52 protein-coding genes, 2 tRNA genes and 2 pseudogenes (2 of these 56 running past the window's edge) are annotated in these 56,060 nt (G+C 71.6%); 33 read left to right on the forward strand and 23 right to left on the reverse strand.

What is annotated here, in order from left to right:
- Positions 1-157, reverse strand: partial view of a GOLPH3/VPS74 family protein gene (locus ACZ51I_RS27235; RefSeq protein ID WP_468880794.1) — the 5' end (the start) only. 542 nt of this gene lie to the left of the window's left edge; 157 of the gene's 699 nt are visible here — the first part of the coding sequence; its start codon is at positions 155-157; the stop codon falls past the left edge of the window.
- 162 nt (positions 158-319) lie between these two features.
- Here ACZ51I_RS27235 and ACZ51I_RS27240 point away from each other — a divergent pair, with 162 nt between their 5' ends.
- The 7 genes from ACZ51I_RS27240 (at position 320) to ACZ51I_RS27270 (ending at position 8,364) form a co-directional block, all read left to right on the forward strand.
- Positions 320-2,647 carry a D-alanyl-D-alanine carboxypeptidase family protein gene (locus tag ACZ51I_RS27240; RefSeq protein WP_468880797.1) on the forward strand — a complete coding sequence of 776 codons (2,328 nt, stop codon included), beginning with the start codon at positions 320-322 and terminating at the stop codon, positions 2,645-2,647.
- A 124-nt stretch (positions 2,648-2,771) separates the two neighbouring features.
- Positions 2,772-4,733, forward strand: coding sequence for an MFS transporter (locus tag ACZ51I_RS27245; protein WP_468880800.1), 1,962 nt, complete (start codon positions 2,772-2,774; stop codon positions 4,731-4,733).
- A gap of 182 nt (positions 4,734-4,915) precedes the next feature.
- Complete coding sequence (locus ACZ51I_RS27250) at positions 4,916-5,422, forward strand: carboxymuconolactone decarboxylase family protein (protein ID WP_468880803.1); 507 nt, start codon at positions 4,916-4,918, stop codon at positions 5,420-5,422.
- 15 nt (positions 5,423-5,437) lie between these two features.
- On the forward strand, positions 5,438-5,659 hold the full coding sequence (locus ACZ51I_RS27255; RefSeq protein WP_468880805.1) for a hypothetical protein: 222 nt from the start codon (positions 5,438-5,440) through the stop codon (positions 5,657-5,659).
- A 604-nt stretch (positions 5,660-6,263) separates the two neighbouring features.
- Complete coding sequence (locus ACZ51I_RS27260; RefSeq protein WP_468880807.1) at positions 6,264-6,638, forward strand: hypothetical protein; 375 nt, start codon at positions 6,264-6,266, stop codon at positions 6,636-6,638.
- Between the two features lie 215 nt (positions 6,639-6,853).
- Complete coding sequence (locus ACZ51I_RS27265) at positions 6,854-7,159, forward strand: hypothetical protein (RefSeq protein ID WP_468880810.1); 306 nt, start codon at positions 6,854-6,856, stop codon at positions 7,157-7,159.
- A 671-nt stretch (positions 7,160-7,830) separates the two neighbouring features.
- On the forward strand, positions 7,831-8,364 hold the full coding sequence (locus tag ACZ51I_RS27270; RefSeq protein WP_468880812.1) for a hypothetical protein: 534 nt from the start codon (positions 7,831-7,833) through the stop codon (positions 8,362-8,364).
- 219 nt (positions 8,365-8,583) lie between these two features.
- Here ACZ51I_RS27270 and ACZ51I_RS27275 read toward each other — a convergent pair whose 3' ends face one another.
- Positions 8,584-9,033: a hypothetical protein gene (locus ACZ51I_RS27275; protein WP_468880816.1), complete on the reverse strand. Its 450-nt coding sequence runs from the start codon at positions 9,031-9,033 to the stop codon at positions 8,584-8,586.
- A 77-nt stretch (positions 9,034-9,110) separates the two neighbouring features.
- On the opposite strand from ACZ51I_RS27275, the gene ACZ51I_RS27280 reads away from it, so the two are divergent.
- Positions 9,111-9,332 (forward strand): hypothetical protein, encoded by a 222-nt coding sequence (locus ACZ51I_RS27280; RefSeq protein ID WP_468880818.1) that lies wholly within the window; start codon positions 9,111-9,113, stop codon positions 9,330-9,332.
- 168 nt (positions 9,333-9,500) lie between these two features.
- Here the strand turns inward: ACZ51I_RS27280 and ACZ51I_RS27285 are convergent, their stop codons facing one another.
- The 3 genes and pseudogenes from ACZ51I_RS27285 to ACZ51I_RS27295 form a co-directional block, all read right to left on the reverse strand.
- A complete protein-coding gene (locus ACZ51I_RS27285) occupies positions 9,501-10,181 on the reverse strand; it encodes a YdcF family protein (RefSeq protein ID WP_468880819.1) in 681 nt (226 codons plus the stop codon).
- A pseudogene (locus tag ACZ51I_RS27290) lies at positions 10,178-10,636 on the reverse strand (UTRA domain-containing protein); the annotation flags it as partial. The pseudogene ACZ51I_RS27290 and the gene ACZ51I_RS27285, both read right to left, overlap by 4 nt.
- A gap of 141 nt (positions 10,637-10,777) precedes the next feature.
- Positions 10,778-10,850, reverse strand: a tRNA-Arg gene (locus ACZ51I_RS27295).
- Between the two features lie 201 nt (positions 10,851-11,051).
- On the opposite strand from ACZ51I_RS27295, the gene ACZ51I_RS27300 reads away from it, so the two are divergent.
- From ACZ51I_RS27300 to ACZ51I_RS27310, 3 genes are all read left to right on the forward strand, one after another.
- The gene (locus ACZ51I_RS27300; RefSeq protein WP_468880821.1) at positions 11,052-11,426 is read left to right on the forward strand and encodes a hypothetical protein; all 375 of its coding nucleotides are present in this window, start codon (positions 11,052-11,054) and stop codon (positions 11,424-11,426) included.
- Between the two features lie 66 nt (positions 11,427-11,492).
- Positions 11,493-11,993, forward strand: coding sequence for an AMIN-like domain-containing (lipo)protein (locus ACZ51I_RS27305; protein ID WP_468880824.1), 501 nt, complete (start codon positions 11,493-11,495; stop codon positions 11,991-11,993).
- Between the two features lie 659 nt (positions 11,994-12,652).
- Positions 12,653-14,326, forward strand: a complete 1,674-nt coding sequence (locus tag ACZ51I_RS27310) for a class I adenylate-forming enzyme family protein (protein WP_468880827.1) — start codon at positions 12,653-12,655, stop codon at positions 14,324-14,326.
- Here the strand turns inward: ACZ51I_RS27310 and ACZ51I_RS27315 are convergent.
- The gene (locus tag ACZ51I_RS27315) at positions 14,313-15,584 is read right to left on the reverse strand and encodes a M6 family metalloprotease domain-containing protein (protein ID WP_468880830.1); all 1,272 of its coding nucleotides are present in this window, start codon (positions 15,582-15,584) and stop codon (positions 14,313-14,315) included. The genes ACZ51I_RS27310 and ACZ51I_RS27315 overlap by 14 nt on opposite strands.
- A 260-nt stretch (positions 15,585-15,844) precedes the next feature.
- On the opposite strand from ACZ51I_RS27315, the gene ACZ51I_RS27320 reads away from it, so the two are divergent.
- Both ACZ51I_RS27320 and ACZ51I_RS27325 read left to right on the forward strand, forming a co-directional pair.
- Positions 15,845-16,507 (forward strand): TetR/AcrR family transcriptional regulator, encoded by a 663-nt coding sequence (locus tag ACZ51I_RS27320; RefSeq protein WP_468880833.1) that lies wholly within the window; start codon positions 15,845-15,847, stop codon positions 16,505-16,507.
- A 120-nt stretch (positions 16,508-16,627) separates the two neighbouring features.
- A complete protein-coding gene (locus tag ACZ51I_RS27325) occupies positions 16,628-18,163 on the forward strand; it encodes an MFS transporter (RefSeq protein WP_468880836.1) in 1,536 nt (511 codons plus the stop codon).
- A gap of 74 nt (positions 18,164-18,237) precedes the next feature.
- On the opposite strand, the gene ACZ51I_RS27330 is transcribed toward ACZ51I_RS27325, so the two are convergent.
- Positions 18,238-18,726, reverse strand: a complete 489-nt coding sequence (locus ACZ51I_RS27330; RefSeq protein WP_468880839.1) for a MarR family winged helix-turn-helix transcriptional regulator — start codon at positions 18,724-18,726, stop codon at positions 18,238-18,240.
- A gap of 121 nt (positions 18,727-18,847) precedes the next feature.
- Between ACZ51I_RS27330 and ACZ51I_RS27335 the strand changes: the two genes are divergently transcribed.
- Positions 18,848-19,636 (forward strand): dioxygenase family protein, encoded by a 789-nt coding sequence (locus ACZ51I_RS27335; RefSeq protein WP_468880842.1) that lies wholly within the window; start codon positions 18,848-18,850, stop codon positions 19,634-19,636.
- Positions 19,637-19,640: 4 nt separating this feature from the next.
- Here ACZ51I_RS27335 and ACZ51I_RS27340 read toward each other — a convergent pair whose 3' ends face one another.
- The gene (locus ACZ51I_RS27340) at positions 19,641-20,654 is read right to left on the reverse strand and encodes a questin oxidase family protein (protein WP_468880845.1); all 1,014 of its coding nucleotides are present in this window, start codon (positions 20,652-20,654) and stop codon (positions 19,641-19,643) included.
- Between the two features lie 405 nt (positions 20,655-21,059).
- Here ACZ51I_RS27340 and ACZ51I_RS27345 point away from each other — a divergent pair, with 405 nt between their 5' ends.
- On the forward strand, positions 21,060-22,061 hold the full coding sequence (locus tag ACZ51I_RS27345) for a sigma-70 family RNA polymerase sigma factor (RefSeq protein WP_468880848.1): 1,002 nt from the start codon (positions 21,060-21,062) through the stop codon (positions 22,059-22,061).
- Positions 22,062-22,103: 42 nt separating this feature from the next.
- On the opposite strand, the gene ACZ51I_RS27350 is transcribed toward ACZ51I_RS27345, so the two are convergent.
- On the reverse strand, positions 22,104-23,144 hold the full coding sequence (locus ACZ51I_RS27350; protein WP_468880851.1) for a helix-turn-helix transcriptional regulator: 1,041 nt from the start codon (positions 23,142-23,144) through the stop codon (positions 22,104-22,106).
- A 63-nt stretch (positions 23,145-23,207) separates the two neighbouring features.
- Between ACZ51I_RS27350 and ACZ51I_RS27355 the strand changes: the two genes are divergently transcribed.
- A complete protein-coding gene (locus ACZ51I_RS27355; protein WP_468880854.1) occupies positions 23,208-24,764 on the forward strand; it encodes an MFS transporter in 1,557 nt (518 codons plus the stop codon).
- A gap of 81 nt (positions 24,765-24,845) precedes the next feature.
- On the opposite strand, the gene ACZ51I_RS27360 is transcribed toward ACZ51I_RS27355, so the two are convergent.
- Positions 24,846-25,955 (reverse strand): hypothetical protein, encoded by a 1,110-nt coding sequence (locus ACZ51I_RS27360; RefSeq protein ID WP_468880857.1) that lies wholly within the window; start codon positions 25,953-25,955, stop codon positions 24,846-24,848.
- 313 nt (positions 25,956-26,268) lie between these two features.
- Here ACZ51I_RS27360 and ACZ51I_RS27365 point away from each other — a divergent pair, with 313 nt between their 5' ends.
- A complete protein-coding gene (locus tag ACZ51I_RS27365; RefSeq protein WP_468880860.1) occupies positions 26,269-27,336 on the forward strand; it encodes a glycosyltransferase in 1,068 nt (355 codons plus the stop codon).
- An 87-nt stretch (positions 27,337-27,423) separates the two neighbouring features.
- Here the strand turns inward: ACZ51I_RS27365 and ACZ51I_RS27370 are convergent, their stop codons facing one another.
- From ACZ51I_RS27370 to ACZ51I_RS27390, 5 genes are all read right to left on the reverse strand, one after another.
- Complete coding sequence (locus ACZ51I_RS27370) at positions 27,424-28,266, reverse strand: DUF6227 family protein (RefSeq protein WP_468880863.1); 843 nt, start codon at positions 28,264-28,266, stop codon at positions 27,424-27,426.
- 72 nt (positions 28,267-28,338) lie between these two features.
- Positions 28,339-29,415 (reverse strand): P1 family peptidase, encoded by a 1,077-nt coding sequence (locus ACZ51I_RS27375; protein WP_468880865.1) that lies wholly within the window; start codon positions 29,413-29,415, stop codon positions 28,339-28,341.
- Between the two features lie 26 nt (positions 29,416-29,441).
- Entirely contained in the window at positions 29,442-30,227 is a 786-nt protein-coding gene (locus tag ACZ51I_RS27380; RefSeq protein WP_468880867.1) for an SDR family oxidoreductase, read from the reverse strand.
- Between the two features lie 179 nt (positions 30,228-30,406).
- Positions 30,407-32,938: an ATP-binding protein gene (locus ACZ51I_RS27385; RefSeq protein WP_468880868.1), complete on the reverse strand. Its 2,532-nt coding sequence runs from the start codon at positions 32,936-32,938 to the stop codon at positions 30,407-30,409.
- 41 nt (positions 32,939-32,979) lie between these two features.
- The gene (locus tag ACZ51I_RS27390; protein WP_468880871.1) at positions 32,980-34,149 is read right to left on the reverse strand and encodes a low temperature requirement protein A; all 1,170 of its coding nucleotides are present in this window, start codon (positions 34,147-34,149) and stop codon (positions 32,980-32,982) included.
- 213 nt (positions 34,150-34,362) lie between these two features.
- Here ACZ51I_RS27390 and ACZ51I_RS27395 point away from each other — a divergent pair.
- From ACZ51I_RS27395 to ACZ51I_RS27425, 7 genes and pseudogenes are all read left to right on the forward strand, one after another.
- Positions 34,363-34,512 (forward strand): annotated as a pseudogene (locus tag ACZ51I_RS27395) (pyruvate formate lyase family protein); the annotation flags it as partial.
- A 162-nt stretch (positions 34,513-34,674) separates the two neighbouring features.
- Positions 34,675-35,823, forward strand: coding sequence for an MFS transporter (locus ACZ51I_RS27400; protein WP_468880873.1), 1,149 nt, complete (start codon positions 34,675-34,677; stop codon positions 35,821-35,823).
- Positions 35,820-38,144 (forward strand): molybdopterin oxidoreductase family protein, encoded by a 2,325-nt coding sequence (locus ACZ51I_RS27405; RefSeq protein ID WP_468880875.1) that lies wholly within the window; start codon positions 35,820-35,822, stop codon positions 38,142-38,144. Before ACZ51I_RS27400 ends, ACZ51I_RS27405 begins: the two co-directional genes overlap by 4 nt.
- A 7-nt stretch (positions 38,145-38,151) precedes the next feature.
- A complete protein-coding gene (locus ACZ51I_RS27410) occupies positions 38,152-38,751 on the forward strand; it encodes a 4Fe-4S dicluster domain-containing protein (RefSeq protein WP_086832060.1) in 600 nt (199 codons plus the stop codon).
- Positions 38,748-39,524 (forward strand): QcrA and Rieske domain-containing protein, encoded by a 777-nt coding sequence (locus tag ACZ51I_RS27415; protein ID WP_468880878.1) that lies wholly within the window; start codon positions 38,748-38,750, stop codon positions 39,522-39,524. The genes ACZ51I_RS27410 and ACZ51I_RS27415 overlap by 4 nt, the downstream gene beginning before the upstream one ends.
- Positions 39,521-39,976 (forward strand): hypothetical protein, encoded by a 456-nt coding sequence (locus ACZ51I_RS27420; RefSeq protein WP_468880881.1) that lies wholly within the window; start codon positions 39,521-39,523, stop codon positions 39,974-39,976. The genes ACZ51I_RS27415 and ACZ51I_RS27420 overlap by 4 nt, the downstream gene beginning before the upstream one ends.
- 41 nt (positions 39,977-40,017) lie before the next feature.
- Positions 40,018-40,239: a hypothetical protein gene (locus ACZ51I_RS27425; RefSeq protein WP_468880883.1), complete on the forward strand. Its 222-nt coding sequence runs from the start codon at positions 40,018-40,020 to the stop codon at positions 40,237-40,239.
- Positions 40,240-40,258: 19 nt separating this feature from the next.
- Here the strand turns inward: ACZ51I_RS27425 and mscL are convergent, their stop codons facing one another.
- From mscL to ACZ51I_RS27455, 6 genes are all read right to left on the reverse strand, one after another.
- Positions 40,259-40,780 carry a large conductance mechanosensitive channel protein MscL gene (mscL, locus tag ACZ51I_RS27430; RefSeq protein WP_468880886.1) on the reverse strand — a complete coding sequence of 174 codons (522 nt, stop codon included), beginning with the start codon at positions 40,778-40,780 and terminating at the stop codon, positions 40,259-40,261.
- A gap of 114 nt (positions 40,781-40,894) precedes the next feature.
- A complete protein-coding gene (locus ACZ51I_RS27435; protein ID WP_468880888.1) occupies positions 40,895-41,503 on the reverse strand; it encodes a hypothetical protein in 609 nt (202 codons plus the stop codon).
- A 131-nt stretch (positions 41,504-41,634) separates the two neighbouring features.
- Positions 41,635-42,480, reverse strand: a complete 846-nt coding sequence (locus ACZ51I_RS27440) for an S-methyl-5'-thioadenosine phosphorylase (protein ID WP_468880891.1) — start codon at positions 42,478-42,480, stop codon at positions 41,635-41,637.
- An 87-nt stretch (positions 42,481-42,567) separates the two neighbouring features.
- Positions 42,568-42,900, reverse strand: coding sequence for an FmdB family zinc ribbon protein (locus ACZ51I_RS27445; protein WP_468880894.1), 333 nt, complete (start codon positions 42,898-42,900; stop codon positions 42,568-42,570).
- 68 nt (positions 42,901-42,968) lie between these two features.
- On the reverse strand, positions 42,969-44,249 hold the full coding sequence (locus ACZ51I_RS27450; protein ID WP_468880897.1) for an MFS transporter: 1,281 nt from the start codon (positions 44,247-44,249) through the stop codon (positions 42,969-42,971).
- A gap of 327 nt (positions 44,250-44,576) precedes the next feature.
- The gene (locus ACZ51I_RS27455) at positions 44,577-46,148 is read right to left on the reverse strand and encodes a potassium/proton antiporter (protein ID WP_468881313.1); all 1,572 of its coding nucleotides are present in this window, start codon (positions 46,146-46,148) and stop codon (positions 44,577-44,579) included.
- Between the two features lie 214 nt (positions 46,149-46,362).
- Here ACZ51I_RS27455 and ACZ51I_RS27460 point away from each other — a divergent pair, with 214 nt between their 5' ends.
- Positions 46,363-49,116 (forward strand): penicillin acylase family protein, encoded by a 2,754-nt coding sequence (locus ACZ51I_RS27460; protein WP_468880900.1) that lies wholly within the window; start codon positions 46,363-46,365, stop codon positions 49,114-49,116.
- On the opposite strand, the gene ACZ51I_RS27465 is transcribed toward ACZ51I_RS27460, so the two are convergent.
- Positions 49,117-49,710 carry a 5-formyltetrahydrofolate cyclo-ligase gene (locus ACZ51I_RS27465; protein WP_468881316.1) on the reverse strand — a complete coding sequence of 198 codons (594 nt, stop codon included), beginning with the start codon at positions 49,708-49,710 and terminating at the stop codon, positions 49,117-49,119.
- Between the two features lie 104 nt (positions 49,711-49,814).
- Here ACZ51I_RS27465 and galU point away from each other — a divergent pair, with 104 nt between their 5' ends.
- From galU to ACZ51I_RS27500, 7 genes are all read left to right on the forward strand, one after another.
- A complete protein-coding gene (gene galU / locus ACZ51I_RS27470; RefSeq protein WP_468880901.1) occupies positions 49,815-50,726 on the forward strand; it encodes a UTP--glucose-1-phosphate uridylyltransferase GalU in 912 nt (303 codons plus the stop codon).
- Between the two features lie 4 nt (positions 50,727-50,730).
- Positions 50,731-52,101: a molybdotransferase-like divisome protein Glp gene (glp, locus tag ACZ51I_RS27475; RefSeq protein WP_468880904.1), complete on the forward strand. Its 1,371-nt coding sequence runs from the start codon at positions 50,731-50,733 to the stop codon at positions 52,099-52,101.
- A 59-nt stretch (positions 52,102-52,160) separates the two neighbouring features.
- Positions 52,161-52,646 carry a cyclic pyranopterin monophosphate synthase MoaC gene (gene moaC, locus ACZ51I_RS27480; RefSeq protein WP_468880906.1) on the forward strand — a complete coding sequence of 162 codons (486 nt, stop codon included), beginning with the start codon at positions 52,161-52,163 and terminating at the stop codon, positions 52,644-52,646.
- A 14-nt stretch (positions 52,647-52,660) separates the two neighbouring features.
- Entirely contained in the window at positions 52,661-53,200 is a 540-nt protein-coding gene (locus ACZ51I_RS27485) for a MogA/MoaB family molybdenum cofactor biosynthesis protein (RefSeq protein ID WP_468881318.1), read from the forward strand.
- Positions 53,197-53,808: a GNAT family N-acetyltransferase gene (locus tag ACZ51I_RS27490; protein WP_468880909.1), complete on the forward strand. Its 612-nt coding sequence runs from the start codon at positions 53,197-53,199 to the stop codon at positions 53,806-53,808. Before ACZ51I_RS27485 ends, ACZ51I_RS27490 begins: the two co-directional genes overlap by 4 nt.
- A 137-nt stretch (positions 53,809-53,945) precedes the next feature.
- Positions 53,946-54,959, forward strand: coding sequence for a divisome protein SepX/GlpR (sepX, locus tag ACZ51I_RS27495; RefSeq protein ID WP_468880912.1), 1,014 nt, complete (start codon positions 53,946-53,948; stop codon positions 54,957-54,959).
- A 95-nt stretch (positions 54,960-55,054) separates the two neighbouring features.
- Positions 55,055-55,128: transfer RNA gene (locus ACZ51I_RS27500), tRNA-Ala, on the forward strand.
- A 106-nt stretch (positions 55,129-55,234) separates the two neighbouring features.
- Here ACZ51I_RS27500 and ACZ51I_RS27505 read toward each other — a convergent pair.
- On the reverse strand, positions 55,235-55,714 hold the full coding sequence (locus ACZ51I_RS27505; RefSeq protein WP_468880914.1) for a GNAT family N-acetyltransferase: 480 nt from the start codon (positions 55,712-55,714) through the stop codon (positions 55,235-55,237).
- A 50-nt stretch (positions 55,715-55,764) separates the two neighbouring features.
- Between ACZ51I_RS27505 and ACZ51I_RS27510 the strand changes: the two genes are divergently transcribed.
- Positions 55,765-56,060, forward strand: the beginning of a protein-coding gene (locus tag ACZ51I_RS27510) for an exodeoxyribonuclease III (protein ID WP_468880917.1). Its footprint extends 508 nt past the window's final position; 296 of the gene's 804 nt are visible here — the first part of the coding sequence; the start codon lies at positions 55,765-55,767; its stop codon lies beyond the right edge, outside the window.

Raw genomic sequence — 56,060 nt, forward strand, 5'->3', positions numbered from 1 at the left:
CCCCGTCAGGGGCTATCCGGCCTGCCAGAGCCAGCTCCACTAGCTGTGCTCCGGCCAGACCGAGGTCGAGCGACTGCGGCTGCGCTGTGGTACCCGTGGTCGGGTCCAGAGCGAGCAGTAGAAGCTCTTCCGGAATACTTCTGCGGCTCCTGCCCATCCATGCCTCCCCGCGTGGATGAATGACAGGGTGACCCCTCTCACATTCATCTGTCGAGAGCGCCTGGGTGGTTCATCCGGGAACCAGTAGGTATGTCGTTCTCGTCTAGCACGGGAGCCGAGGGGTTCACACAGGACACTGGTAGACGGTCCGGACGTACGTATGACGCATGGAGGAGGCACGGTGGCGGGCGAGTCCCCCGACAAGGCGGAGCAGCAGGGGTCGTCGCAGGAGACGACGGCCTCGGGCGGGGGCCGGGATCCTCGGCTTTCCGTGCTCCGTGAGTCAGACGCCTCGTCGTCCTCGGCGGTTCGCGTCGATCAGCCGACGGCCGTGTTCAAGACCCTGGCACCGCGCACGCCGGAGGACGACGAGCCGACGGAGACGGCTGAGGGCGAGTCGGCTGAGGGCGAGTCGGCTGAGGGCGAGTCGGCTGAGCCGGAGCGGGCTGAGTCGGAGTCGGATGCGGAGAAGGCGTCTGAGCCGGAGCCGGGGAGCGACCGTCTGAAGGCGGCTGTGGCGGCGTGGGTCGCGACGGCGGAGGAGCCGAAGGCTGAGGAGCCGGAGGCAGAGGACGAGCCCGAGGACGAGGCTGAGGAGCCGGAGGCAGAGGCGACGGACGGCGAGGCCGACGACGAGCCCGCCGAGGCCGACGGGCCGGCCGAGGACGCGGAGGGCAAGAGCCCCTCGGCGTCCGAGAAGCGGGCGGAGCAGTCGGAGCCCACCGGCTCCACCGACGACCCCTCGGACTCCACCGACCCGGCGGACTCCACCGACGACCCCTCGGACTCCACCGCTCCCGCGGACTCCTCCGGCCAGGAGGACGCGGCGGACGAGGAAGCGGACGAGGAGCCGGAACCGGTCGACCAGCCGACGACCATGTTCAAGATGGTCCGTCCGCCCGCCGTGGACCAGCCGACGACCGCCCTGAAGCTCCCTTCCGCCCCGACCGCGGACTCCGACAGCGAGCGCACGAGTGTCTTCCGCGCGCTGCGCCCGGACATCCCCGCCGAGCAGAAGGCGGAGAAGGCGCAGAAGGCCGAGAAGGCGGCGCAGGAGGCCGCCAAGGACTCCGCCGCCGCGGCAGCCGCGCCCAAGGGGGCGGCCCCCGAGGCCGCGCCCAAGACGGAGCCCGCCCCCGCCCCCGTACCGTCGCCGGCGGGGCTCGCCGAGGCGGAGCGGACGCGGCAGCAGCCGCTGCCCCCGCTTCCTCCGCTCGACCTGCTCGCGGAGCTGACGAACACGCCGCCCCCGCCGCCGAGCGCGCTGCGGACGACCCTGCGCAGAGTGCGGATCTGGACCCCGCTGGTCCTGCTCCTCCTGATCGTCTTTGCGATCGTGCAGATGGTCCGCCCGCTGCCCGAGCCCGCGCTGAGGCTGTCGGCCGCGCCGACGTTCACCTTCGAGGGCGGCCGGCTGAACATGCCGTGGCCGACCGAGGGGCAGGGCGCCGTCGAGGTCGAGGGCGTCGGTTCCATGGGCCTGTACGGAGCGCAGAAGCCGGCCCCGATCGCGTCCGTGACCAAGACGATGACGGCGTACGTGATCCTCCGCGACCACCCGATCAAGGGGAAGCAGAAGGGTCCCGAGATCGCGGTCGACAAGAAGGCGGCCGACCAGGCGAAGCACGATTCGGAGTCGACGGCGCCGGTCCAGGAGGGCCAGACCTACACGGAGAAGGAGCTCCTGGAGCTCCTGATGATCCCCTCCGCGAACAACGTGGCCCGGCTGCTCGCCCGCTGGGACGCCGGTTCGGAGGCCGCGTTCGTCGAGAAGATGAACGCCGCCGCGAAGGACCTGGGCATGACCCAGTCGACGTACACGGACCCGTCCGGCCTGCTCGACAGCACCATGTCGACGCCGCAGGACCAGCTGAAGCTGGCGAAGGCGGTCATGCAGTACGACGTGTTCCGCGAGATCGTGAACATGCCGAACGTGACGGTCGACGGCATCCCCGGCCGGATCGAGAACAACAACAACATCCTGCTCGAACCCGGTGTGAGCGGCATCAAGACGGGCTCCTCCACCCCGGCCGGCGGCAACCTGCTCTGGGCGGCGAACACCGTCGTGGACGGCCAGAACCGCCGCGTCCTCGGCATCGTCATGGGGGCGAAGGACGCCAAGCTGCTCAACGAGAAGCTGCAGCTCGCGATCGACAACAGCCTCAAGCTGATCCAGCAGGCCCAGAAGGACGTCACCTCGGCCGCCGTGGTGAAGAAGGGCCAGGTCCTGGGCTACGTGGACGACGGTCTCGGCGGCCGGACGCCGGTCGTGGCGACCAAGGAGCTCAAGGCGGTCGGCTGGCCGGGCCTCCAGGTGAAGCTGGAGCTCACCGACGGCGGCCATGCCGTCCCGCACGCGGGGAAGGCGGGCGACGTCGTCGGCCAGGTGTCGATCGGTACGGGCGCGGGCAAGGTCAGCTCCCCGGTCGCCCTCAAGGCGGATCTGGTGGAGCCCGGCTTCGACAAGAAGCTGACCCACGTGGGCTGAGAAGCCACCCGCTCGGCCGGACGCCCCGAATTTCCGGGGCGTCCGGCTGTTAGCGTTTCCGGGGGACGAGAAGGACGCGTGATATGCGCGAGAAGCGAGACGGGCAGTACGGGAAAGGGCCGCAGTGACCACCGCCGAGCCGACACGCGCCGACCGCGCGGACTCCGACCCCGCCGCTTACCGTGATGCCCATGAAGCGAGAGACGCGAGAGACGCCGACGCCGGAGCACACGGCGAAGCGCACCCCGATACCGAATCCCCTTCGCACCCGCGAATAGTGCTTCCGACCCAGCGCCCCGCGCCCGCCCCCGGGCACGCCTCCCCGTCGGGGACCGCCCCCGCGCCTCCCGAGGCACCGCGCGCGCCCGCGCGACGGCGCAAGCGGCGGTACACGGTCATGGCGGCCACCGGTCTTGCCGCCCTCACCCACGTCCTGTGGTTCTTCCTCTTCGCGAACAGCGGCGGGGACCTGGCGGCGCAGGACGCGTGGGCCGAGTTCGTCGGACGGCATCCGGACTCCGCGTACAACCTGGCCTGGTACGGCGGGATGCACCCCGTCTCGTACAGCGTGGTCTCGCCCTACCTGATGTCGGTGCTCGGCGTCCGCAGCACGATGATGGTCGCCGGGACGCTGTCGGCGGCCCTGACCGCGTTGATCCTGGTGCGGGTGCGGACGGTCCGCAATCCGCTGGTGTGCTCGGTCGCGGGCGTCTTCGCGTTCCTGTGCAACGCCCTCTCGGGCCGGGTGACCTTCGGCCTCGGCATGATGTTCGCGCTCGGCGCGGTCGCGGCCGTCTTCTGCTGGCCGTACCGCTGGCGCCGTAAACGCTGGGCGAAGGCGGCGGTCGCCGCCCCGCTGGCCGGTCTGGCGACGGCGTGCAGCCCGGTCGCCGGACTGTTCCTCGGGGTCGCGGCGGCGGCGCTGTTCCTGAACAAACGGCGCCCGGGCGCGTACGCCCTGGGCCTCGCCCCGGTCGCGGTCGTCGCCCTCTCCTCCTGGCTCTTCCCCTTCTCGGGCACGCAGCCGATGGCCTTCGGGTCGGCCGCGCTGCCCCTGCTCTTCGGGGCACTGACCTTCGTCCTGGTCCCGAGGGACTGGCGCACGGTCCGCACGGCAGCAGCCGTGTACACGATCGGCACGCTGCTGACGTGGCTGATCGACTCCCAGATCGGTTCGAACATCTCCCGGCTGCCGATGCTCTTCGCGGGCGTCGTGCTGCTCGCGGCCCTGCCGTACACGGCGCCGCGCTCACGCCGCTGGTACGCGCTGCTGCTCGCCGTGGCGGGCCTGAACTTCTGGATCGGCTTCAAAGGCGTCGACGACGTCATCCGTACGGCCCCGGACGCGTCCTGGGCACGCGAGCTGGCACCGCTGGTGAACCAGCTCCAGGTGCGGGACGCGGGCAAGGCACGGGTCGAGGTCGTGCCGGCGTCGAGCCACCGGGAGTCCTCGGCGCTGAGCCCGTACATCAACCTGGCGCGCGGCTGGAACCGCCAGGCGGACATGGAGCGCAACCCCCTCTTCTACGACGACACGCTGAACGCCGCGAACTACCAGGACTGGCTCGACCGCTGGGCCGTCCACTACGTGGTCCTGCCGACGGGCGCCCCGGACTCGGGCGCGCAGCAGGAGGCGGAACTGGTCGGCGAGGGCCTGCCGTACCTGAAGCAGGTCTGGTCGGACGAGAACTGGCGGCTGTACGAGGTGCAGGACCCGACCCCTCTCGCCGACCCGCCGGCCGAGGTCCAGAGCGCGGAGGAGAACGAGGTCGTGATCCGGGTCGACAGGCCGGGCCGGGTCCTGATCCGCGTCCCGTACTCGCCGTGGCTCGCCCTGATGGACGAGAACGGCGGCAAGATCGAACCCCCGCAGGAGACGGAGGCGTCGAAACTGGCCCGCGAGGAGTCGGAGACGGAACTCCCGAAGATCTTCGCCAACGAGCACGGCTGCCTCTACAAGGCCGAACCGGACACCGAGGGCGACGAATGGACCCAACTCATCGCCCCGAAGGCGGGCGTCTACCGCCTGGCGGCCCCGTACAAACTCTCCCGAGGCACGGCCTGCCCGGAAGAACTCCGGGAGTAGAGCACCCCGCCAGCCCGAAGGGCACCCACCGAAACCGGCGGGGGCCCTAAACCCAAGCGCCCCGGCAGGATTCGAACTTCCTGCCGATGCGCCCCCCAGATTCGACTGCGCCCCCGTGTCACATCTCTCTGCCGCGATCCGTCAAGCCCGTGACAGCAACACGAAGGCTTAAGGAGAAGGCGATGGAAACACGTTCGATCACGGCAGAGGTTCCGATGGTTCCGCGGATGCACGACGACCCCGCGGACCTCGTCCCCGAGTTGGCAGAGGTGTCGGCGGCGCTGTTCAGGCTCACCGGCAACGGTTCGGTACCGCGCTCCACGATCAGCCTGGTCCAGCTCCGTGCTGGTCAGATCGTCGGCAGCACCTACCTGACCGTGTTGCACACGGGCTTCCTGCGCAAGGCCGGGCAGTCGGATGAGCGGATCACCTCGGTGGCCTCCTGGCAGGACTCTCCGTACTTCACCAGTGCCGAGCGTGCCGCGCTGGCACTCGTGGAAGCCGTACTTCAGCCGTCTGCGGACGGCGAGCGGGTCTCGAACGAGCTGTATGCGCAGGCAGCCGAGCACTATGAGCCCAAGGCGCTTGCCACGCTGATGTTCGCGATAGGGCAGGTCAACTTCTTCATCCCGGTAGCGCTCATCGCCAAGCCGGTACCGGGCCGGTCGTTCACCGACCCGTGGAAGTGAGATAACTCAGGTGGCATGGACATCGTGGAACTCATGGAATGGCTGATCGAGCAGGGGTGCTGTGCAGTCCTCAAAGCTGACGGCGAGCGCACCCCGGGCACACGATGGATGGTGATCGTCTCCGGCGGAGCCCTGGGCGAGGACTCGTTCTTCCGTACCGACCAGCCTTCGCCGGGCGCATGTCTTCAAGACCTGCTTGATCACCTCGAGACCGCTGGACTCTCTCCCTTCGCCTGAGGGCCAAGGGCGGCACCGATCTCGAAACCCCGTCGTGGCGCGAGTCACCGTGGGTCCACACCCCCCACCACCGCCAGAGGAGCGGCCCCTGACCAGCCAAGGCGGTCAGGGGCCGTCCGCATGAGCTTGCCTGCCGGCCTGTGCGTGAGGCAGTCAGGCACACGGACCGGCGGCTCAAGAGACGCCCTGGTCGTACCTAACGTCGCCGTTGATGCCAGACGTGGATGCCAGAAGGGGCCCACCTCCGAAAATCCGGAGGTGGGCCCCTTCTGAACCGGTGCCCCCGGCAGGATTCGAACCTGCGACACCCGCTTTAGGAGTTCGATCCGGGCCCGCTGCGGCGGCTTTCGTCGATTGGTGCGACGGCCGGGCGGAGGTGCTGGTGTACGCACCCGTCCAGCGTCGTTGATGTCAGCCGCTGATGTCAGCCCCGCACGCGGTCTTTGCAGGGGGCGACGCTGTTGAGCGGTTGGGGCTGTCCCTGGCGTGGCGGAGGATGGTGCTCATGTGTGCTCTTTTTGACCCTCCTGAGCCTCGCCGCGTCTCGCCGGGTGAGTACCCAGTGTGGGACCAGGCTCTCGCCCTCCTGAACCGGGACCTGGCGGTGACGCTTCCCCAGCTGGAACCCCTGCAGCTGCTGGCCCTTCCGTCCTACGACGAGGATGAACCGGAGAACGTCCACGTCGCCATGGCCAACGGCGAGTGGCACGGCAACCACTTGGATCCGAACTCAGAGGACAGCCTTGCCTCTGCACTGGCGAGCGTCGCCGATGCCGCGCAGGAGACCGTCATGGAGCTTCTGTGGCAGGCGTGGCCCCTGTGCCCCGAGCATGGCCTGGGCATGCATCCAAGGGAGGACACGGAAGAGCGACTGTCCTGGTGGTGCGCGGGAGAACGGTTGGGTCGCGGCCCGGCTCATATCCACGAGGCCGTGGGTGCACTTGACGCTTTGGGAGCGTCGATCCGTACACGGTCTTGAAAACCGTCGTGGCGCGAGTCACCGTGGGTTCAGATCCCACACCCACCGCCAGGTGAATGGCCCCCGACCAGCCGAATGGTCGGGGCCATTCGCATGTTCGGACAGCGTGACAGTCCGGTGTTCCTCGTGTCTCCTCGCTGGATCGGGCACGCGAGGGGCACGGTGATTGTCAGGGCGGCTGCTGGGCCTCTCTACCTTGCTGCTTTGATCAGAGCATGACCCACTCTGATGATCCGGCTGGCGACAGATCTGGGCGGATGAGCCGTTCCGTCGTTTTCGGTGTGGCTTCCATTGCGTTCTGGTTCTGCTGCCCATTCTGGATGCTCATCTGGGCTCTTGCCTTGCCGCTCGGCCTCACGGGCCTCGTCCTGGGTGCCATCGAATACCGCGCTGCCTCACGACAGGGCGTCAGCCGTGCGCAGCCTTTGACCAGCCTGGCACTCTCGTCGGTGGGTACGGCAGCGGCCGTTGCGTACATGCTCTTTGTGTTCGCCCATCCGGACCTGTCAATTCAGGAGTAGGTCGGCGGAGCGGCTTTGGGGTGGAGCCGCACAGTTTGCCAATCTTCGCCGAATGCTCGCCCTGGCTCCCATCCCGTCTATCGTCGATCTACATACCGTGGCGCGTGCACAAGTCCGGTGTTTAGACGACACGCTCATCAGCCACGGCGATACCGGGACCGACGCGGAGCGATCACACCGGCCTCCGCCGCATCGCGGCAGCAGCTGCTCCCCATCAGCCCTTTCCCGGTGGTGCGGTCGCCTCACGCTCCCGTCATCCGTGACGGCGGGGGTACGGCGCCCCGGCCCACTCGGGCCCGACAGTCGGCCGGCCATGCGCAAGAGGCCACCCCTCCCCTCCCTGCTAGCCGTCTTTGGTCGCCCGTCTTGGCCGCAGTCGGCGGCGCTCGTGGCTACGCGTGCCATGTGACGGTTGCCGTGCTTGAAGTCCTGCTTCGGCTGCCCATCAACCCGAGCCGCAGGCGTGCGGCCGGCGGCCGGGCTGGAGCGGGGCGCAGACAGGAGCGCAGGCCCGGGCGACGGGCCGCACGCGCCGCGCTGTGCGCGGCGGGTGCCTTGATGAGGTAGAGAAATCTGTAACAGCTGCCCGGATGCTTGTGGGGCCGCGCCCCCGCTAACGTCTGAGCCACTCGGTAGTGCCGGGTTTCTTGAAGGCGTGGAAGGCGGCAGTTGTGACGCGCGAGTGGCTCGACTGGGAGTGGGTCCGGACCTGGTGCGACCAGACTGAACCAGAGCTCGGGAGGCTGATGCAGTCGTTCGAGGCTCGGCACGGCTTCCCACCCGGTGAGAACGTCATCACGCTGACCACAGACGAGAGCAACGAGGCAACGTCTGCCCTCGTGGACCTCACCTTCCCTTTCGCTCCGTCCGATCTGATCACGCTGTACTCCGTGATCCGCGACATCTCTCTGCCCGACGTCGACCACGGCTACTTCATCCACTCGCCGGCGACGGCTGCCGATCACTTCCGTGAGTACGGATCCATCCAGGTCGCCGGAGACGGGCCTGCACTCGTGTTCGCCAGCGACGGTGGCGGCCACCTGTTCGCCGTGGCAGGGACCGGACGGGTCTGGAAGTCGACGACGGCCTCCTGGCACGCCGACTTCGAGGTTGCCGCAGACGGCATCCAGGAGTTCCTCGAAGGCCTCGGCTGCAGAATCGCGGACCAGGCCCTAGACGGCCGTGATCGATTGGGCAGCTCCTAGTGCTGCATCAGCCAACGTTTGCCCTGCACGTACGTCGGGACATGGATGCCAGCGGCCACCCGACGCTTGGCTGGCCGCCGGAGACGATCGAGGAGTGCCGGGCGCAGCAGCTTCAGGAGTAGGCGTCAGAGGCTTGACCAGCCGAGGAGAACCAGAACCCCGCGGACGCGATGCCCACGGGGTTCTGCCCTGCTCGGCCGGCCGAGTGGGAGGTCGGCGTCACTTCCCGCACTTGACCTTGAAGCCGTCCAGCAGAGCCTTGCCGGCATCGGAGTTGTCACGTACATACACGCTACCGTTGATGCTGATCGAGGTGTCACTGGTCGAGATGGGCTCGTTGCCGGTCCGCTCGTTGCGGGTGTCCTCTCCAGCGACCGTCCAGATGATCTGGGACTGATCCTCGTTGAACTCGCCGGTGCTGGTCACGTCCGGCTTCTCATAGACACCATCGCAGTCGTACTCATGATGCGAGACGCTGTTGCCCTTGACAACCAACTGGCCGAGGTCGGACGTGCCGTTGACGTCCTTGATGTAGTAGGTACCGTCGCGCTTGCTGGCGCTGTCGCTGCTTCCGCTGCAGGCGGTGAGTATGAGTGAGCCCGCGGCCAGGGCCCCGATGGACACGGCGATCTTGGCCTGCGTCCTACGAGTGGTCCTGGTGATGCCCATGGCGTTCCCCGTTCGTTCGTTCTGGATAGTCGGTTTGAGATAGAAGGCGAGTCAAAATATCCTATGAATAGCTGGCTTTGACTGACCCGGACCGCCTGTCAGGCACCTTCTCGGAGGTTGTCGAGCCGATGCTCAGTCAGCGCGAGCGCGACCTCGGCCTGATTGAGCGTGTGTTCGCCGTCCTGGATGCGCCAGTGCAGACGCTGCACGGGCGGGGCGTCTGCTCCTTTCACAGCCAGGTCGCCGAGTTCACGCAGCTCCGCCTACGCTCCCTGCATCTGTTCCTCGTGGTGTGCTGACCGGATCCTGAGGCGGCCGGCCCGCTCTTCCCACCTTCGTTGCGCGAGGGGGTGGTCGACGGCATCAGCCACGAGGGCCTTCGGGTCCTGCTCCATCTGGAGGAACAAGAACGCTGCCGATGAACGGCTACGCGATCTCGTCAAGGGCGAACGTTGCCTGATGTGGCACTAGACGGTGGGCTTGAGGACCTCGCCCTCGCTATCTCGCAGCAAGCGGCTTGCGTATCCGCCCTGGGATAGACGCTCGTACGCGTCGAGCACGTCGGCTGGGACTTGCTGGCTGATCATGAAGCCCTGCTCCGGGTAGACCAGCAGTCGCTGGAAGGCTCCCACGAGCATGTCGATGACCAAGCGGGCGTCTCCGATGGAGTCGACGTAGTCCCGGAGCGTCATCGGGCTAGAGGCACTGACGATCTCGACTTCGGGCCACAGCTTTCGTGTCGTGGCGTACGAACGTCGTTCCTCGTACGGCTTGCTGATCAGGAGCACGGAGGACACGGTGATGCCGGCCTCGGCCAGGAGGTCCCGGGAGAAGCGGATGTTCTCGCCGGTGTTCCGGGCCCGCGGCTCCACCATCACCGCCGAGGCAGGGACGCCCAGTTCGATCGCCCGCTCCTGGTAATGCACGGCCTCGCCGCGGGGCATGCGGTCGCGGGTGGTCGGGCTGGTCGCCCCGGTGAACACGAGGAGTGGGGCCATGCCGCGCCTGTACAGGTCGACTGCGGTGTCGGCCACGCCCAGGTCGTGGCTGCCGAGTCCGATCGCCACCGAGCACGGCCGGGGCGTGTGGCCCATCTGGTGGTAGCCCCAGAGCTGTTGAGTGTCGGCCCAGTCCTGAGCGGAGATCACTGCTGAACTCCCTTGTCCTTTGCGGAGTCGGGGACCTTGAAGTCGTACTCCCAGGCGAAGCGGGAGGCGGCGTGGATGCCGATGGCGAACTCGACCACGGTGCCGTCAGCCGTGTACGTCGTCCGGTGCAACTCGACCACGGGCTCACCGGGCGGCAGTTGCAGGAGCTTCACCTCGTCTGCCGTGGGCGTGCGGGTGAAGAGCGACTCCTTCATGTGGTCGATCTCGTAACCCGCGTCGTACAGAACGCGGTAACCACCGCCGCGGCCGGCCGGACCGGGAGTCGGGTCGACCAAGCGAGTGCCCTCCACGTGCTCGGGGCGGTAATAGCTGGTCAGCGTGTGCGTCGGCTGATCGCCCTCCTTGACCAGCCGGGCCCGTGCGTAGACCGGAGCTCCCGTCTCCAGGTCATGGGCCGCGGCCACAGCGGGCGGGGCTTCGACGCGGTGGGCCGTGCGTCCGCTCTCGCACGGCTGAGAGCGCCGGTCACCCCGGCCGACTAGCCGAAGTCATACGTACAGAATGCGTACAGGCCCCGGGGATCTTCCCCGGGGCCTGTCGCGTAATCCGGCCCGTGACCTGCACGAACCTCCCTGTGCCCCCGGCAGGATTCGAACCTGCGACACCCGCTTTAGGAGAGCGGTGCTCTATCCCCTGAGCTACGAAGGCGAAGGCGGAGCGCTGTCAGTGTAGCGGGTGGTGTGCTCGGCGCACGGGGGACAGGGCTTCGGTGGGGGAGCAGGGGTGTGGGGGCCGTGGCCGCTGATGGCTGGGGGGCGTGGACATGACGAACTAGGGGAAATGATCTAGCCTCCGTGTCCTGCGCGTGTCCTAGGCTGCGGAGCTTTCGGGATCAAGGAATGAGGCATCATGCCGACCGCAAGACGGGTTCTCTCCCGCTTCGTCGCCCCGGCCGCGCCGGTGGGGGCGACGGTCGTGGGGTGTGAGCACAGCCGTGTCGACGCGGTCCACGCCGCCTACGGCCGTGGGGTGTTCGACCGGGGGGCCGGCTCCCTGCCCCAGTTCCCGAGGGGCCAGGCCGGGACCGTGGCCGTCGCCGGCTCCTCGTGTCTGTTCGTCGACTACGCGGAGACGAACCCGGTGGTCAAGCCGTTCGACCTGCCCATGGTCAAGGGCGTCCGCGCCCCGACCGAGTTCGCGATCACCCTGAGCGGGACCGTGAGCCGCTGCAACGCCCGCACGCTCGCGCAGCAGAACCGCGTGGTCGTCGACGTTCACCGGTAGTCACGTCCGCTCTTTTCGTTTGCCCTCTTTTCGTCCTTTGCTTCCTGTTCGTTCCTAGGAGTACTCATGCGCAAGACCGCCATCGCCACCCTCGCCGGCTCCGCCGCGCTCGCCGCCACCCTGCTCGGCACCACGTCCGCCGTGGCCGTGGCGTCCGCACCCACGTGTGCCGACATCTGCGTCCTGGGCATACGGACGGCCACGCACGACACCTACGACCGTGTCGTCATCGACCTCGGCGAGGGCACCGTCCCCGGGTGGACGACCAGTGAGCAGACCACTCCGCTGTACTGGGGCGAGGAGGGCTCGCAGACCCAGGTGCCGATCAAGGGCGACTCGTACCTGAAGGTCACCCTCATGCCGGCCGAGACCTTCGACGTGAACTACCAGTCCACGTACACCAGCCCCCGGTCGCAGTCCTTCGGCTACCCGAGCCTCAAGGGTCAGGCGCTCGTGTACTCCTTCGAGGACAGCAACACCTTCGGCCTCGCGCTCGGCCCGCACTCCTCCTACAAGGTCTTCAAGCTGACCGCCCCCAACCGGATCGTCATCGACGTCAACCACTGATCCAGGGTTGCTCCGCGGTCGTCGAGGAAAGGGGACGCGCGGGGTCGAGGTGGCTTGGGCGGGCCTGTTGCGGTGGCTGGAGGAGAACGCGCCGGGGAACGCCTCCGCGCTCGCCCCTCCGGCCTCCGAGGCGGACATCGCGGCCACGGAGAGGGCCGTGGGGGCGCGTTTCCGGCGGAGCTTCGTGCGCGGCCGCTCGTCAACAAGGTGTCCGGGACGCCGGGCCGTGTGCACGCCCACGACGGCGGGTGCTTCCTGTCCGACGGCTGGCATCTGCTGAGCACCGCTCTGACCGTGAAAGTCCACGAGCGGCAGACGCCCCCCCGGCGAGTCCGTCGAGGAGTCGCCGTGGCGGAGCACCTGGATTCCGTTCGCCGTCGAAGCGGTCCTTCCGTACCGTGACCGACGGGCCCCTCGACTGCGGCTGAGGGCATGAGAGAGGGCCACCGGATCTCCGTCCGCGTGGCGTCGGGCTCTCTCGGGATTCTCCAGGCCCTCTCCGGGATTCCTCCGGGATTTCCCCGGAATCTCGCCGTGCATCGTCCCGGTCCCGAACCAAGATCGTTTGATGGCGATCACGCCACACCGGTGGGGTTGACCGTTTTTCCGGGGGCGCATAGCGTCACGGGGCGGACTGAGCGGGCGCTTAGGAGGATGGTGTGGTGGTTGGCGGAGTCGATCGGCTGACGGCTGACGGGGCGCCCTTCGCCGTGGAAGGCGGGGTGTACGCCGACGGGCCGCGGACCCTGCGGGAGTTCGCCGAGGTGACCTGGGCCTACGGCGACCGCGTGTTCGTCGTGTCCGAGGACGGTCGGATGACCTACCGGGAGTTCTTCGACGCCGCGTGTGGCCTCGCGCGGCGCCTCGTCGGGGAGTACGGGCTGCGGCCGGGCGACCGGGCCGTCGTGGCCATGCGGAACCTGCCCGAGTGGCAGATCGCCTTCTGGGCGGCCCAGTTGGCCGGCCTCGTCGCCGTGCCGCTCAACGCCTGGTGGACCGAGGACGAGTTCGCGTACGCGCTCGACGACTGCTCCCCCGGCGTGCTGCTCGTCGACGGCGAGCGGCTCGGGCGGGTGCGCGCGTGGGCCCTGGGGAACGGTGTGCCGGGGATCGTCTTCCGAGGCGACGCCGAGGAGGGGTTCGTCGCGTACGTCGCCGACGACGACCCTCTGCTCGGGCCCCCGCCCGTCGACGTGCTGCCCGAGCACGACGCCACCATCATCTACACCTCCGGCACCACCGGGCGGCCCAAGGGCGCCGTCGCCACCCACCTCGCGCAGGCCGGGGCCGCCATGAACCCGCGGTACTTCGCCGCCGCCGCGGCCCTCGCGCGCGGCGAGGTGCCCGGGACCGGGCCCGCTCCCGTGTCACTGACCACGTTCCCCTTCTTCCACGTCGCCGCCTTCACCTCCTTCTACGCCGTCATGGCGGCCGGCGGGACCTTGGTGATGATGCGGAAATGGGACGCCGGGCTCGCGCTCCGGCTCATCCGCGAGGAGGGCGTCACCCACTACGCCGGCGTGCCCACCACCGCGCTCCAGCTGCTCGAACTGGCGCGGAGCACCGGCGACCCGCTGGCGAGCCTCACCCTGCTCAGTACCGGAGGCGCCGCCGCCCCGCCCGGGATCGTCTCCGGGATCACCGAGGGGTACGGGGAGCGGATCGAGCCCCGGAACGGGTACGGGCTCACCGAGACCTGCGGCGGGGTCCTTTCGAACGTGGGAGCCGAGTACCGGGCCCACCCCGGCAGCGTCGGGCGGCCCTCGCCCGTCACCGAGGTGCGGATCGACCGGCCCGACGCCGACGGGGTGGGGGAGCTGTGGCTGCGCGGGCAGTCGCTCATCCGTGGCTACTGGGGTGACGAGGCCGCCACCCGCGCCGCGTTCACCGAGGACGGGTGGTTCAGGACCGGCGACCTCGCCCGCGTCGACGAGGACGGGCGCGTCAGTGTCGTCGACCGGCTCACCGACATGGTGATCCGCGGCGGCGAGAACGTGTACTGCGTCGAGGTCGAGGGCGTGCTGCACGAGCATCCGGACGTCGTCGACGCCGCCGTGCTCGGGGTCCCGCACCCGCTGCTCGGGGAGGAGGTGGTGGCCGTCGTGCGGCTGCGGCCCGGCGCGGACCCCGGCACCGGGGCTTCCGAGGCTCTGCGGGCGCACGTGGGGGCGCGCCTCGCCGCCTTCAAGGTGCCCGCCCGGATCCTCGTACGGGAGGAGGACCTGCCCCGGAATCCGACCGGGAAGATCCTCAAGCGGCGGTTGCGGGATGTGGTCGGGGGGCCGGCCGGGGGTACGGGGGGTCGCGACGGCGGGCCGGTCAGCTCCGGGTGATCCTCACCCGGTACGTTCCCGTCGCGTCCTCGTCCAGGACGGTGATCCGTATGCCGTTGGCGCGGTCCGTGAAGGTCTCGCCGGGGCCGTACGGGGCGTCCGAGAGCTCCGCGTGGACATTGGCCCTGCGGGTGCAGCCGCCGCTGGCACGGTCGCTGTCGGCCACCGTCACCGGGCCGTGGCCGGTGTCCACGTCGGACTCCACCCGGTAGACGAGAACCCCCGGCTCGCAGACGGCCTCGTCGTTGCCGTCCTTGTCCCGGACCTCGACCGCGTACCCGGAGGTGCCGGTGAGCGGGACGAAGGCGAGCTTGGGGCCGCCGGAGACCGCGAGCGGAGTGAGGCTGTAGTCGTTCGTGCCGGGGGCGGAGGCGCAGCTGACCTGGTCGTTGTCGAGCCAGCCCAGTTTCCACTTGTGCCAGGCGAGGAGGTCGTTGTTGGCGCCCCAGTCCTCGGACATGATGTCCCAGTGGCCGACGGAGCCGCCGCCGTCCGACGTGTAGAGGTCGGGCAGGCCGAAGACGTGGCCGTTCTCGTGCGGCAGGACGCGGTAGCCGGTCTCGGCGAAGCTGCCCGAGCCGTCGTCCTGGCGGCTGTAGACGAAGGACGTGTTGGCGAGCGGCACGCCGTCGGCGTACGGGGCGTCGTCGTTGCCGGAGAAGGTCACGGACAGGACGGTGTCGAGGGCGGAGGGCCCGGCGTTCGGCGTGACCAGGATGTTGACCAGGTCGTACGCGCTGAAGTCCACCCGGGGGTCGGCCGCCTTCACGATGTCCTCGACGAGGGAGCGGTAGCCCGGTTCGTACGGTGAGCCGCGCTCGATCCCGTACGCCGAGAACGCCCGCGGCATCCGCAGCCAGTCCGGTATCGGCGCCTCGGCCTGGTAGTGCAGCCGTCCGTACGAGCTGGTGCGGAACCAGTCGGCGGTCTGCGGGAAGAACTCGCGGAAGCGGCCCATCGCCGTGCCGTCCCCGGGGGCGTCCGGGAAGTCGACCATCAGGTTGAGGGCCCTGACGCGGCCCGTGGAGCGCACGTATCCGGGGGCCGTGGGCAGCCCCTCCGACATCTGCACGCCCATCGTCGTGGCGATGCGGCACGGCCCCAGCTTGGCGCCCGTCGGCGCGGCGGCCACGGGGCCCGCCGACGCCGGGGCCGGCCCGGGGAGGGTGCTGCTCGCCGAGGCGAGCAGGGCGAGGGAGAGTGCCGTGGTCGCCGCCAGGGCGATGGGTCTGCGTATGTGCCGGCGGGGGTGCTGCATACGTCGCCTCTCCGGTGGGGGCAGGTCGGCGCCGCGGCCCCTTCCGCGGGCCCGCGCTGTGCGATCAGCCTGTGACGCGGGGTCCGGACGCGCGCGCCGGGTGGCCCGATCGTGGGTATTCCGCCGAGCCGGAGGTTTGTGACGCGGGTCACGTGACGGGCGGGAAATAACCGGGGACCGAGTCCCCGTTTACGCCTGTGTCGAAGCAAGTGGGGATTCCTTCCCCGGATGACACCGGACGACTCCGAGGAGGTCGTGGCGTGACCAGTACCGCCGACACCGCGCCCACCCGCCGCGTACCCCGCCCGCGGGCCGACGCCCTGCGCAACCGCGAGCGGATCGTGACGGCGGCCCGCGAGATGTTCGTCGAGTTCGGGTCCCAGGTGCCCTTCGACGAGATCGCCCGCCGGGCCGGCGTCGGGAACGCCACGCTCTACCGGAACTTCCCCGAGCGCGCCGACCTCGTCCACGAGGTCGTCCTCTCGCTCACGGCCCGCGTCACCGAGGTCGCCGAGCGGGCCGCGGCGGAGGAGGACGACACCTTCGCCGCCCTCCGCCGCTTCACCCACGGCGCCGCCGACGAACGCGTCGGCGCCCTGTGCCCGATGCTCGACGGCGCCTTCGACAAGGACCACCCCGACCTGGTCGCCGAGCGCCGGCGCCTGGAGGAGGCCGTCGAGGGCATCGTCCAGCGGGCGCAGCGCGCCGGGCGTCTCCGCACCGACGTGGGCGTCGGTGACCTGATGGTGGCGCTCTCCCAGCTGACCCGCCCGCTGCCCGGCTCCGGCTGCGCGGCCTTCGACCAGTTCGTCCACCGTCATCTGCAGCTGTTCCTCGACGGCCTGGAGACGCCCGCCCGCTCCGAGCTGCCCGGAAAGGCCGCGACCCTGGAGGACCTGAGGCGCGACTCCTGCCCGTCGTGACCGCCCCCCTCCAGGACCCGCCCCGACTTACGTGACCCGCACTCCCCGCATCACATGACCCCCACCCCCTGAGACTTACGTCCCTTTTTCACCAGTACGCGCCAAGAGGTGGCTACCCCCATGCCGAAAATCCCCGACACGACCGCGGTCCAGGCCGACCCCGGCCGCTGGAAAGCCCTGATCTTCATCGCCCTCGCCCAGCTGATGGTCGTGCTCGACGCGACGATCGTGAACATCGCCCTGCCCTCCGCCCAGCAGGACCTCGGGATCTCCGACGCCAACCGGCAGTGGGTCATCACCGCCTATGCCCTCGCCTTCGGCGGTCTGCTCCTCTTCGGCGGCCGCATCGCCGACCTCTGGGGCCGCAAGCGGACCTTCGTCACCGGTCTGATCGGCTTCGCCGCCGCCTCCGCCCTCGGGGGGGCCGCGACCGGCGAGGCCATGATGCTCGGTGCCCGCGCGCTCCAGGGCGCCTTCGGCGCGCTCCTCGCGCCCGCCGCGCTCTCGCTGCTCGCCGTGACCTTCACCGACGCCAAGGAGCGCGCGAAGGCCTTCGGCATCTACGGCGCGATCGCCGGCGGCGGCGGCGCCGTGGGCCTGATCCTCGGCGGCTTCCTCACCGAGTACCTGAACTGGCGCTGGACCTTCTTCGTCAACATCCCCTTCGCCGTCGTCGCCGCCGTCGGCGCGTACCTGGTCGTCCGGGAGCCCGTGGGCGGCCGCAACCGCTCCGCGCTCGACATCCCCGGCGTGATCCTGTCCACCCTGGGCCTGGTCGCGCTCGTGTACGGCTTCACCCGCGCGGAGTCCGAGGGCTGGAGCGACGCCGGCACCATCGGTCTGTTCGTCGGTTCCGCCGTGCTGCTCGTCGCCTTCGCGCTCACCGAGTCGAAGGTGAAGTCCCCGCTGCTGCCGCTGCGCGTGGTGACCGACCGCAACCGCGGCGGTGTCTACCTGTCGCTGGGTCTCGCGATCATCGCGATGTTCGGCCTGTTCCTCTTCCTGACGTACTACCTCCAGGTCGTGAAGGGGTACTCGCCGGTCAAGACGGGCTTCGCGTTCCTGCCGATGATCGCGGGCATGATCGTGGGGTCGACCCAGATCGGCACGCGCCTGATGACCCGCGTCCCGCCGCGGCTCCTGATGGCCCCGGGCTTCCTGACGGCCGGACTCGGCATGCTGCTCCTCACCCAGCTGGAGATCGGCACCTCGTACGCCGGGCTCATCCTGCCCGCGCAGCTGCTCCTCGGTCTGGGCATGGGTACGGCGTTCATGCCGGCGATGTCGCTCGCGACGCTCGGCGTGGACCCGCGGGACGCCGGTGTGGCCTCCGCGATGGTCAACACCTCCCAGCAGGTGGGCGGCGCCATCGGCACGGCCCTGCTGAACACGATCGCCGCCTCGGCGACCACCGCCTACCTGACGGACCACGCGGCCGGCGCGACCACCCCGGCCGCGCAGAAGCTGCTCCAGCTCCAGGGCATGGTCGAGGGCTACGCCGCGGCCATCTGGTGGGCGGTCGGCATCCTGGCCGTCTCGGCCACGATCGCCTTCGTCCTCATCAACACCGGGAAGCCGGAGACCGGGCAGATCGCCGCGTCCGGCGACCTGGGCGCGGAGGACGAGCTGGTGAAGGTGCCGGTCGTCGTCCACTGATTCCCGTCACGATGTGACCGCCCCGGCTCCGCTGAAGCAGCGGAGCCGGGGCGGTTCCGCGTTCCGGTCCGTTTTCAGCGGAGCCAGGGCAGGTCCGCGTTCGCGTCCGCGGGTTCGAGGCCCTCGGCCATCACGCGCATGATCGTGCCGAGCTGTTCCACCTGCTCCGGGGAGAGCCGGTCGAACATGGCCTGGCGGACGGCTGCCACATGGCCGGGCGCGGTCTCCCGCAGGACCTCCATCCCCTCGTCCGTCAGCTGGGCGAACTGGCCGCGCTTGTCGGAGGGACAGTCCTCGCGCCGCACCCAGCCGTTCTTCTCCAGGCGGGCGATCGCGTGGGAGAGCCGGGAGCGGGTGATCTTCGCGCTCCTGGCCAGCTCCGTCATACGCAGCCGGCGGCGCGGGGCCTGGGAGAGCTGGACGAGGAGGCCGTAGTAGACGTGCGGCATCCCGGCGTCGCGCTGCAACTGGCGGTCGAGGTGATCCTCCAGGAGCGTGGTGGCGTGGAGGTACGCGCGCCAGACGTGCTGCTCCTCGTCGGACAGCCAGCGGGGTTTGGTCATGTCTCCCATGGTCCCATCGTACGGCTCGTTCTTGAAAGTTAAACAACATGGCGTTACGGTGGGCGCAGTGAGCTTGAAGTTTCAAGGAAGCTTCGAGGTGAGAAGGACGAGGAAGGTCGCCATGGACGCCACTCCCGAACGGATGCCGGCCCTCTACCTGTCCCACGGCGCCCCACCGCTCGCCGACGACCCGGTCTGGCCCGGCGAGCTCGCCGCCTGGGCCGCCGGCCTGCCGCGCCCCCGCGCGATCCTCATGGTCTCCGCCCACTGGGAGGAGGCCCCGCTCGCGCTCGGCGCCACCGAGACGGTCCCCCTCGTCCACGACTTCTGGGGCTTCCCCGAGCACTACTACCGCGTCCGGTACGACGCCCCCGGCGCCCCGCGGCTCGCCGAGGCCGTCCGCAAGCTGCTCCGGGCGCCCGGCACCCCCGTCCAGGACATCCCCGACCGGGGCCTCGACCACGGCGCGTACGTGCCGCTCGTCGAGATGTTCCCCGGCGCCGACATCCCCGTCCTCCAGATCTCCATGCCCACCCTCGACCCGCGCCGGCTCATGGACATCGGGCGCCGGCTCGCCCCGCTGCGCGACGAGGGCGTCCTGATCGTCGGCAGCGGCTTCTTCACCCACAACCTCGCCGCCCTCCGCCACACCGGCCCCGGTGTCCCCGGCTGGTCGGCCGAGTTCGACGCCTGGGGGAGCGAGGCGCTCGCCGCGCGCGACGTCGACGCCCTCCTGGACTTCGAGCACGCGTCGCCCGCCGGGCGCCTCGCCCACCCCCGTACCGAACACTTCGCGCCACTCTTCGTCACCATGGGCGCCGCCGACGCGGCCGGTGACCTCGACGCGGAGCGATCGGTGATCGACGGCTTCTGGATGGGGCTCGCCAAGCGGTCCGTCCAGTTCGGCTGAGCCGCTACAGGACGGGCGGATTGAGCTCGATCGCGCGGACGGCGGCGGCCAGCGCGAGCGGGTCGCCCACGTCGAGCGCCGTGTCCGTGAACTTGATCGTGTGGTCGTCGCCGTGCGCCGCGGCCCGCTCGAAGACCTCCTCCGGGGTGAGGCCGGTCCGCGCGTACGGGGCGGCCTCGCGCGGTGTGTAGGCCGCCGTCACCGCGGCCGCCGCCGACCAGGCCGCCGCCACGCTCGGCACCCACAGCTCGCGGGGGAGCGCGGGCAGCGCGCGCAGGACCGCGTTCGGCGCGGTCGCCGCGTGCACCAGCATGATCGGCTCGCCGTGACCGTGGGACGCGTACCGGTGCGTCGCCGCCGTCACCAGCTCGGTGAGCAGCTCCTTCGCCGTGTCGGGGTCCGGCGCCTCGCCCCAGACCGGGAACGCCGTCAGCTGCGCGAGCCGGGGCCGGATCCCGCCGTCCTGCTCCGGAACCGGCGGTACGGCGTCGAGGGCGGCCGCCGCCGAAGGGGCCACAGCCAGCGGGGTGAGCGGGGGCAGTGGCTGGTGGCGGGCCGCCCAGTAACCGAGGGCGTGTGCCAGCTCGGCGCGGCGCGGCGCCGTCTCCTCCGCGCCGGGCGTCAGGAGGGTCCGTACGGCGTGACCGGTACGGATCACCGGATGCGTGGCCCCGCCCGCGATGCCGGGCAGCAGCCGGGGCCACCACTCCGCGAGGACCTCCCGCCACGGCCGGTCCGCCAGCTCGCGGGCGAAGAAGCGGGTCCAGTCGGTGATCCGGGCCGGGTCTCCCAGCGCCTCCCGCCAGGTGTCCGCCGTGACCGGGAGGCGCGGGGGCGGCAGCTCCTCCAGCTTGGGCGCGTAGTGATCGAGCCAGCGGTGGACGGCCGGGGCCTGGCCGCGGCGGACCAGGGCCTCGACGGCCATGGGGGCGTGGTTGGTGAGCCAGCCGTTGCGCTCTGGTCCGGTGGTGTGGAGCCGTTCGAGGGCCTCGTCGAGGGTGCCGGTGGTGTCGGTCATGGAGGCGACGCTAGGCCGGGGGAGCGGCGCGGCGGAACGGGCTGCGGACCTAGGGCGGAGGGCGGAGGGGAGGGTGGTCCCCCGCCGTGGAGGCAACCGGGGCGGGCAGGCAACCGTGCGTCGCGCCCGGGCGTCTGGAGGGGTGGCGCCGCATGTGATCACGGTCTCAGCGACGGTGTGGTCGGGGACCCGTGAGCGACGCCGGTTCACCCTCCGTGCCCTGTCTGACCTGCGTTTCCGTGGGTACCCGAGGTATGCCGGCCGGGGTCGGGGCCACGCAGGATACTGCATGATCGCGAAAATCCATGTGCCGGGTGGGAATTCTGTCCTGATTCCAGTCGTTGTTTCCGTCGGATGCAGGGCACCCGCAAGGGTGTCGGTGACCTACTCAGCAAGGGAGCTCGCATGGCAACCCGTGCCGTCGCCCGTCGTCAGACCTCCGCCCAGAGCGGGGCCGCACGGGCAAGCAGCGTTCGCGCCGTGGGCGGGGAGATCGCCGACCGCGACCTGGTCGGCATGTACCTCGACGAGATCGCGCGCACGCCCCTGCTCGACGCCGCCAAGGAGGTCGAGCTCTCCCAGACGATCGAGGCGGGCGTCTACGCCCAGCAGATACTCGACGCGGAGGTGGAGAGCGAGGCGGGCGGCGCGTCCCGCGAGGAGCTCGAAGCGCTGGTCGCCGAGGGCGAGCGTGCCAAGGACCTCTTCATCAAGTCCAACCTGCGCCTCGTGGTGGCCGTCGCCCGGCGCTATCCGCGCAGCGGGCTGCCCCTGCTCGACCTGATCCAGGAGGGGAACGCGGGCCTGGTGCGCGCGGTCGAGAAGTTCGACTACGCGAAGGGCTTCAAGTTCTCCACGTACGCGACGTGGTGGATCCGTCAGGCCATCACCCGGTCCATCGCCGACCAGTCCCGGACCATCCGGCTCCCCGTCCACCTGGTGGAGGAGCTCGGCCGGATCCGGCGGGTGCAGCGCGAGTTCAACCGGGAGAACGGGCGGGAGCCCGAGCCCGCCGAGATCGCCACGGAGCTCGGTTCGACGCCCGAGCGCGTCATCGACGTCCTGGACTGGGCGCGGGACCCGGTCTCGCTGAACATGTCGGTGGACGACCAGGGCGAGACCCAGTTCGGCGACCTCCTGGAGGACACCTCGGCGGTCTCCCCGGAACAGTCGGTGCTCACGCTGCTGCGCAGCGAGGAGCTCGACGACCTCATCGACAAGCTCGACCACCGGACCGCCTCGATCATCCGCATGCGGTACGGGATCGAGGACGGCCGCGAGCGGACGCTGACGGAGGTCGGCAAGGAGCACGGGCTGACCCGCGAGCGGATCCGCCAGATCGAGAAGCACGCGCTGCTGGAACTGAAGAAGATGGCCCACGACACGGGCTTCGACGCGGTGGCCTAGAGCGGCCGGCTGCCCGGGCGCGGTGCGGGCGCGCGTTGCGGCTCACGCCCGTGTGGGCGGCGCGCTTCCGGCCCCGCAAGGGGCGCCGTCCGTTGTGCCCACCCGTTCCGCCCCGGCGGAACGACTGCCCACAACGGCCGACGCCAGCCGCGTCGACAGGTCCCGCATGTACGTGATCAGGGGCTCCGGGCCGTGGACCGTGAAGTCGACGTCCATGAGGGCGAGGCGCAGGGCCAGCCACTCGACCGAGTCGGCGACGCGGGCGCGCAGCCGGCAGCGGTCCGGGGCCGTCGCGGTCGGTACGAGGTGGGACGGGAGGCGCGCCACGACGAACTCGGCCGGTGCCGCGAACTCCACGTCGAGGTCGACCTCGCCGTGGGCCCGCGCCATCGAGCGGGCCATGTACGTCGCGGCGTCCCCCGAGGGCAGCTCGCGCGGAGTGAAGCGCGCGCCCGTCGCGAACGGCTCGCTCACCCGGTCCACCCGGAAGGTCCGCCAGTCCTCGCGCCCCAGGTCGTACGCGACGAGGTACCAGCGCCGCCCCGTCGACACCAGCCGGTACGGCTCGACGAGCCGCTTCGTCTCCGTGCCGTCCCCGGCCCGGTAGCCGAACCGCAACCGCTCGTGCCCGGTCACCGCCCCCGCGAGCGCGGTCAGGGTGGCGGGGGTGACGGTGGCGCCGTCGCCCCGGGTCAGCGGGATCGTCGCGTTCTGCAGGGTGGAGACCCGGTGCCGGAGCCGCGTGGGCAGCACCTGTTCCAGCTTGGCCAGGGCCCGTACGGACGCCTCGTCGACGCCCTCGATGGCGTGCCCCGCCCCGGCGCGCAGCCCGACGGCGATCGCGACGGCCTCCTCGTCGTCGAGGAGCAGCGGCGGCATCGCCGTACCGGCGACGAGGCGGTAGCCGCCGACGGCGCCCATGGTCGCCTCGACGGGGTAGCCGAGGTCGCGGAGCCGGTCGATGTCCCGGCGGATGGTGCGCGGGGAGACCGAGAGCCGTTCGGCGAGTTCGCTTCCGGGCCACTCGCGCGGGGTCTGGAGGAGCGAGAGCAGATTCAGGAGTCGTGCCGGGGTGTCCGTCATGTCTTCCAGCATGCGGCTCATCTAGGACACGACCTGACCTATATCCCTCCTATCTTTCTTCGTATGAGTTCACACGACGCCGCCACCGAAGCGACAGCGGCCACCGAAGCTTCAGCGGCCACCGAAGCGGCAGCGGCCGGCGACAAGCGGCGCTGGATCGCCCTCGCCATCGTCATGACCGCCGCCTTCATGGACCTCGTCGACGCCACGATCGTCAACATCGCGATCCCCAGCATCGAGAAGGACCTCGGCGCCTCGTTCGGGGCCATCCAGTGGATCACCGCCGGGTACGCGCTCGCGTTCGCCGCCGGTCTGATCACCGGCGGGCGGCTCGGGGACATCTACGGCCGCAGGCGTCTCTTCCTGCTCGGCACCGCCGGCTTCACCCTCGCCTCGGCGCTCTGCGGTTTCGCGGCCAACGAGGAGATGCTGGTCGGCTCCCGCCTGCTCCAGGGCGCGGCGGCCGCGATGATGGTGCCGCAGGTCCTGTCGATCATCCACGTCACCTTCCCGGCGCACGAGCGCGGCAAGGTCTTCGGCATGTTCGGCGCGATCATCGGCCTCGGCGCGGTCTCGGGCCCGCTGCTCGGCGCGCTGCTCACCCAGTGGAACATCGCGGGTCTCGAGTGGCGCCCGATCTTCCTGATCAACCTGCCGGTCGGCGTCGCCGCCCTGATCCTGGGCCGGAAGTTCATCATCGAGTCGAAGGCGCCGAAGGCGCTCAAGCTCGACATGGTCGGCGTGCTCCTCGTGACGACCGCGCTGCTGATGCTGGTCTACCCGCTGACGCGCGGCCGTGAGCTGGACTGGCCCCTGTGGGGCCACCTGATGATGGCCGGCAGTGTGCTCGTCTTCGGCGCGCTCGTGGCGTACGAGAAGTACAAGACGAAGAAGGACGGTTCGCCGCTCGTCGAGCTGTCGCTGTTCAAGGTGAAGAGCTTCGCGGCCGGTATCGCGGTGCAGCTGACCTTCGGTGTGGTGCTCGGCATCTTCTTCCTGGTCTGGACGCTGTACATGCAGATCGGGCTCGGCTGGACCCCGCTCAAGGCCGGTCTGACCGGGGTGCCGTTCTCGATCGCGGTCTCCGTGGCCGCCGGCATGTCCGTGCAGAAGCTGGTGCCGCGCTTCGGCCGGAAGGTGCTCCAGGCGGGCGCGCTGACGATGATCGCGGGCATCCTGCTCTACCTCTTCGAGGCGGGCCGGTACGGGACCGGCATCCACTCCTGGCAGATGGTTCCGCCGCTGGTGGTCATGGGTCTCGGCATGGGTCTGATCGTGGCGCCGCTGACGGACGTGGTGCTGTCGGAGGTGCCGAAGGAGCACGCCGGTTCGGCCTCGGGCCTGATCAACACGACCGGTCAGATGGGCAACGCGCTCGGACTCGGCCTGGTGTCCGTGGTCTTCTTCGGGACGATCGACGACGAGCGGCTCGCCAAGGCTCCGGGCGAGGTGGGGACGGCGTTCACGGACGCCTTCCAGAACTCGCTGGGCTGGGCGGCGGGGGTGCTCGCCGTGATCTTCCTGGTGATGTTCGCCCTGCCGGCGAAGCCCAAGCAGCACCTGGAGGGCGGCGCCGAGGAGTCCGTGGTGATCGAGAAGGAGCCGGTGCTCGCGCACTGAGTCCGGTCGCGGAAGGGCCCTGACTTCGGGATTCGCTCCCGGAGCCAGGGCCCTTCGGTATGCCCTGTGCCGGCCGTGCCGTCAGTTCGTGTTGACGGCGCCCGCGTGCTTCAGGTCACCCTTGAACCGGAAGGCGCGCAGGGCGACGGGTGTGGGTGTCGCCTGCGCCACCCAGGGTTCGTTCCAGAGGAAGCCGCCCATGTTGAGGGCCCCATGGGTCTGCCAGACGGTTCCCGCCGTGGTGATCACCTTGACGTAGGCGTCGTTGCCCCGTGCCTCGATGGCGATGCCGCAGGCATTCGTCGGGTAGTTGGGGTTCGCGGGGTCCATCCCGACGGTCGTCGGGTTGGAGAGGTCCTGCCAGGAGATGGTCCCACCGAGCACGGCCGCCTTGCCGACGAACGCCCTGCCGTTGTACAGCGCCGCCTGGAAGTCCTCGGTGTTGGACGGGCTGTAGGCGTCGATGTCGATGCAGGGACCGGTCGCACCGGTCGCTCCTGTGGCTCCGGTCGCTCCTGTGGCGCCCGTGGCGCCCGTCGCTCCGGTCGCCCCAGTCGCTCCGGTCGCCCCAGTGGCTCCGGTCGCTCCTGTGGCCCCAGTGGCGCCGGTCGCTCCTGTGGCTCCGGTAGCGCCCGTAGCGCCCGTCGGCCCAGTGGGTCCTGTCGGCCCAGTGGGTCCCGTCGGCCCAGTGGGTCCCGTCGGTCCCGTCGGTCCCGTCGGGCCGGGCGGCCCCGTGGGTCCGTCCTCGCAGTGGTCATCGCCGCCACCACCACCGCCATCGCCGCCGACGGCGCGCAGCGCGGCCTCGGTCAGGGCGCGGGGCTGGTGGCCCTCCATCAGGGGCTGGAGCCGGTGGTCCAGGAAGGCCGAGAGGTCACCGTGCGGGGGTGGGCCCTGCTCCCAGGGTGGCGGACCGTCCTCGTGGTCCGGCGGCGGTCCGTCCTCCTCCCACGGCGGAGGGCCGTCCTCCTGGTGCGGGGGCCGCTCCTCGCAGGGATCGCCGGTCGGGGGGCCCGCCAACGTCATGCCCAGGGCGCCGTGTTCGGGGGACTCCCCCCACGTGGCCGCCGTGGCCGGAGACGCGAAGCCGGTGAGTACGAGCGCGACCGAGGCGATGGCCCCGCCGCTGATCCAGGCACGCCGCCGGGGCAGCGGGCCGAGCGGGGACCTTGTCCTGGCATCAGGACGCATGCATGCTCCTTCCTCCACCGGCCGGGCGGCCGGTGTGAGCGTGGTCGAGAGGGAGGCGGATTCCGCGCTCCTGGTCGGATCATCGGATCGCGCATGCAAAGACTTGATGATTTTTCGGCACTCTCAACGCCATGGCCTAGCACGGATAGCCGAATGGATGCGTACGCGTCGGCGAACTTCGAACGGCTCGTCGGCGCGGCGGCACGGTGCTCCGGGAGCCCGTTCGTAGGGTCGCCCCCCACCGACCGCCCCGACCGCTCCCCCGACCCCCACCGGAAGTGGTGTTGCCGTGCGTCCGTCCATCTGCTTGTGCATGATCGTCAAGAACGAGGCCGCGGTGATCGAACGCTGCCTCGACTCCGTCCGCGGACTCGTGGACACCTGGGTCATCTCCGACACCGGATCCACCGACGGCACCCAGGAGCTGATCCGCAAGGCCCTCGACGGCGTCCCCGGGGAGCTGCGCGAGGAGCCGTGGGTGAACTTCGGCCACAACCGCAGCCTGAACATCGCGCACGCCCGCGGCCGGGCCGACTTCCTGCTGCTCCTCGACGCCGACCACGTCCTGCGACGGGAGGGCCGGCTGCCCGCGCTCACCGCCGACGCGTACATGATCCGCCACCTCGGGAACGTCGAGTACCGCATCAAACGCCTGGTCAGAGGCGATCTGCCGTGGCGGTACGAGGGTGTCACCCACGAGTACCTGACGGCCGACCGGGACCACGTCCAGGAGAACCTGGACGCCCTCGTCATCGAGGACCACGCCGACGGCGGCTCGCGCCACGACAAGTTCGAGCGCGACGCCCGCCTCCTCGGTGCCGAGCTCGACCGGGACCCGACGAACACCCGGACGGTCTTCTACCTCGCGCAGACCCTGCGGGACATGGGCCGCTCCGAGGAGGCCGTCGCCCTCTACGAGCGGCGCGCGGCCATGGGCGGCTGGGGCGAGGAGGTCTATTTCTCCCTGCTCCAGTCGGGCGTCCTGCGGGCCGACGCCGGGGACTGGCCGGCCGGGATGGACGCCCTCTCGCGGGCCTGGGAGTCGCGGCCCGGACGGCTGGAGGCCTGTTACGAGCTGGTGGCACGGCTGCGGAAGCTGCGGCGCCACCACGCCGCCCACGCGGTCGTGTCCGCCGTCCTGGACCGGGAGCCGCCCGACGACGTGCTGTTCACCCAGCCGTGGGTGTACCGGTGGGGGCTGCTCTTCGAGTACTCGATCACCGCGTACTGGGTCGGTGACCACGCCGCCTCGCTCGCCGCCTGCGACCGGCTGCTCGCCCTCCCCGACCTGCCGGAGAGCTACCGCGAACAGACCCGCGCCAACCGCGAGTTCGCCGCCCAGAGGCTGGCCGAGGCCGCCGCCCCCGCCCTCGTCCCCTGAACGGACGGAACGGGGCCGGCGCCCTCGTGCCGACACCCGCACGCCGGTCCCGGCCGGTCGACGGGCCCCGTCGCCGGTCCCGGCCCCTCAGCGCACCCGCGAGCGGGCCTCCATCGCCCTTCGGGCCGCGTGCTCGTCCTCGTACACCTCGCACATGTGCCGGCCGTCCGGCGTCGCCGTGTGCTCGACCTCCCAGAGGCTGACCTCGCTGCCGTCGAGCAGCAGGAACTGGTGCTCGTAGAGGGTGAAGCCGGCGTCCCGGCCGCCCTCCATCGGGCAGTGGCGTCCGAAGGCCTGCGTGATGTGGTGCGCGAAGGCCAGCCGGAGGCGGCGGGCCGTCCGCTCGCCCGGCCGGTCCGCGTTCTCCGCGCGGCGCAGGACGCGGCGCGCGTGGTCGGCGGAGTTGTCCGGAACGTACGTCCGGGGCTGGGCGGGTATCGGGCGGGCGAGCAGGGCGCCCAGCACCTCCAGGTCGTCGTCCTCGTCGAGGACGCGGCCGTCGGAGTGCTCCGCCGTCCAGCCGGTCAGAGGTCCGGTCGGGAGGCGGGAGGCGGCGAGCCGCGCCTCCGCCTCATCCGTGTACAGCTCGTGCTGCTCGGTGCCGTCCCGGCCGGCGTTGTGCACGAGCTCCCAGAGGCTGAGCGCGCTGCCGTCGGCGAGCAGATAGGTGTGGCGGTGGGTCGTGCGGTGCAGCGACGCGCTGTGGTGCGAGGAGTGCGGCGCGCTGGAGTGCGCGAGCGCCGTGCCGAGGCGCTCGACGGTCGAGTCGGGCAGGTCGAAGGAGTTGAGCGCCCGGCCGAGGAGCCGCTCAAGGTGCGTCTCGGTCGTCTCGTACGGATCGTGAGGATCCTGCGGATCGTTCAAGGGGGTCTCCAGGCCGTCGCCGCATGTCACTTGGTGCTTGCACAACGTAGTCCCTGGGTCTGACATCGTGTCCGGCGTTCGGGAAAACGAGGGGCCCGCGGGGGAAGTTCCCGCCCGTTGCCGCCAACTCCCGCCGCGCTACCGGAAGTACGCGTCCGCGTCCGGTCCGTACAGCTCACGGTACGAGGGGAAGTCGCCGCCCGGGCCGCGCAGCCCGCCCGGGGCCGCGAGGACCGCGCGGACGATCGCCCGGGTCACCAGGTCCGCGCCCGCCGCCAGGATCTCGTTCAGCGCGAGCGGGCCCGGTCCCTCCGGCAGCTCCCGCGCCCCGGTGGCGAGCGCGAAGACCGTGTCCCCGTCGTTCATCAGATGGACCGGACGCACCGCGCGCGCGATGCCGTCGTGCGCCGTGCCCGCGACCTTCCGCGCCTGGGCCCGGGTCAGCGCCGCGTCCGTCGCGACGACGGCGAGCGTGGTGTTCAGCGGGGGCGGGGCGGCCGCCCTCCGTGCCTCCGCCAGGCGCCGCAGGGCGGCCTCGTGGACGGCGGGGTCCGGGAAGGCGGGCCGGCCGGGCTCGAAGTAGCTGCCGTACGGGGCGCCCGTCGTCGGGTCCACGGCCGAGCCCACCGCGTTCACCACCACGAGCGCGCCGACGGTGATCCCCGACTCCAGGACGGTGCTCGCCGTCCCGACCCCGCCCCGCAGGCCGCCGGCCACCGCCCCGGTGCCCGCGCCGGCCGCGCCCGTCTCCACGCGCGCGTGGTCCCCGCTCGCGGCGGCCGCCTCCACCGCCGCCCGCCCCGTCGCCGCGTCCGGGCGGGCCGAGAAGTCACCGCCCCGGCCCAGGTCGAAGACGCACGCGGCGGGCACCACCGGCACCACGTGGGACGGGTCGGGGCCGACCCGTACGCCCCGGTTCCGCTCGGCCAGCCAGCCCATCACCCCGGCGGCCGCGTCCAGGCCGTACGCGCTGCCGCCGGTCAGGACGACCGCGTCGATCCGCCCCACCACGTTCCGCGGGTCCAGGGCGTCTGTCTCCCGCGTGCCGGGCCCGCCGCCCCGTACGTCCACGGCGGCGACGACCCCGCCCTCCGGGGCGAGGACCACCGTGGTGCCGCTCAGGGCCCCGGGCCCGGCCACGCGCGCGTGCCCCACGCGCAGCCCGCTCACGTCGGTGATCGCGTCCTGACGGTTCGTCTCCTCGGGCAGTGTCATGTCCCCTGCCTACCACGGGGCTTGGGTCAGCGCTTGGGGCCGAGGTAGGTGCCGCCCGACGCGTCGATCACGGTGCCGGTGATCCAGCGGCCGTCCTCCGAGGCCAGGAAGGCCACCGGGTCGGCGATGTCCTCCGGCTGCCCCACCCACGGCAGCGCCTGACCGCCGACGAGCATCCCCTCCAGCTCGGGCATCGCCGCCATGGCGGCGGTGAGCCGACCGGTCTGCGTCGGGCCCGGGGCGACCGTGTTGACGGTGATCCGGCGCTTCCCGACCACGTTGGCGAGGGTGCGCGTGAAGGTCTCCATCGCACCCTTCGTCATCGCGTACGCCAGCTCGTCGGCCAGGGCGATCCGGGTGACCGCCGATCCGACGTTGACGATCCGGCCGCCGTCCCGCAGCACCGGCAGCAGCCCCTGGACGAGGAAGAACGGCGCCCGGACGTTGACCGCGAAGACGCGGTCGAACCGCTCCGGGGTCTCGTCCGCGAGATGCCCGCCGGAGCCGGTGGCGGCGTTGTTGACGAGGACGTCGAGCGCCGCCTCCCCGGTGTGGGCGGTGAGCCCGGCCCGGACGCCCTCGACGAGCGCGAGCACCCCGTCGTGTGTGGCCAGATCGGCCCCGACGGAGAAGGCCCGCCCGCCGTCCCGGGCGATCAGGTCCACGGTCTCCTGCGCGGCGGCGGCGTCCTGCCCGTAGTGCACGGCGACGACCATCCCGTCACCGGCGAGTCGCCGTGCGATCGCCCGCCCGATCCCCCGCGAGGAACCGGTGACGAGGGCGGTACGGGTGGGGGTGGTGTGCTGCTGCATGGCTGTCTCCTCGGGCTTCCCCTGCGGCCCGGGGCGTCTCCCCGGGGCACAGGAGCAGCCTCACGCCGAGCGCTGACGAACCGCTGACCGTCCACTGACCGCTGGTCCAGGCGCGGAAGCCCGGGCCCGGGGTGGGGGCGCCGTCCTGTGGGACGAGACCCCACGCGGCGGGCCGGCGCTCACGAGCCGCCCGGTTCCTGTGGCGCCCGCAGCCCCGCCCGCCGGGCCGTCTCCGTCGCGCGGGTGCGGTCGGCCGCTGCCGACGTGGGGTCGCCGGTGGCCTCGTGGACAGCGGCGCGGCGGTGCAGCAGGTCCACGACGTCCTCCGCGACGCCCAGCGACTCGAAGAGCTCCAGTGCCTCCGCCAGGAGGGGCAGCGGGTCGGGGGAGTGGGCCGCGAGGCCCTCCAGGGCGGTCGCCGTCCCCCATCGCTCGCCGAGCGCCCGGAAGCCGCTGAGGGCCTGCGCGAAGAGTTCCTCGGCGAGCCGGGAGCCGGGCGCCAGGTGGGCGCGGCCCACCAGGTCCAGGGCGCGGGACCAGGGGTCGTCGCCGAGTCGGAGGCCCTCCACGGGGCCGAGGGACGCCGACCAGAGGAACGCCGTGTACGGCTGCCGCAGCGGAGCCGTACGCGCGGTGAGGAAACCCCTGGCCCGGTCGACGTGTTCGCCCTCCCGCAGGCCCGCCGCGAGGACGCACAGCGCGTACTCCTCGCCCAGCTCCGCCGCCGGCTCCACCCGGTCGAGCAGCTCCGCGGCCGGCGCCGCCACCCGGCCCCGGAGCCCCCGCAGCCACCAGTACGGGCTGAGCGCGGCCACCAGCCGCAGTCCGTCCTCCGGCGTGCCGCGCCGCAGCGCCGCCCGCAGGTTCGCGTCCTCGGCGTCCAGTCGGGCCAGCCACTCCAGCTGGGCGGGTCCGCGCAGTTCGGGATCGGCCGCCTCGGCGAGTTCCCGGTAGTACGCGTGGTGGGCGGCGATCACCGGGTCCCCGCCGGGGAGCCGCTCGGCGGCGTACGCGCGGATCGTCTCCAGCATCCGGTACCGGCCGTCGTCCCGTGCCTCCACCAGCGACTTCTCGACGAGCGAGGCCAGTGGGCCCGAGCCCGCCCCGCACACCCGGGCCACCGCCTCCGCCGTCGCGCCGCCGCGGAACACCGAGAGCCGCGCGGCCAGTTCCCGCTCCTCCGGTTCGAGCAGCGACCAGCTCCACTCCACCACGGCCCGCAGCGTGCGGTGCCGCTCCGGCGCGCTGCGGTCCCCGCGCGACAGCAGCGCGAACCGCTCTCCGAGACCGTCCGCCAGCTCCTCCACGGTCAGGTTCCGCAGGCGGGCCGCCGCCAGTTCGACGGCGAGCGGCAGCCCGTCGAGCCCCGCGCAGAGCTCCGCCACGCGCGCGTGGCCCGTGAATCCGGGCCGGACCGCCGCCGCCCGCCGCACGAACAGCTCCTCCGCCGCCTCCGGCGTGAGCGCCCCGAGCGGCAGCAGCGACTCGCCGGTGATCCCCAGTGCCTCCCGGCTCGTCGTCAGCACCCGCAGCCCGGGGCAGGCGGCGAGCAGCCGCCGAACGAGGAACGCCGTCTCCGCGACGACGTGCTCGCAGTTGTCCACGACCAGCAGCACCGGCCGCCACGCCAGGGCCGTTTCGAGACTCGCCGCCCCCCGCACCCCGACCGCCGCGGCGAACGCCTCGGCCACCTCGCCGGACGCGGAGCCCCCACCCCCGGCCGCCTCCGCGACTTCACCGGAGCGCGCACCCGCCACCGCCCCCAGGTCCACGAAGCACACCTCCCCCGGGAGACGCGCGGCCACCTCCAGGGCGAGGCGGGTCTTGCCCGCGCCGCCCGGGCCGACCAGGGTCACCAGGCGGGCGGCGCCCAGCAGGGAGGCCAGCCGTTCCCGCTCCCGCTCGCGGCCCACGAAGTCCGTCAGCGCCGCGGGCAGCGGCGGGAACGCGCGCTCCGGCCTCCGCGCCCCTCCCCGCAGCAGCTCCAGGTGTACGGCGGACAGCTCCGGCGACGGATCGGCCCCCAGCTCCTCGGCGAGGGCCGCCCGGACCTCCTCGTACACGGCGAGCGCCTCCGCCTGCCGCCCCACAGCCCCGAGGGCCCGCATCTGCAGGGCGCGCAGCCGCTCCCGCAAGGGTTGCTCCCGCGCCGACCGGTCCACCTCCCGTACGACCTCGGCCGGGTCATCGCCGGCGGTCAGCGCGGCCGCGGCCCACTCCTCCACCGTGTCGAGCCGCAGCGCGTCGAGCCGGGCCGCCTGGCCCGCCGCGAACGGCGCGTCCCGCACGTCGGCGAGCGCCGGCCCCCGCCAGAGTCCGAGCGCCTCCCGGAGCAGACCGGCCGCGCGGACCGGGTCGCCCGCCGCGCGGGCCCGCGCGCCGTCCCGGGCGAGCGCCTCGAACCGTACGACGTCCACGTCCGTGGCGGGATCCCCGACGGCCAGCCGGTACCCGGCGGTCGCGAACTCCACCGTGACGCCCGGCGGGAGGGCCCGGCGCAGCCGCGAGACCTGTGCCTGGAGCGCGGCCTGGGCGCCGGCCGGCGGCTCGTCCCCGTACAGCCCGTCGACGAGCCGGTCCACCGGGACGGTCCTGCCCGCGTCGAGGAGGAGCCGGGCGAGCAGGGCGCGGACCTTGGGGCCGCCGGCGGCGGGCGCGGCGGCGCCGGTGGCGTCCGTCACCGTGAGCGGCCCGAGAAGGCGGAAGATCATGGGCCGATTGTGTCCCGGCGGGCGGCGCCTCCTCCAGCGGTCTACCTCGCGCGCGTGGCCGGGTTGCGGGCGGTCAGGGTGACCCCGACGGCGATCGTGGCCGCCGCGACCAGCCCGGCCGCGAGGACCGCCCAGTGGCCCGCGAACGAGCACATGAGGATCGCGAAGGACGCCACGGGCAGGACCAGTTGCTGGGCGATGCCGACCTTGAAGTAGCGGGCGTGCAGCAGCCACACGGACAGCAGGAACACGGCCGAGGGGATCGTCACGGCGGCGGAGGCGGCGAGCGTGGAGATGTGGGCCTTGCCCACGGCCTGCTCCACGGCGATCTCCAGGCCCGCTCCGACGGCGGCGGCCGACGCGAAGATCACGTAGTGGCCGTAGCCCCAGAGGAAGCCCTGTCGGGTGGAGGTCAGCCGGTCGTGGGCGGGAACGACGAAGTAGATCCACCAGGCGGCGAAGACCAGCAGCAGGCCGCCCGCGGCGATCGGGAGCACCTCGCCGAGGGCGTCGTTCTCGACGATGCCGGTCTTCACGGCGACGGTCGCGGCGGCGACGGTCTCGCCGAGCACGATGATGGTGAACAGGCCGTACCGCTCGGCGATGTGGTGCGGATGCCAGGCGCTGGGGGCTTTCTTCTCCGCGTACACCGGTACGGCCATCTCGGCCACGACCATGACGAGGAAGACCCACGGGCGGGCGGGCTCGGGGGCGAGGACCAGCGCGAGCCAGCCGACCTGGCAGGCGAGGACCCCGCCCGCGTACCGGCGGCACATCGTCCGCTCGGCCGCGTCGGTGGCGTGGTGGGCGGCGCGCAGCCACTGCGAGGCCATGGCGACCCGCATCACGAGGTAGCCGAGGTAGACGACGAGGAAGTCGTGCTCCTCGAAGGCGCGCGAGACGCCGGCGGCGAGGACGAGCACGCCGGCGATCTGGACGAGGGTGACGACCCGGTAGAGCACGTCGTCGTTGTCGTAAGCGGAGGCGAACCAGGAGAAGTTCATCCAGGCCCACCAGATCGCGAAGAAGATCATCGCGTAGTCGAGGATCCCCTCGCCCGCGTGGCCCTCGGCGATCGCGTGCACGAGTTCGGCGCCGGCCTGGGCGACGGCCACGACGAAGCACAGGTCGAAGAAGAGCTCCAGGGGCGTGGCGACCCGGTGCGACTCCTCGCGGGAGCGGGCGGTGAGGGGCAGGAACGGTTGTGTCATGTGCCCCAGCACAGCAGAGCGGACGGCGGGCCCGCCCACCTGCCACGCCCGTGGCCTCCTGTCCGGCGCCTCCCGGGCGGCAGCGCCGTCGGCCGCGCACCTCCCTACGGCCCGGCACCGACGGGACCTGGGCCCGCCCTTCCGGTGACCATCGGCACTCCCGTCCCCTGAGGCCGCGGCCCAGCCTGGAAGGGCAAGCACCCTCCCGTCATCCCGGTCCGGGACGAGACCGGTCTCGCCACCGACTACCTCGTCGAGGGCGACTACCCGGCGTACGGCAACAACGACGAGTGCGCCGACGCGATCGCGGTCTGGCTGGTCGAGGAGTTCATGCGGAAGTTCCGCAAGCACCCCACCTACCGGAAGCCGTTCACCCTGCACGACACGCCGTCCCCGCCCCCCGAGCAGGTCGCCGCGGCGCGTGAGGTGTTCCGCTCCCACGGTCTGCACGCGATCTAGTGACGCCCTCACCCCACTACCTCTCAAAACGGGGCAAAAGGGTGCGTGCAGCCTTACCGTGGCCGCGTGACCGAGCCACCGAAGACCGCCGAGCAGACACCTCCGCCGAGCGGTCCCACCCTCGCGGCCCCGCCGTTGATCGCCGGGGCCACCCTGCAGAGCTCTGGCGAGCCACCGCAGACCCCCGCAGCCGTGCGCCGCCGCGCCACCCTCGCCGGCGCCGCCGTCTCCGCGCTGCTGATCCTCGCGATCGTCTTCGGCAGCCGCCTGCTCCGCGACTTCGACTCGGCCCTCCTGCCGTACGCCGTGGCCACCGTCTTCCTCGCCTTCGGCGTCGCCTACCGCTACACGGTCTGGATCTCCGCGCCCGGCGCCCGCCGCCTGTTCCGGAAGGGCTGGGGCTCCTTCTTCTCCGTCGCGAACTTCCGCAAGGCGCCCACCGCCCTACCGAAGATGATCGCCACCTACCTCGGCTTCCAGAAGTTCCTCGGCGCCCGTTCGCACGCCCGCTGGGCCGCCCACCAGCTCATCTTCTGGGGCTGCCTGCTCGCCGCGGCGATCACCTTCCCCCTCACCTGGGGCTGGTTCACCTTCACCTCCGGCAGCGGCTCGGGCCCCGGCTACGAGATGCGGATCTGGGGCTTCAAGATCATCGGCTTCGACGCGCTCAACGCCGTCGGCTGGCTGATGTTCCACGGCCTGGACATCGCCGCCGTCCTCGTCATCGCCGGCGCCTCCTACTTCCTCCGGCGCCGCATGAAGGACCGGGCCGCCATCACCGGCCAGCGCTTCGCCTACGACCTGGTGCCGCTGATCGCCCTCATCGTCATCTCGGTGACCGGGCTGCTGCTGACCTTCTCGTCGATCTTCCTGCACGGCGGAGGCTACGAATTCCTCGCCGTCCTCCACATGGTGTCCGTCGTCTTCACCCTCATCTACATCCCCTTCGGGAAGTTCTTCCACATCGTCCAGCGGCCCGCCGCCGTCGGCATGCAGCTCTTCAAGTACACCTCCCGCCGCAGGGACGAGGACGAGATCCTCACCTGCCGCCGCTGCCATGAGCCCATCGACACCGCCCCGTACGTGGAGAACCTCCAGGGCACCATGCGCGACCTCGACCTCGGCTTCGACGAGTGGGCCGAGTACTGCCCCCGATGCAAGCGCGTCCTGCGCGGCACCGCCTACCTCGACCACGTGAAGAAGGGGTTCAAGTGACCGCGACCGACCCCGCGACCACCCCCGGCCGACCGCTGCCGCTCGACCCCTCCCTCGCCCCGCCCGGCACCCGCAACTTCCGCGACGCCGGAGGCCTCCCCGCCGACCGCTGGCACGCCGACCAGAACGACGAGACCCTCGTCCCCACCCACTGCTGCTTCTGCGGCGTCCAGTGCGGCATGTACCTCCGGGTCGACCACCACGGCAAGGTCTTCGGCGTCGAACCCCGCAACCACGACATCAACCGCATGCGGCTGTGCCCCAAGGGCATCAACGCCTACCAGCAGGTCAACCACCCCGACCGGCTCACCGCCCCCCTCATGCGCGGAAACCGCGACGAGGAGTTCCGCGAGGTCAGCTGGGAGGAGGCCCTCGACCACACCGTCGCCGAGATCCGCCGCATCCAGGGCGAGTACGGCAACGACGCCTTCGGGCTCCTGGGCGGCGCCAGCCTCTACTCCGAGAAGACCTACCTCGTCGGCAAGTTCGCCCGCGTCGCCCTCAAGACCCGGCACGTCGACTACAACGGCCGCCTCTGCATGGTCTCCGCCGCCGGAGCCAACAAGCTCGCCTTCGGCATCGACCGCGCCGGCAACCCCTTCTCCGACATCCTCCTCACCGACTGCCTCCTCATCGCAGGCTCCAACGTCGGCGAGTGCTTCCCCGTCATGACCCAGTACCTGTGGGGAGCCCGCGACCGGGGCGCCACCCTCATCGTCGTCGACCCCCGCGAGACCGCGATCGCGCGCACCGCCGACGTCCACGTGGCCCTCAAGCCCGGCACCGACTCGGCCTTCTTCAACGCCGTCCTGCACGTCGTCGTCGCCGAGGGCCTCACCGACGAGGCCTACCTCGCCGCCCACACCACCGGCTGGGACGAAGTCAGACGGACCGTCGCCGACTACCCGCCCGCCCGGTCCGCCGAGGTCTGCGGCGTCCCCGAGGAGCAGATCGTCCAGGTCGCCCGCATGTTCGCCGGCGTGGGCAGGGCCATGGCCTGGCACGCCCGTGGTGTCGAGCACCACTCCCAGGGCGTCGAGAACTGCCTCACGATCATCAACCTCTGCGTCGCCACCGGGAACATCGGCAAGCCCGGTGCCGGCTACGGCACCATCACCGGCCAGGGCAACGGTCAGGGCGGCCGCGAACACGGCCAGAAGTCCGATCTCCTCCCCGGCGGCCGCTCCATCACCAACCCCGAGCACCGCCGCCAGATCTGCGAGATCTGGGGCATCGACGAGGCCGAACTCCCGCCCGCCGGCACCTCCATGATGGAGATGGTCTGGCAGATGCAGCGCAAGGAGATCCGCGGCCTCATCGGCATCTGCAACAACCCCTTCGTCTCCCTCCCGAACTACGCCACCGTCAAGGACGGCTACGACACCCTCCAATTCCACGCCCAGTTCGACTTCTTCCTCTCCGAGACCGCCGCCAACGCGCACGTGGTCTTCCCCGTCACCGTCTGGGCCGAGGACGAGGGCGTCATGGCCAACGCCGAGGCCCGGGTCGTCAAGCACAACAAGGCCCAGGAACCACCGGCCGGTGTCCGCACCGACACCTGGGTCATCTGCGAGCTCGCCAGACGGCTCGGTGCAGGCGACAAGTTCGCGTTTCCCGACTCCCGCTCCGTCTTCGAGGAGCTCCGCATCGCCTCCGCCGGAACCGTCAACGACTACTACGGCATCACGTACGAGCGCCTGGAGCAGACCGGCGGCATCGCCTGGCCCTGCCCGAGCACCGAGCACCCCGGCACCCCCCGCCTCTTCGAGGACGGCCGCACCTACCACCCCGACGGCAGGGTCCACCTCCAGGTCGTCGAATGGCACCCGCCCATGGACCCGTACAGCGAGGAGTACCCCCTCTCGCTCACCACCGGCCGCACCGTCGCCCACTTCCTCTCCGGCAACCAGACCCGCCGCCTGGGTGCCCTCGTCGAGCAGACGCCCCGACCCTGGGTCGAGGTCCACCCCTCGCACGGCTTCCGCAACGGCGACCCCGTCCGCGTCGTCACCCGCCGCGGCAGCGAGGTCTTCCCCGCGCTCGTCACCGAGGCCATCCGCCCCGACACCGTCTTCGTGCCGTACCACTGGCCCGTCCCCACGGCGGCCAACGCCCTCACCATCGACGCCCTCGACCCGCGCTCCAAGATCCCCGAGTACAAGGTGTGCGCCGCCCGCATCGAGGCCGCCGAACGCATCGACGAGGTCCCCGCCCCGCCCACCGCCCCCGGACACCAGGCCTACCCGGAGACCCAGGTCTCCCGCACCGACCCGCTGCCTCCCACCTCACCCCAGGGCCGCGGCACCGCGGAGAGGAGCTGACCCGCACATGATGGGCCGCACGATCTTCATCGACCCCGGCCGCTGCATCGGCTGCCAGGCCTGCGTCTCCGCCTGCCGCGAATGCGACTCGCACCGCGGCAAGTCGATGATCCACCTCGACTACCCCGACGAAGGCCGCTCCGTCGCCTCCCTCCCCACCGTCTGCATGCACTGCGAGGACCCCGTCGCCCCCTGCGCCGAGGTCTGCCCCGCCGACGCGATCCTCGTCACCGCCGACGGCGTCGTGCAGCAGGCCGACACCACCCGCTGCATCGGCTGCGCCAACTGCGTCAACGCCTGCCCGTTCGGCGTCCCCAAGATCGACCTCCAGGCGAAGCTCCAAATGAAGTGCAACCTCTGCTACGACCGCACCGCCTACGGCCTCGCCCCGATGTGCGCCACCGTCTGCCCCACCGGCGCCCTCTTCTACGGAACCCTCGACGAACTCCGCGCCGAACGCCCCGGCGTCCAGGTCGCCGACTCCTTCACCTTCGGCAGCACCACCGTCTCCACCGGAGTGGCGATGGTCGTCCCCGCGGACAAGGTCCAGTGGCCGGTGCCCGGCGGGCTTCCCGTCGTCGAGATCAATGGAAGGGATGTCCGTTGAGCGTCACCGACCCGCAGCCGCCCACACCGGACGCCCAGGCCGACGCGGCCCGGGAAGCGCTCCACGACCGGATCGCCGCCGACTCCCTCACCACCCGCCGCGACTACCTGCGGATCGTCGCCACCGTCTCCGGCGGCCTCGCCGTCGGCGGCATCGCCGTCGCCTCCGGCATCCTGCACCGCCACGGCGACAGCGAGGGCGCCCCCGAGGTCCGGAAGATCGCCGACCGGATCGAACCGGGGGAGTCACTCGCCTTCCGCTACCCCGGCGACGAGGACCGCGCGATCGCCGTCCGCATGGACGACGGCACCCTCGCCGGCTACTCCGCCGTCTGCACCCACCTCGCCTGCGCCGTGCTCTGGCGCAGGGAACGCGGGAGCGAGGGCGAGCTGTACTGCCCCTGCCACGAGGGGATCTTCGACGCCCGTACCGGAGAGGTCACCGCCGGCCCACCCCCGCGCGGTCTGCCGAAGGTACTCCTCGTCGAGCAGGCCGACGGCAGCGTCTGGGCAGTCGGCACCGCCCGCTCGGGCGAGAGCGCCGTCGAGGGCTTCTGCCGCCAGAACGGCGACGACCGCCCGGGCTGCCCCGGCTCCGGCACGGGCGGTCCTGCCCGAGGCCCGGGTGGCCCGGCCCGAGGCCCGGGTGGCCCGGCCCGAAAGCCGACGGTGACCGGCGTGAAGCCGACCGGCAGCGATGCGCGGTCGGCCACGAGCGCCGAGAACCCCGCGGCGACCGGCCTGAAGGCGGCGGAGAGGAGCGAGCGGACATGAGCGACGGCGCCTTCCCCCGCGACCCGGAGGCCCCCCGCGACCCGGCCCCCCGCGCTCCGGAGGCTTCCCGCGCTCCGGAGGCCCCCCGCACTTCGGAGCCGCCGCGGCCGCCCGCGTACACCCCCGGCAGCGCGCAGCCCCGTCTCAACCGGCCCGTGCGCGAGCGCTACCCCCAGATCCGGCCCACCAGCGGATACGGGGATCCCCGGGTCCGGCACACCGGGCCGGGCCCCGGAGCCGGTACGGAACAGGAGCCGGAACGCTCCTCGAAACTCTCGGCCCGCCTCGCGCTCGCGCTGACGGTCGTCATCGGGCAGCTGTGGGGCCTGACGATCGTGGTGGACGAATGGATGACGGGCGACACCGGCACCGCCTGGTGGGGCGCGGGCTTCCTCGTCCTGTCGTTCCTGGTGGTGCTGGGCCTCTGGCTGATCGATCCGAAGGACCGCTGATCAGGGGGTGCGGGGCGGGTGAGCGGGCGTAGTCTGAAGAGATGAGCACCGCCCCCGCCCACGGCCCGCGAGACGCGAAGCGTCCCGGCACGACTTCCAGTTCCGACAACAGTCCGAAGCCGGTACTCGTCTTCGACGATCCGCTGGACCAGCAATCCGCGGACGACACGGACCGCGGGTGGGGCGAGCGGCCTCCTGCCGGCGGTGACAGCGCCGCCGACCTCGCGCGCTTCCTCGACGAGAAGCCGCCGCACCACCTCTGACACCGGCGTACGGCGCCGGTCAGGAGGTGGAGTGCGCCCCCGCGCCGCCACGGCCCGCGACCCCGGAGCCCGGGGCAGTGCCGTTCACGGACGGAACGCGCTGGGCGACGAGGTGGTCGCGGATCTCCTTGAGCACCTCCAGCTCGCTGACCTCCAGGGTCTCCTGGACGCCTTCCCTCGCCTTGTCGTGCGCGGCGCGCTTCGCGAGGATCTTCGCCATCGGCAGGACCATGAGGAAGTAGACGACGGCCGCGGTGATCAGGAAGCTCAGGGTGGCGCTGAGGACCAGGCCCCACTGGAGCTGGATGCCCTGCATCTCGCCGTCGACCACTCGGCAGGGGTTCTTGAGGCAGGACGCGTAGCTCTCCAGGTCCTTGGTGCCGAAGGCGCCGACGATCGGGTTGATGATGCCCTTGACCACCGAGTTCACGATGTTCGTGAAGGCGGCACCGATGACGACCGCGACCGCCAGGTCGATCACGTTGCCCCGCATCAGGAAGGCCTTGAAGCCTCCCAGCAGACTTTCCTTCTTCTCGGCCATCGAGGTCCCTTTCGTCGCGTGTGATGCTGTCTGAGCAGCCATTAGGCCGTGAACGGAGCAGAGGCGTCCAATCCGTACACACGGGACGGTGACTTGACAGTGAGTCAGTGCGAATCAGCACACCGTCACCGCCAGTTGGGACGTGACCCCGGCACCCGCCAGCTCCGCCGCCGTCGACCGTGGCACGGAGAGGACGACGAGCGCCCCTCCGTCTGGTCGAGTCTCGACCGGCCGGGGAACTTCGGCCACTCGGGCGCCCGTCGCCACCACCCGGGCCTCGCCCTCCCCGCCCAGCGGCGAGTCGGGCGCGGCGATCACGTCGACCCGGTCGCCGGGCCGCAGCAGCCGTACGGTCGCCGCGTCGGCGATCCGCACCGGCGCGGACACCAGGGGCACTGCGGCGGGCGGCCGCGCACGAGCGGCCGCGGACCCGGACGCCGACGGCGCCGGCGGCGTGGGCGGTGCCGCCGGTGCGGAGCCCGTGCTCGCGACGGCCAGCGCGCCCGCCGTCAGGGCCAGGAGCAGCGCCGGTGCGCGCCGCCCCCGCCGGAGCGCCCTGCGCAGCCGGTGCCGGGCGCCCCGGACCCGTAGCGGCTCGAAGGCCGGCACCGTACATGGCGCGGGGACGGAGGACGCGGAGGCCGCGGGGACGGAGGACGCGGAGGCCGACACCGGCCACGGTGCGGGCGCCGAGGAGGAAGAAGAGGGAGTGGTCGTCGTCATGGGGGTACCGCCCGTCCGGTCGGAAGCGTGAGAAGCAGAACGCCCCTCACTCTCCCGACTCCGCGCCCGCCCCGCTCCGCCCTGGGGATCAGCTCGGGCCTGTGGACAACCTCCCCACCCCTCGGGGTGGTTCACGGCAGCTCGATGCCCAGGTTCCAGCCGTCGTGGGCATGGGTGCACAGGCAGTCCCGGTCCGGCGTCGCCGGCAGGGCCCCCACCGCATCGAAGAGGACCTCCCGCAGTCGTCCCACGTTCTCGCCGAAGACCCGCAGCACCTCCGTGTGGGAGACGCCCTCACCCGTCTCGGCGCCCGCGTCCAGGTCGGTGACGAGCGCGAGCGAGGTGTAGCAGAGGCCCAGCTCGCGGGCGAGGACGGCCTCGGGGTGCCCGGTCATGCCGACGACGGACCAGCCGGCCGCCGCGTGCCACCGGGACTCGGCGCGGGTGGAGAAGCGGGGCCCCTCGACGACGACCATCGTGCCGCCGTCGACGGGTTCCCAGCCCCGCCCCCGGGCGGCCTTGACCGCGACCCGCCGCCCGTCCGGGCAGTAGGGGTCGGCGAAGGTCACGTGGACGACGTTCGGCACGGCCCCGTCGGCCCGCCGCTCCCCGTCGAAGTAGGTCTGCGCCCGGCTCTTCGTACGGTCGACCAGCTGGTCGGGGACGACGAGCGTGCCCGGCCCGTACTCCTCGCGCAGGCCGCCGACGGCGCAGGGCCCGAGGATCTGTCGTACGCCCACGGAGCGCAGCGCCCAGAGGTTGGCGCGGTAGTTGATCCGGTGCGGCGGGACGCTGTGGCCGCGGCCGTGGCGGGGGAGGAAGGCGACCGTCCGGCCGGCGATCTCGCCGAGGAAGAGGGAGTCGCTGGGGCTGCCGTACGGGGTGTCGACGGACACCTCCGTGACGTCCTCGAGGAACGAGTAGAAACCGGAGCCGCCGATCACGCCGATGTCCGCGTACACGTCAGGATTCGCCATGCCGGTCACCCTACGCAGGGCGTACGGAACGGAAAGGCCGAGGGCCCCGTCGCGTATGGCGACGGGGCCCTCGGAAGGCAAGAGCGCTCAGGCGGCCGAGCTTCCGGTGCTCGACGAGGACGTCGAGGAGGAGGAAGCGGTCGAGGCGGCAGGCTTCGCGTCCGATGACGAAGTGGACGACGAAGACGCCGGGGACGACGCCGTCGAGGCCTTCGACGAGGCCGGCGAGCTGCTGGACGACGAGCCGCGGCTGTCGTTCCGGTAGAAGCCGGAGCCCTTGAAGACGATGCCGACGGCAGAGAACACCTTCTTCAGGCGTCCCTGGCAGCTGGGGCACTCGGTCAGGGCGTCATCCGTGAACTTCTGCACCGCCTCGAGGCCTTCGCCGCACTCGGTGCACTGGTACTGGTAGGTCGGCACGTGACTTCCTCCTGGCACTCACACTCATCGAGTGCTAACGACGATCCATACTGACGTATTCCGGGGGATCAGTCCACCGCCACCGGCACGCGGTGACCGATACCACGTGCCGCGACCCGGCTCGCCTCGCGCGGCTTCAGCCGCGAGCGCAGGGCGAGCAGCGTGGCCAGGGCGAGGGCCGTGCCCGCCAGCGGCACCAGGAATCCGGTGCTCGCGCCGTGGGCGTCGGCGAGGCGCCCGGCGACCGTGACGGCCGCGGCCTGGCCGAGCGCGACGGCGCCGGTGAGCCAGGTGAAGGCCTCGGTGCGGGCCGAGGCCGGGATCAGGGTCTCGACGATCGTGTAGCCGGTGATCAGGGCGGGGGCGATGCACAGGCCGACGACCAGGCCCAGGGCGCCGAGGAGCAGCACCGAGTGCGCGGTCCACAGCAGGGAGGCGGCGACGGTGAGGCCCGTGTAGCCCAGGATCAGGCGGCGGCGGGGCCCGGTCTTCCAGGCGACGGCGCCCATGGCGATGCCCGCGAGCATGTTGCCGGCGGCGAAGATCCCGTACAGAAGGCCGTTGGCGCCGGGGTTGCCGATCTCCTCGGTGAAGGCGGTGAGGGAGACCTGCATGCCGCCGAAGACGGAGCCGATGCCGAGGAAGGCGACGATCAGGACGCGGACGCCGGGGATGGACAGGGCCGGGCGGTGGGGCTCGGCGCCGTGGTGGCCCGCCGCGGCGGACAGGCCGTACGCGGGCTGGGTGGCGCGCTGTGCTGCGAAGAACAGGCCGCCGACGAGGGTGAGGGCGGCCTCGGCGATCAGGCCGGCGGCGGGGTGGACGCCGGTGCACAGGGCGGTGGCGAGGACGGGGCCGACGACGAAGGTGAACTCGTCCGTGACGGACTCGAAGGCGGCGGCCGTCGGCATCAGCGGGGTGCCGTCCAGCTTGGCGGCCCAGCGGGCCCGGACCATCGGCCCGACCTGGGGCACGGAGGCACCGGCGGGGACGGCGGCCAGGAACAGCGCCCAGAGCGGGGCCCCGGCCATCGCGAGGGCGACGAGCAGGGAGACCGAGGCGGTGTGGACGAGGACGCCGGGGAGCAGGACGGCGCGCTGGCCGAAGCGGTCGGCGAGCTTGCCGCTCTGCGGCGCGAAGAGCGCCATGGAGACGCCGGTGACGGCGGCGACCGCGCCCGCGCTGCCGAAGGAGCCGGTGGTGTGCTGGACGAGCAGGACGATGCCGATGGTCAGCATCGCGAAGGGCTGCCGGGCGGCGAAGCCGGGGAGCAGGAAGGACAGCGCGCCGGGGGTGCGCAGCAGCTGCCCGTAGCCGGGCCGCTTGTCCGAGATGACCGTGGACGCCACGGTCCTTGCCTTTCTGCCGCCTGGTAGCGCGCCCCTGCACGGTGGTGCGGGTGTCGCCGAGAGCTGTCCTCATGCGCGTTACTGCGGTAGATACCGGGCCGGCCCCACGGTGGAGGGGCGCCACGGCCGCCATACGGTCGCGCCAGCTCTGCGTCAGGCAGAGTTGGTTCGATCAGGTGTGCCTTCATGGTACAGGGAAGAGCGTCTTCCCGCCTGCGAAAACGCTCCCGCCCCTGAATTAATGCCTGCGATCAGCCGGCGCGCCTGCGATCGGGCGTACATGCCTGCGATCAACCGGCGCCTGCGATCAGGCCTGCATGCCTGCGATCAACCCGCTGTCTTCTTGTTGCGCCGGTCGCTGCCCGGCAGGTGGAAGCGCGCCGTGGCGGCCGGCGGTGAGGCCGCTGTCGCGCCTCCCGTCCCCAGCCAGCCGGCGAGCTTGCCGCCCTGGCCGACGGCTCGCAGCCGTCGCTCGGTGGTGTCCCGCACGGGGTCGGTGGCGACGACGAGGAGTTCGTCGCCGTGCCGCAGGACGGTCGTCGGTCCCGGTACGAAGCTGGTGTCCTCCCGTACGACGAGGGTGACCGCCGCTCCGGCCGGGAGGCGCAGCTCGGCGACCTCGACGCCGTGCATCCGGGAGCCCTCGGGGATGGCGACGGAGAGGAGGTGTCCGCGCAGCCGCTCCAGGGGGGCGGACTCGACGCCGAGGTCGGCGGCCTCGGAGTCGTCGCCCAGATCGAGGGCCTTGGCCAGCCAGGGCAGGGTCGGGCCCTGGACGAGGGTGTAGACGACGACGAGGACGAAGACGATGTTGAAGATGCGCTCGCTGCCCTCGATCTTCGACACCATCGGGATGGTGGCGAGGATGATGGGGACGGCTCCGCGCAGGCCGGCCCAGGACATCAGGGCCTGCTCCTGCCAGGGGATCCGGAAGGGCAGCAGGCTGACCAGGACCTCCATGGGCCGGGCGACCACCGTCAGGACGAGGCCGATGACGACGGCGGGCCAGAAGTCGTGGACGAGCTCGTGCGGGGTGACGAGCAGGCCGAGCAGGACGAACATGCCGATCTGGGCGATCCAGCCGAGTCCCTCGGCGAAGCCGCGGTTCGCGGGCGCGTGGGGCAGCTTGGCGTTGCCGAGGACCATCGAGGCCAGGTAGACGGCGAGGAAGCCGGAGCCGTGGGCCATGGCGCCGGCGGCGTACGCGACGACGGCGATGGCCATGACGGCGATCGGGTACAGGCCGGAGGCGGGCAGGGCGACGTGCCGCAGGCCGTAGGCGCCGGCGAAGCCGACGGCGAGGCCGATGGCGACGCCGATGGCGAGTTCGAGGGCGATCTCGGCGACGAGCAGGTACCAGTGGTCGACCGGTCCGGCCGTGGAGAAGGCGACGACGAGGATGACGACGGGGGCGTCGTTGAAGCCGGACTCGGCCTCCAGGACACCGGTGACCCGGGAGGGGAGGGGCACCTTGCGCAGCACGGAGAAGACCGCGGCGGCGTCGGTGGAGGAGACGACGGCGCCGATGATCAGCGCCTGCCGCCAGTCGAGACCGACGAGGTAGTGGGCGCCGGCGGCGGTGATGCCGACGCTGACGGCGACGCCGAGGGTGGAGAGGACGACCGCGGCGGGCAGCGCCGGCTTGATCTCCTTCCACTTCGTGCCGAGACCGCCCTCGGCGAGGATCACGACGAGGGCCGCGTAACCGATGACCTGCGTGAGTTCGGCGTTGTCGAAGGCGACGTTGCCGATGCCGTCCTGGCCGATGGCGATGCCGATGCCCAGGTAGAGCAGCAGGCTGGGGAGCCCGCTGCGGGAGGAGATCCGCACGGCCGCGACGGCCACGAGCAGGACGAGGGAGCAGACGAGCAGGAGTGCGTTGAGCTGGTGGACAGTCAGTGGCCGTTCCTTCCCCTCACGCGCGGCTGGATCGTTCCTCCAGCGGCCGGTACTTCGTTACCTTACCTAATCTTTAACGTTTTCTTGACGCCCTCTTTGCGTCCCCTCGCTCACCCGTACGGTTCTCTTCCTGACACCGCGTCCGGGCCGTCCGGACGCTGCGCCTAAGGTTGCTCCCGTACTCCAGGACCACCCTGCCCCTCGAAGGACAGCGATGCCCTCCAACACGACCGCGCCCCCCGGCAAGAAGACCGCCAAGAAGAAAGGGCGGCGCGCCCGCCTGCTCCTCCTCGTCCTGGTCCTCGCACTGGTCGCGGGCATCGGATTCGGCGGGTACTGGGGTGTCAGCACCGTCCGGGCCTCGTTCCCGCAGACGACCGGCGAGATCCGTCTCGACAGCCTCTCCGCCGATGTCGAGGTGAAGCGCGACGCGAACGGCGTCCCGCAGATCTACGCCGACAACGAGACGGACCTCTTCCGCGCCCAGGGCTACGTCCAGGCGCAGGACCGCTTCTACGAGATGGACGTCCGCCGGCACGTGACCGCGGGCCGCCTCTCCGAGCTGTTCGGCGAGAGCCAGGTCGACACCGACGCCTTCCTGCGCACCCTCGGCTGGCGACGGGTCGCGCAGGAGGAGTACGACAAGGTCCTGTCCCCGGAGACGAAGAAGTACCTCAAGGCGTACGCGGAGGGCGTCAACGCCTACCTGAAGGACCGTGACCCGGCGGACGTCTCCGTCGAGTACGCGGCGCTCGCCCTCACCAACGACTACGCGATCGAGCCCTGGACCCCGGTCGACTCGGTGGCCTGGCTCAAGGCGATGGCCTGGGACCTGCGCGGCAACATGCAGGACGAGATCGACCGCTCGCTGATGACGAGCCGGCTGAGCGCGCGGCAGATCAAGCAGCTGTACCCGGAGTACCCGTACGCGCTCCACCAGCCGATCGTCGACAAGGGCGCGGTCGACGAGTCCACCGGGAAGTTCGACCCGAAGGCCGCCGCGACCGAGGGCGACGGCACCACCACCGGCGACACCCCGGGCGCCGGCCCCGGCGGATCGAGCGCCTCGGGTACGCAGTCCCAGCTCGGCGCGCTCTCCGAGGTCCTCGACACCGTTCCCGCCCTGCTCGGCCCCAACGGCAACGGCATCGGCTCCAACTCCTGGGTCGTCTCCGGGCGGCTCACCACCTCCGGCAGGCCGCTGCTCGCCAACGACCCGCACCTCGCGCCCCAGCTGCCGTCCCTCTGGTACCAGATGGGCCTGCACTGCCGCTCGGTCTCGGCCACCTGCCGCTACGACGTCGCCGGCTACACCTTCTCCGGCATGCCCGGCGTGATCATCGGCCACAACGACAAGATCGCCTGGGGTCTCACCAACCTCGGCGCCGACGTCACCGACCTCTACCTGGAGAAGATCGGCCCCGACGGCTACCTCGTGGACGGGAAGGTCAAGCCCTTCACCACCCGCGAGGAGACCATCAAGGTCGCCGGCGGCAGCGACCGGAAGATCACCGTCCGCTCCACCGAGCGGGGCCCGCTCGTCTCCGACCGCTCCTCCGAGCTGGAGAAGGTCGGCCAGAAGGCCCCCGTCGGCAACGCCGCCCCCGATCGCGGCACCGGCTACGGCGTCTCCCTCCAGTGGACCGCGCTCCAGCCCGGCAAGTCGATGGACGCGATCTTCGCCCTCGACCGCGCCAAGGACTTCACCACCTTCCGGGCCGCCGCGAAGAACTTCGAGGTCCCGTCCCAGAACCTGATCTACGCCGACACCGAGGGCCACATCGGCTACCAGTCGCCCGGCAAGATCCCGCGGCGCTCCAAGGGCGACGGCACCCTGCCCGCGCCCGGCTGGGACTCCTCGTACCGCTGGAAGGGCTACATCCCCTTCGAGCAGCTGCCCTACGAGTACGACCCGGAGCGCGGCTACATCGTCACCGCCAACCAGGCCGTGATCGACGAGAAGACCTACCCCGACCTGCTCACCAAGGACTGGGGCTACGGCTCGCGCAGCCGGCGGATCACCGACCTCATCGAGTCGAAGACCAAGGACGGCGGCAAGATCTCCTCGGACGACATGCGGACCATGCAGACGGACAACCGCAGCGAGATCGCGACCCTGCTCAACCCGCTCCTGCTGAAGATCGACATCTCCGACCCGTACGTCCGCGAGGCACAGAAGCTCCTCGAGGGCTGGGACTACACCCAGGAGCCCGACTCGGCGGCCGCCGCCTACTTCAACGCGGTCTGGCGCAACGTCCTCAAGCTCGCCTTCGGGAACAAGCTGCCCAAGGAACTGCGCGCCGAGGGCGACTGCATCAGCGTCCGCCCGGCCGACGCCACCGGCCCGGTCGACGAGCAGAACAAGCTCGTCCGCGAGTGCGGTCAGCGCGACCCCGACTCGGCGCAGCCGGACGGCGGCGACCGCTGGTACGAGGTGGTCCGCCCGCTCCTCACGCAGGAGAAGAACGAGTGGTGGACCGCCCGGGGCAACCGTCTGGATCCGGCCACCGAGACGCGTGACCAGCTGCTCGCCCGCGCCATGAAGGACGCCCGCTGGGAGCTGACCGCCAAGCTCGGCAAGGACGTCTCCACCTGGAGCTGGGGCCGGCTGCACCAGCTGACCCTGAAGAACCAGACCCTCGGCACGGCGGGACCCGGCGCCGTGCAGAAGCTCCTCAACCGCGGCCCGTGGAACCTGGGCGGCGGCGAGGCGGCGGTCGACGCCACCGGCTGGAACGCGGCCGGCGGTTACGACGTCATCTGGGTCCCGTCGATGCGGATGGTCGTCAACGTCGGCGACTGGGACAGGTCCCGCTGGGTCAACCTGACCGGCGCCTCCGGCCACGCCTTCCACTCGAACTACACCGACCAGACGGACGCCTGGGCGAAGGGCGAGCTGTACGACTGGGCCTACGGCAAGGCGGCGGTCGACGCGGCGGCGAAGGAAACGCTGGTCCTCAAGCCCTGATCAGGGGCCGAAGCGGGTGACCCCCTCCGGGGTCACCACGGCGTGCACGGGGTGGTCGTGCGGTTCCTCCGGGACCCGGGCGACCACCTCGTCCGCGTAGAGGAGCACCACCAGGGCCGGGTCCACGCGCGCGCGTGCGAGCCGGGCGAGCACCCGGTCGTACGAGCCGCCGCCCCGCCCGAGCCGCATCCCGCGTCCGTCGACGGCGAGACCCGGCAGCAGCACGGCGTCGGCGGCGCACACCGCCTCGGGGCCGAGCCGGGGTCCGGTCGGTTCGAGCAGGCCGCGGCCGGCCTTCGCGAGCGCCTCACGTCCCTCGTACGCCGCCCAGTCCAGGTCGTTGTCGGGGAGCAGGACCGGGAGCAGGACCCGCACCCCGCGCGCGTGGAGGGCGTCGAGCAACGCGCGCGTGCCCGGTTCGCGGCCGACCGACACATAGGCGGCGACGGTGGCCGCCTCGGCGAGTTCGGCCAGTTCCATTCCCCGCCGGGCGAGGGCTTCGGCCGCGTCCGCCAGGGATTCGGGGGTGAGCGCGGCGCGGGCGGCCAGAAGTCGGCTGCGCAGCACGGTCTTTTCGGACATCTCCGGTGTCATGACAGCCCTCTGTGCGTTCATGAATTTCGCGTAACTATCTTTATGTCAAGAAAGTTAACCGAAGTCACATCTTCTTCTCATTCCGAACGACTAAGGTTCTCCGCATGAATCAGTCGCTCCCCAGGCTCGGCCGGATCAGCAAGGCTGTCATCCCGGCCGCCGGTCTCGGCACCCGCTTCCTCCCGGCGACCAAGGCGACGCCGAAGGAGATGCTGCCGGTCGTCGACAAGCCGGCCATCCAGTACGTCGTCGAGGAGGCCGTCGCGGCCGGCCTCTCCGACGTCCTGATGATCACCGGCCGGAACAAGCGTCCCTTGGAGGACCACTTCGACCGGAACTACGAGCTGGAGGAGGCCCTGAGCCGGAAGGGCGACGCCGAGCGCCTCTCCAAGGTCCAGGAGCCCAGCGACCTGGCCACCATGCACTACGTCCGCCAGGGCGCCCCGCGCGGCCTCGGCCACGCCGTGCTCTGCGCCGCCCCGCACGTCGGCGACCAGCCCTTCGCGGTGCTCCTCGGCGACGACCTGATCGACCCGCGCGACCCGCTGCTCGCGCGGATGGTGGAGGTCCAGGAGCGGGAGGGCGGCAGTGTCATCGCCCTGATGGAGGTCGACCCCTCGCAGATCCACCTCTACGGCTGCGCGGCGGTCGAGGCGACCGTCGACGCGGACGTCGTGAAGGTGACGGACCTGGTCGAGAAGCCGGACGCGGGCGAGGCGCCCAGCAATTACGCGATCATCGGCCGTTACGTCCTGGATCCGGCCGTCTTCGACACGCTGCGGGAGACCGAGCCGGGCCGTGGCGGCGAGATCCAGCTGACCGACGCCCTGCAGAAGCTCGCCTCGGACGAGAAGATCGGCGGTCCGGTGCACGGCGTCGTGTTCAAGGGCCGCCGCTACGACACCGGTGACCGCGGGGACTATCTGCGTGCCATTGTCAGACTCGCGTGCGAACGTGAAGATCTGGGGCCGGACTTCCGGTCCTGGCTCCGGAGATACGTCAGCGAGGAGATGTAGCACCTTGAGCAGCAGCGCGGCACCGTCGCCGTCCCCCGACGACCACGACCACGACCACGGCCACGGGACCGGGGTGGCCGACCCCTGCGCGGGCCCGGCCCGCGGCCTGTGGTCGGTGGACGAGCACCTCGACGACATCCTCGCGACGGTCGCCCCGCTCGAACCGATCGACCTGCAACTCCTCGACGCCCAGGGCTGCGTCCTCGTCGAGGACGTGACGGTGCCGGTCGCGCTGCCCCCCTTCGACAACAGCTCCATGGACGGGTACGCGGTCCGGGTCGCCGATGTCGCCGGTGCCACCGAGGAGTTCCCCGCCGTCCTCACCGTCATCGGCGACGTCGCCGCGGGCGCCGGCGGCCTGCCCGAGGTCGGCCCCGGCCAGGCCGCCCGGATCATGACCGGCGCCCCGCTGCCGCCCGGCGCCGAGGCCGTCGTCCCCGTCGAGTGGACCGACGGCGGTACGGGAGGGGGCGCGGCCACCGGCATGACCGCCGCGTCCACCGCCCCCGAGGGCGCCGGGGGAGAGGTCCGCGTCCACCGCGCGGCCCAGGCCGGCGCCCATGTCCGCAGGGCCGGCAGCGACGTACGGGCCGGGGAGCTCGCCCTCGCGGCGGGCACCGTCCTGGGGCCGCCGCAGATCGGCCTGCTCGCCGCGATCGGCCGGGGCAGAGTCAAGGTCCGCCCCCGCCCCCGCGTGGTCGTCCTCTCCACCGGCAGCGAGCTCGTCCAGCCCGGCGAGCCGCTGGGCGAGGGCCAGATCCACGACTCCAACAGCTTCACGCTCGCCGCCGCCGCACGCGACGCCGGCGCCCTGGCCTACCGGGTGGGGGCCGTCGCCGACGACGCGGAGTCGCTGCGCGCCACCATCGAGGACCAGCTCATCCGGGCCGACCTCATCGTGACCACCGGCGGGGTGAGCGTCGGCGCGTACGACGTGGTGAAGGAGGCGCTGACCGCCGACGGCCAGGTCGACTTCCGCAAGCTGGCCATGCAGCCGGGCAAGCCGCAGGGCTTCGGCGCGATCGGCGCCGAGCAGATCCCGCTGCTCGCCCTCCCGGGCAACCCGGTCTCCTCGTACGTCTCCTTCGAGCTGTTCGTGCGCCCCGCGATCCGCGCGCTGATGGGCGTCGAGGACCTCCACCGGCCCCGGGTCCGCGCGGTGCTCGCCGCGGAGAAGGCCCTGTCGTCCCCGGCCGGCCGCCGCCAGTTCCTGCGCGGCTCGTACGACCCGGAGGCGGGCACCGTCACACCTGTGGGCGGTGCCGGTTCCCACCTGATCGCGGCCCTCGCCCACGCGGACTGCCTGCTCGTGGTCCCGGAGGAGACGGAGAGCGTCGAGCCGGGGGACGAGCTGGAAGTGGTCCTCCTCGGCTGAGGGGGCCAGGGTGGGGGTACGGTGTCGTCCTTCACACAGCGACCGGGAGTGTCACGGCCATGAGCACGCAGCAAGGTCTCACCCACATCGACGAGGCGGGCGCGGCCCGCATGGTCGACGTATCGGCCAAGGACGTCACGTCCCGCACCGCCCGCGCCAGCGGGCGGGTCCTCGTCTCGCCGCGCGTGATCGAGCTGCTGCGCGGCGAGGGCGTCCCGAAGGGCGACGCGCTGGCCACCGCCCGCATCGCCGGGATCATGGGCGCCAAGAAGACCCCGGACCTCATCCCGCTCTGCCACCCGCTGGCCGTCTCGGGCGTCACCCTGGACCTGGCGGTCACGGACGAGGCGGTCGAGATCCTGGCGACGGTGAAGACCACGGACCGCACGGGCGTCGAGATGGAGGCCCTCACGGCGGTCTCGGTGGCGGCCCTGACCGTCGTCGACATGGTGAAGGCGGTCGACAAGGGCGCGGTCATCTCCGACGTACGGGTGGAGGAGAAGACGGGCGGCAAGTCGGGCCACTGGACGAGGGCCGAGGCGTGACGCGCGCGGGCCGGGTGTCGGGGACCCACGAGCACGAGGAGCCCACCGGGCCCGAGGAGGTGCCGGTCGCGGCCTACCGCGCGCTCGTCGTCACCGCCTCCAACCGGGCGTCGGCCGGGGTGTACGAGGACAAGGGCGGTCCGCTGATCGCCGAGGGGCTGACCCGGATGCGCTTCGCCGTGGACGGCCCGCAGGTCGTCCCGGACGGGGCGCCGGTCGAGGCCGCCCTGCGCGCGGGGGTCGCCGCCGGGTACGACGTGATCGTCACCACCGGCGGTACGGGCATCTCGCCCACGGACGAGACCCCCGAGGCGACCCGCCGGGTCCTGGAGCGGGAGATCCCGGGCATCCCGGAGGCGATCCGCGCGTACGGCCGCGAGAAGGTCCCGACGGCGGCGCTCTCGCGCGGTCTGGCCGGGGTCGCGAGCGCCACCCTCATCGTGAACCTGCCGGGCTCCCCGGGCGGCGTACGGGACGGGCTCGCCGTCCTGGAGCCGCTCCTGCGCCACGCCGTCGACCAGATCCGCGGTGGCGACCACCCGAGAGCGTCGTGATCCCGTCCTGGCCGGCGGTCCTCGTCGACGGCGAGGTGCTGCTCCGACCGATAAAGATGCGCGACCAGGCGGCCTGGCGCGAGGTGAACCGGCGCAACCGCGAGTGGCTGCGGCCCTGGGAGGCGACGGTTCCCCCGTCGCCCCCGGGCGGCCCGGCAGCCCGCCGCCCGACGTACCGTCAGATGGTGCGCCATCTGCGGTCCGAGGCGAACGCCGGCCGGATGCTGCCGTTCGTGATCGAGTACCGGGGGCGGCTCGTCGGGCAGTTGACGGTGGCCGGGATCACCTGGGGCTCGATGTGCTCGGGGCACGTGGGGTACTGGGTGGACAGCGAGGTGGCCGGGCGGGGGGTGATGCCGACGGCGGTCGCGCTCGCCGTCGACCACTGCTTCCGGGTGGTCGGGCTGCACCGCATGGAGGTCTGCATCCGCCCGGAGAACGGGCCGTCGCGCCGGGTGGTGGAGAAGCTCGGTTTCCGCGAGGAGGGCCTGCGGCCCCGTTATCTCCACATCGACGGCGCGTGGCGGGACCACCTGGTGTACGCGCTGACGGCGGAGGAGGTGCCGGAGGGTCTGCTGAGACGCTGGCACCAGGCAAGAATGCAATAAGTGTTCGAATTTAATCGCCAGTTGGCGGTCAATCGATCTGAACAATCACAAAAAAGTTCAGTGATATCAGCCAGATCGTGCGACACACCGGGCCAATTGGCCGATGCGTGTTACGGAACCCCTCTACCGTGTGAGACGTGAGCAGCAGCGGCCTCATCTACGCAGTCATCGTCGGGGCCTGGGCCGCCTACTTGGTGCCGATGTGGCTCCGCAGGCAGGACGAGCTGAACGAAGCCCGTCCGACGGAACGCTTCAGCACCGCCATCCGGCTGCTTTCCGGACGGGCGGGCATGGAGCGCCGGTACGCCAAGGAGCTCAGGGAACGGGACCGTACGGCCCAGGGGACGACGCCCGACGTGGACCCGGACGCGGAGACCGAGCATCTGAGCTCGGTCGACGTCCGGGCCTTCTCCGCGCCCGCGGCCAGGACGGAAGCGCGCCTGGAACTCCCGGAACCCGAACCGGAGCAGGCGCCGGGCCCCGCTCCGGCCCGACCCGCGGCCACGGGCGCCGCCGCCGAGCGCGCGCGCCGCGGCAAGGTTCTCGCCCGTCGCCGCCGGACCACGACGCTCCTCTTCGCCGGCTTCACCCTCGGCGCGGTCGTCGCGGCCGTCGGCGGCATCGCCTTCCTGTGGGCCCCGGCGGTCCCCGCACTGCTCCTCAGCGCGTACATCGTGCACCTGCGGGCCCAGGAGCGACGGCGCTTCGTGTACGTGATGGACCGGCGCCGCGCCGAGGCGGCCGCCGCCCGCCTGCGCGAGAGCCGGCGCCCGACCCCGACGCCGGAGCCGACGCCGGATCCCTCCCCGCAGGAGGCGGACCGGCGCGCCCTGGTCGAGCAGACCGACCACGCGGAGTGGGTGGACCAGCAGCGCGAGCGCGGCCCGGCCCGCGGCGACAGCTGGGACCCGGTCCCCGTGCCGCTCCCGACGTACGTCACCGCCCCGGTCGCCCCGCGCGCCACGAGCGGCATCGACATCACGGACCCGGAGACCTGGAGCGCGGCCCGCTCCTCCACGGCCGCCGACCCGGCCCCCACCCCGCCCCCGGCCCCCCGCCAGCGCACCACCCAGCCCCGCCGCGACCACGGCCGCACCCCGCTCTTCGACCAGTACGCGGACGACGACCGCCCCCGCGCGGCCAACGAATGACCCCGCCCGGGGGCCCGCGACGGCCCCCGGCTGACCTGCGGTGGAAGCGATTTTTGTTCTTCCCGATCGGGATGCTAATGTTTCACACGTCGCAAGGGCCTGTGGCGCAGTCTGGTAGCGCACCTCGTTCGCATCGAGGGGGTCTGGGGTTCAAATCCCCACAGGTCCACAGACACGGGAATCCCGTCCGATCGGAAGATCGGGCGGGATTTCTGCTTTCCCCGGAGGGGCGGGCGTGCTGACCCGCGGTTCCTGAGTGCGGGTCAGCGGCGGCGTCAGATCAGGGGCTTCGCGAAGCAGCGGCTGTTGGGGTGGTCGCGGTAGTGGCCGAACTTGGCGCACGGTGCGTAGCCGCTGGAGGTGTAGAGGGCTATGGCCTCCGGCTGGGCGGTGCCCGTCTCGAGGACCATGCGGGTGCGGCCGGCGGTGCGGGCGTCGGTTTCGAGGGCCGCGAGGATGCGGCGGGCCAGGCCCAGGCCGCGGGCCTCGGGGATCACGTACATGCGCTTGAGTTCGGCGTCGCCGTCCTCGTAGCCCTCGGGGTTCTTGTCCTGGGTGCGCCAGCCGCCGGTGGCCAGGGGGCTGCCGGCGGGGTCGTACGCGAGGAGGTAGAGCCCGCGGGGCGGGGCGAACATCCCGGCGTCCAGAGGTGTGACGTCGCCCTCGTCGTCGTAGCGGAGGGCGTACTCCGCCTGGACCTCGTCGTTGAGTTTGACGGCGTCGGGGTGGTCGAAGGGCGTCGGCTGGATGTTCATGCGTACCATCGTACAGGTATGCACGAGGGGCGGGTCGGTATCCTCCCGGGATGCTCACTGTCACGTCCGCGAACGTCAATGGTCTCCGCGCCGCCGCCAAGAAGGGCTTCGTCGAGTGGCTGGCCGGCACCTCCGCCGACGCCGTCTGCCTCCAGGAGGTGCGGGCCGAGGCGGCGCAGCTGCCCGAGGAGGTGCGCAGCCCCGAGGGCTGGTTCACCGTCCACGCCCCCGCCGCCGCCAAGGGCCGAGCCGGTGTGTCGCTCTACACGCGGCGCGAGCCCGACGCCGTGCGGATCGGATTCGGGTCCACCGAGTTCGACCTCAGCGGCCGGTACGTCGAGGCCGA

Source organism: Streptomyces sp. NPDC034084 (assembly GCF_055575535.1).

Coding starts and splice junctions, on each gene's coding strand:
- ACZ51I_RS27240 (WP_468880797.1), top strand. CDS start 320: ATGACGCATGGAGGAGGCACGGTGGCGGGCGAGTCCCCCGACAAGGCG.
- ACZ51I_RS27275 (WP_468880816.1), bottom strand. CDS start 9,033: ATGGGCATCACCAGGACCACTCGTAGGACGCAGGCCAAGATCGCCGTG.
- ACZ51I_RS27410 (WP_086832060.1), top strand. CDS start 38,152: ATGATGGGCCGCACGATCTTCATCGACCCCGGCCGCTGCATCGGCTGC.
- ACZ51I_RS27385 (WP_468880868.1), bottom strand. CDS start 32,938: ATGATCTTCCGCCTTCTCGGGCCGCTCACGGTGACGGACGCCACCGGC.
- ACZ51I_RS27505 (WP_468880914.1), bottom strand. CDS start 55,714: ATGAACATCCAGCCGACGCCCTTCGACCACCCCGACGCCGTCAAACTC.
- ACZ51I_RS27465 (WP_468881316.1), bottom strand. CDS start 49,710: ATGACACCGGAGATGTCCGAAAAGACCGTGCTGCGCAGCCGACTTCTG.
- ACZ51I_RS27390 (WP_468880871.1), bottom strand. CDS start 34,149: ATGACACAACCGTTCCTGCCCCTCACCGCCCGCTCCCGCGAGGAGTCG.
- ACZ51I_RS27335 (WP_468880842.1), top strand. CDS start 18,848: ATGGACGCCACTCCCGAACGGATGCCGGCCCTCTACCTGTCCCACGGC.
- ACZ51I_RS27325 (WP_468880836.1), top strand. CDS start 16,628: ATGCCGAAAATCCCCGACACGACCGCGGTCCAGGCCGACCCCGGCCGC.
- ACZ51I_RS27305 (WP_468880824.1), top strand. CDS start 11,493: ATGCGCAAGACCGCCATCGCCACCCTCGCCGGCTCCGCCGCGCTCGCC.
- ACZ51I_RS27355 (WP_468880854.1), top strand. CDS start 23,208: ATGAGTTCACACGACGCCGCCACCGAAGCGACAGCGGCCACCGAAGCT.
- moaC (WP_468880906.1), top strand. CDS start 52,161: ATGAGCACGCAGCAAGGTCTCACCCACATCGACGAGGCGGGCGCGGCC.
- ACZ51I_RS27425 (WP_468880883.1), top strand. CDS start 40,018: ATGAGCACCGCCCCCGCCCACGGCCCGCGAGACGCGAAGCGTCCCGGC.
- ACZ51I_RS27315 (WP_468880830.1), bottom strand. CDS start 15,584: ATGCAGCACCCCCGCCGGCACATACGCAGACCCATCGCCCTGGCGGCG.
- ACZ51I_RS27365 (WP_468880860.1), top strand. CDS start 26,269: ATGATCGTCAAGAACGAGGCCGCGGTGATCGAACGCTGCCTCGACTCC.
- galU (WP_468880901.1), top strand. CDS start 49,815: ATGAATCAGTCGCTCCCCAGGCTCGGCCGGATCAGCAAGGCTGTCATC.
- ACZ51I_RS27340 (WP_468880845.1), bottom strand. CDS start 20,654: ATGACCGACACCACCGGCACCCTCGACGAGGCCCTCGAACGGCTCCAC.
- ACZ51I_RS27370 (WP_468880863.1), bottom strand. CDS start 28,266: ATGTCAGACCCAGGGACTACGTTGTGCAAGCACCAAGTGACATGCGGC.
- mscL (WP_468880886.1), bottom strand. CDS start 40,780: ATGGCCGAGAAGAAGGAAAGTCTGCTGGGAGGCTTCAAGGCCTTCCTG.
- ACZ51I_RS27380 (WP_468880867.1), bottom strand. CDS start 30,227: ATGCAGCAGCACACCACCCCCACCCGTACCGCCCTCGTCACCGGTTCC.
- ACZ51I_RS27350 (WP_468880851.1), bottom strand. CDS start 23,144: ATGACGGACACCCCGGCACGACTCCTGAATCTGCTCTCGCTCCTCCAG.
- ACZ51I_RS27460 (WP_468880900.1), top strand. CDS start 46,363: ATGCCCTCCAACACGACCGCGCCCCCCGGCAAGAAGACCGCCAAGAAG.
- ACZ51I_RS27345 (WP_468880848.1), top strand. CDS start 21,060: ATGGCAACCCGTGCCGTCGCCCGTCGTCAGACCTCCGCCCAGAGCGGG.
- ACZ51I_RS27330 (WP_468880839.1), bottom strand. CDS start 18,726: ATGACCAAACCCCGCTGGCTGTCCGACGAGGAGCAGCACGTCTGGCGC.
- ACZ51I_RS27300 (WP_468880821.1), top strand. CDS start 11,052: ATGCCGACCGCAAGACGGGTTCTCTCCCGCTTCGTCGCCCCGGCCGCG.
- ACZ51I_RS27375 (WP_468880865.1), bottom strand. CDS start 29,415: ATGACACTGCCCGAGGAGACGAACCGTCAGGACGCGATCACCGACGTG.
- ACZ51I_RS27265 (WP_468880810.1), top strand. CDS start 6,854: ATGACCCACTCTGATGATCCGGCTGGCGACAGATCTGGGCGGATGAGC.
- ACZ51I_RS27435 (WP_468880888.1), bottom strand. CDS start 41,503: ATGACGACGACCACTCCCTCTTCTTCCTCCTCGGCGCCCGCACCGTGG.
- ACZ51I_RS27420 (WP_468880881.1), top strand. CDS start 39,521: ATGAGCGACGGCGCCTTCCCCCGCGACCCGGAGGCCCCCCGCGACCCG.
- ACZ51I_RS27440 (WP_468880891.1), bottom strand. CDS start 42,480: ATGGCGAATCCTGACGTGTACGCGGACATCGGCGTGATCGGCGGCTCC.
- ACZ51I_RS27360 (WP_468880857.1), bottom strand. CDS start 25,955: ATGCGTCCTGATGCCAGGACAAGGTCCCCGCTCGGCCCGCTGCCCCGG.
- ACZ51I_RS27255 (WP_468880805.1), top strand. CDS start 5,438: ATGGACATCGTGGAACTCATGGAATGGCTGATCGAGCAGGGGTGCTGT.
- ACZ51I_RS27250 (WP_468880803.1), top strand. CDS start 4,916: ATGGAAACACGTTCGATCACGGCAGAGGTTCCGATGGTTCCGCGGATG.